The 57,671-nt window shown below is 66.5% G+C and carries 43 protein-coding genes (2 of these 43 running past the window's edge); 21 read left to right on the top strand and 22 right to left on the bottom strand.

The annotated features are described in order from the left end of the window. From D7325_RS09160 to D7325_RS09150, 3 genes are all read right to left on the bottom strand, one after another. Window positions 1–403, bottom strand: the beginning of a protein-coding gene (locus D7325_RS09160; RefSeq protein ID WP_120995252.1) for a TRAP transporter substrate-binding protein. The gene continues 620 nt to the left of window position 1, outside the view; the window shows 403 of its 1,023 coding nt (coding positions 1–403); its start codon is at window positions 401–403; the stop codon falls past the left edge of the window. A gap of 97 nt (window positions 404–500) precedes the next feature. Continuing rightward, on the bottom strand, window positions 501–1,778 hold the full coding sequence (locus D7325_RS09155; RefSeq protein ID WP_120995251.1) for a TRAP transporter large permease: 1,278 nt from the start codon (window positions 1,776–1,778) through the stop codon (window positions 501–503). A gap of 40 nt (window positions 1,779–1,818) precedes the next feature. Next, window positions 1,819–2,916, bottom strand: coding sequence for a gluconokinase, GntK/IdnK-type (locus D7325_RS09150; RefSeq protein WP_120995564.1), 1,098 nt, complete (start codon window positions 2,914–2,916; stop codon window positions 1,819–1,821). 318 nt (window positions 2,917–3,234) lie between these two features. On the opposite strand from D7325_RS09150, the gene D7325_RS09145 reads away from it, so the two are divergent. Continuing rightward, window positions 3,235–4,869: a methyl-accepting chemotaxis protein gene (locus tag D7325_RS09145; RefSeq protein ID WP_120995250.1), complete on the top strand. Its 1,635-nt coding sequence runs from the start codon at window positions 3,235–3,237 to the stop codon at window positions 4,867–4,869. Here the strand turns inward: D7325_RS09145 and msrQ are convergent. From msrQ to D7325_RS09125, 4 genes are all read right to left on the bottom strand, one after another. Then, window positions 4,859–5,503, bottom strand: a complete 645-nt coding sequence (msrQ, locus tag D7325_RS09140) for a protein-methionine-sulfoxide reductase heme-binding subunit MsrQ (protein ID WP_120995249.1) — start codon at window positions 5,501–5,503, stop codon at window positions 4,859–4,861. The genes D7325_RS09145 and msrQ overlap by 11 nt on opposite strands. Further along, window positions 5,503–6,516, bottom strand: coding sequence for a protein-methionine-sulfoxide reductase catalytic subunit MsrP (msrP, locus tag D7325_RS09135; RefSeq protein ID WP_120995248.1), 1,014 nt, complete (start codon window positions 6,514–6,516; stop codon window positions 5,503–5,505). Before msrP ends, msrQ begins: the two co-directional genes overlap by 1 nt. Before the next feature lie 503 nt (window positions 6,517–7,019). Next, entirely contained in the window at window positions 7,020–9,560 is a 2,541-nt protein-coding gene (gene ligD, locus D7325_RS09130; protein WP_120995247.1) for a DNA ligase D, read from the bottom strand. A 21-nt stretch (window positions 9,561–9,581) separates the two neighbouring features. Continuing rightward, entirely contained in the window at window positions 9,582–9,878 is a 297-nt protein-coding gene (locus D7325_RS09125) for a hypothetical protein (protein ID WP_120995246.1), read from the bottom strand. A gap of 267 nt (window positions 9,879–10,145) precedes the next feature. On the opposite strand from D7325_RS09125, the gene D7325_RS09120 reads away from it, so the two are divergent. Next, window positions 10,146–10,427 carry a DUF1652 domain-containing protein gene (locus D7325_RS09120; RefSeq protein ID WP_120995245.1) on the top strand — a complete coding sequence of 94 codons (282 nt, stop codon included), beginning with the start codon at window positions 10,146–10,148 and terminating at the stop codon, window positions 10,425–10,427. Window positions 10,428–10,562: 135 nt separating this feature from the next. Here the strand turns inward: D7325_RS09120 and cydB are convergent, their stop codons facing one another. From cydB to D7325_RS09100, 3 genes are all read right to left on the bottom strand, one after another. Next, window positions 10,563–11,567 (bottom strand): cytochrome d ubiquinol oxidase subunit II, encoded by a 1,005-nt coding sequence (gene cydB / locus D7325_RS09110; RefSeq protein ID WP_120995243.1) that lies wholly within the window; start codon window positions 11,565–11,567, stop codon window positions 10,563–10,565. Further along, window positions 11,557–13,005 (bottom strand): cytochrome ubiquinol oxidase subunit I, encoded by a 1,449-nt coding sequence (locus D7325_RS09105; protein WP_120995242.1) that lies wholly within the window; start codon window positions 13,003–13,005, stop codon window positions 11,557–11,559. Before D7325_RS09105 ends, cydB begins: the two co-directional genes overlap by 11 nt. A 158-nt stretch (window positions 13,006–13,163) precedes the next feature. Then, complete coding sequence (locus tag D7325_RS09100) at window positions 13,164–13,694, bottom strand: ferritin-like domain-containing protein (protein WP_120995241.1); 531 nt, start codon at window positions 13,692–13,694, stop codon at window positions 13,164–13,166. Window positions 13,695–14,019: 325 nt separating this feature from the next. Between D7325_RS09100 and D7325_RS09095 the strand changes: the two genes are divergently transcribed. Further along, complete coding sequence (locus D7325_RS09095) at window positions 14,020–15,060, top strand: mechanosensitive ion channel family protein (protein ID WP_425452293.1); 1,041 nt, start codon at window positions 14,020–14,022, stop codon at window positions 15,058–15,060. Here the strand turns inward: D7325_RS09095 and D7325_RS09090 are convergent. Next, on the bottom strand, window positions 15,045–15,554 hold the full coding sequence (locus D7325_RS09090; protein ID WP_120995240.1) for a CinA family protein: 510 nt from the start codon (window positions 15,552–15,554) through the stop codon (window positions 15,045–15,047). The genes D7325_RS09095 and D7325_RS09090 overlap by 16 nt on opposite strands. A gap of 301 nt (window positions 15,555–15,855) precedes the next feature. Here D7325_RS09090 and glgA point away from each other — a divergent pair, with 301 nt between their 5' ends. From glgA to D7325_RS09055, 7 genes are all read left to right on the top strand, one after another. Beyond that, a complete protein-coding gene (glgA, locus tag D7325_RS09085) occupies window positions 15,856–17,403 on the top strand; it encodes a glycogen synthase GlgA (protein ID WP_120995239.1) in 1,548 nt (515 codons plus the stop codon). Between the two features lie 12 nt (window positions 17,404–17,415). After that, entirely contained in the window at window positions 17,416–19,188 is a 1,773-nt protein-coding gene (gene treZ / locus D7325_RS09080; RefSeq protein ID WP_120995238.1) for a malto-oligosyltrehalose trehalohydrolase, read from the top strand. After that, a complete protein-coding gene (malQ, locus tag D7325_RS09075; protein ID WP_120995237.1) occupies window positions 19,185–21,266 on the top strand; it encodes a 4-alpha-glucanotransferase in 2,082 nt (693 codons plus the stop codon). The genes treZ and malQ overlap by 4 nt, the downstream gene beginning before the upstream one ends. After that, window positions 21,263–24,073, top strand: coding sequence for a malto-oligosyltrehalose synthase (locus D7325_RS09070; RefSeq protein WP_120995236.1), 2,811 nt, complete (start codon window positions 21,263–21,265; stop codon window positions 24,071–24,073). Before malQ ends, D7325_RS09070 begins: the two co-directional genes overlap by 4 nt. After that, window positions 24,070–24,435, top strand: a complete 366-nt coding sequence (locus D7325_RS09065; RefSeq protein WP_120995235.1) for a DUF2934 domain-containing protein — start codon at window positions 24,070–24,072, stop codon at window positions 24,433–24,435. Before D7325_RS09070 ends, D7325_RS09065 begins: the two co-directional genes overlap by 4 nt. Before the next feature lie 63 nt (window positions 24,436–24,498). Beyond that, complete coding sequence (gene glgX, locus D7325_RS09060; RefSeq protein ID WP_120995234.1) at window positions 24,499–26,649, top strand: glycogen debranching protein GlgX; 2,151 nt, start codon at window positions 24,499–24,501, stop codon at window positions 26,647–26,649. A 236-nt stretch (window positions 26,650–26,885) separates the two neighbouring features. Continuing rightward, complete coding sequence (locus tag D7325_RS09055) at window positions 26,886–27,605, top strand: M23 family metallopeptidase (RefSeq protein WP_245962062.1); 720 nt, start codon at window positions 26,886–26,888, stop codon at window positions 27,603–27,605. Window positions 27,606–27,687: 82 nt separating this feature from the next. Here D7325_RS09055 and D7325_RS09050 read toward each other — a convergent pair whose 3' ends face one another. Then, the gene (locus D7325_RS09050; RefSeq protein WP_120995232.1) at window positions 27,688–27,981 is read right to left on the bottom strand and encodes a DUF2218 domain-containing protein; all 294 of its coding nucleotides are present in this window, start codon (window positions 27,979–27,981) and stop codon (window positions 27,688–27,690) included. 22 nt (window positions 27,982–28,003) lie between these two features. After that, window positions 28,004–28,819 carry a DODA-type extradiol aromatic ring-opening family dioxygenase gene (locus D7325_RS09045; protein WP_245962057.1) on the bottom strand — a complete coding sequence of 272 codons (816 nt, stop codon included), beginning with the start codon at window positions 28,817–28,819 and terminating at the stop codon, window positions 28,004–28,006. 267 nt (window positions 28,820–29,086) lie between these two features. On the opposite strand from D7325_RS09045, the gene D7325_RS09040 reads away from it, so the two are divergent. From D7325_RS09040 to D7325_RS09015, 6 genes are all read left to right on the top strand, one after another. Further along, window positions 29,087–30,001, top strand: coding sequence for a LysR family transcriptional regulator (locus D7325_RS09040; RefSeq protein ID WP_120995230.1), 915 nt, complete (start codon window positions 29,087–29,089; stop codon window positions 29,999–30,001). 269 nt (window positions 30,002–30,270) lie between these two features. Continuing rightward, window positions 30,271–31,545, top strand: a complete 1,275-nt coding sequence (locus tag D7325_RS09035; RefSeq protein ID WP_120995229.1) for a zinc-dependent alcohol dehydrogenase — start codon at window positions 30,271–30,273, stop codon at window positions 31,543–31,545. 9 nt (window positions 31,546–31,554) lie between these two features. Next, entirely contained in the window at window positions 31,555–32,481 is a 927-nt protein-coding gene (locus tag D7325_RS09030; protein WP_245962056.1) for a DUF72 domain-containing protein, read from the top strand. Window positions 32,482–32,528: 47 nt separating this feature from the next. Next, window positions 32,529–33,281 (top strand): endonuclease/exonuclease/phosphatase family protein, encoded by a 753-nt coding sequence (locus D7325_RS09025; protein ID WP_425452292.1) that lies wholly within the window; start codon window positions 32,529–32,531, stop codon window positions 33,279–33,281. After that, window positions 33,278–34,522, top strand: a complete 1,245-nt coding sequence (gene clsB, locus D7325_RS09020; RefSeq protein ID WP_120995227.1) for a cardiolipin synthase ClsB — start codon at window positions 33,278–33,280, stop codon at window positions 34,520–34,522. The genes D7325_RS09025 and clsB overlap by 4 nt, the downstream gene beginning before the upstream one ends. Beyond that, window positions 34,519–35,514: a lysylphosphatidylglycerol synthase domain-containing protein gene (locus D7325_RS09015; RefSeq protein WP_120995226.1), complete on the top strand. Its 996-nt coding sequence runs from the start codon at window positions 34,519–34,521 to the stop codon at window positions 35,512–35,514. The genes clsB and D7325_RS09015 overlap by 4 nt, the downstream gene beginning before the upstream one ends. Before the next feature lie 384 nt (window positions 35,515–35,898). Here D7325_RS09015 and D7325_RS19080 read toward each other — a convergent pair whose 3' ends face one another. The 8 genes from D7325_RS19080 to D7325_RS08970 form a co-directional block, all read right to left on the bottom strand. Continuing rightward, window positions 35,899–36,567, bottom strand: coding sequence for a DUF421 domain-containing protein (locus tag D7325_RS19080; RefSeq protein WP_162988027.1), 669 nt, complete (start codon window positions 36,565–36,567; stop codon window positions 35,899–35,901). Between the two features lie 132 nt (window positions 36,568–36,699). Further along, the gene (gene glgB / locus D7325_RS09000) at window positions 36,700–38,916 is read right to left on the bottom strand and encodes a 1,4-alpha-glucan branching protein GlgB (protein WP_120995224.1); all 2,217 of its coding nucleotides are present in this window, start codon (window positions 38,914–38,916) and stop codon (window positions 36,700–36,702) included. Beyond that, complete coding sequence (treS, locus tag D7325_RS08995) at window positions 38,909–42,232, bottom strand: maltose alpha-D-glucosyltransferase (protein WP_120995223.1); 3,324 nt, start codon at window positions 42,230–42,232, stop codon at window positions 38,909–38,911. The genes glgB and treS overlap by 8 nt, the downstream gene beginning before the upstream one ends. A 144-nt stretch (window positions 42,233–42,376) precedes the next feature. After that, the gene (locus D7325_RS08990) at window positions 42,377–44,377 is read right to left on the bottom strand and encodes an alpha-1,4-glucan--maltose-1-phosphate maltosyltransferase (protein WP_120995222.1); all 2,001 of its coding nucleotides are present in this window, start codon (window positions 44,375–44,377) and stop codon (window positions 42,377–42,379) included. A 1,043-nt stretch (window positions 44,378–45,420) separates the two neighbouring features. Then, window positions 45,421–46,428 carry a non-homologous end-joining DNA ligase gene (ligD, locus tag D7325_RS08985; RefSeq protein ID WP_120995221.1) on the bottom strand — a complete coding sequence of 336 codons (1,008 nt, stop codon included), beginning with the start codon at window positions 46,426–46,428 and terminating at the stop codon, window positions 45,421–45,423. A gap of 3 nt (window positions 46,429–46,431) precedes the next feature. Continuing rightward, entirely contained in the window at window positions 46,432–47,412 is a 981-nt protein-coding gene (gene ku, locus D7325_RS08980; RefSeq protein ID WP_120995220.1) for a non-homologous end joining protein Ku, read from the bottom strand. 49 nt (window positions 47,413–47,461) lie between these two features. After that, window positions 47,462–48,316, bottom strand: coding sequence for an SDR family oxidoreductase (locus D7325_RS08975; protein ID WP_120995219.1), 855 nt, complete (start codon window positions 48,314–48,316; stop codon window positions 47,462–47,464). 96 nt (window positions 48,317–48,412) lie between these two features. Beyond that, complete coding sequence (locus D7325_RS08970) at window positions 48,413–49,429, bottom strand: zinc-dependent alcohol dehydrogenase family protein (protein ID WP_120995218.1); 1,017 nt, start codon at window positions 49,427–49,429, stop codon at window positions 48,413–48,415. A gap of 239 nt (window positions 49,430–49,668) precedes the next feature. Here D7325_RS08970 and D7325_RS08965 point away from each other — a divergent pair, with 239 nt between their 5' ends. Further along, the gene (locus D7325_RS08965; protein ID WP_120995217.1) at window positions 49,669–50,586 is read left to right on the top strand and encodes a LysR family transcriptional regulator; all 918 of its coding nucleotides are present in this window, start codon (window positions 49,669–49,671) and stop codon (window positions 50,584–50,586) included. A gap of 75 nt (window positions 50,587–50,661) precedes the next feature. Here D7325_RS08965 and D7325_RS19365 read toward each other — a convergent pair whose 3' ends face one another. Beyond that, on the bottom strand, window positions 50,662–50,796 hold the full coding sequence (locus tag D7325_RS19365; RefSeq protein ID WP_281273510.1) for a hypothetical protein: 135 nt from the start codon (window positions 50,794–50,796) through the stop codon (window positions 50,662–50,664). 281 nt (window positions 50,797–51,077) lie between these two features. On the opposite strand from D7325_RS19365, the gene D7325_RS08960 reads away from it, so the two are divergent. From D7325_RS08960 to D7325_RS08945, 4 genes are all read left to right on the top strand, one after another. Then, complete coding sequence (locus D7325_RS08960) at window positions 51,078–52,304, top strand: efflux RND transporter periplasmic adaptor subunit (RefSeq protein WP_120995216.1); 1,227 nt, start codon at window positions 51,078–51,080, stop codon at window positions 52,302–52,304. A 92-nt stretch (window positions 52,305–52,396) separates the two neighbouring features. Continuing rightward, the gene (locus D7325_RS08955; RefSeq protein ID WP_120995215.1) at window positions 52,397–55,570 is read left to right on the top strand and encodes an efflux RND transporter permease subunit; all 3,174 of its coding nucleotides are present in this window, start codon (window positions 52,397–52,399) and stop codon (window positions 55,568–55,570) included. Further along, window positions 55,567–57,000 carry an efflux transporter outer membrane subunit gene (locus D7325_RS08950; protein ID WP_120995214.1) on the top strand — a complete coding sequence of 478 codons (1,434 nt, stop codon included), beginning with the start codon at window positions 55,567–55,569 and terminating at the stop codon, window positions 56,998–57,000. Before D7325_RS08955 ends, D7325_RS08950 begins: the two co-directional genes overlap by 4 nt. A 289-nt stretch (window positions 57,001–57,289) precedes the next feature. Beyond that, on the top strand, window positions 57,290–57,671 hold the 5' portion of the coding sequence (locus D7325_RS08945) for a TRAP transporter substrate-binding protein (RefSeq protein ID WP_425452291.1). The gene runs 599 nt beyond the window's last position; only the first 382 of its 981 coding nucleotides appear in the window; the start codon lies at window positions 57,290–57,292; its stop codon lies beyond the right edge, outside the window.

The following is a 57,671-nucleotide window of genomic DNA, read 5'->3' as shown; positions in this document are numbered from 1 at the left end:
TGATCTTGCGGCCGACTTCGCTGTCGAGCACGGCGTCGGCCTGCTGCTCGTTTTCGAAGAGGAACGGCGTATCCCAGACGGCCATTTCCTCGGTGATGCCCACCAGCGTCGCAGTGGAGCCGACCATCATTTCCTGGGCGCCGCCGATCAGCGCATTCTGCATCTGGTCGTCCGATCCGAGGCTGGCGGAGCCGAAGGTGCGGACCTTCAACTTGCCATCGGATGCCTTGGCGACTTCCTCGGCGAACAGCTTGGCTGCCCTGCCCTGGTTGCTGTCTTCGTTCAGGCCGTAGCCGAAGCGGATCATGCGCGAACGCACATCATCCTCTGCGGCCTGGACATTGAGGCTGACCATGGCTGATAGCGTGACAAGCGCGAACGAGGCGATTAGCGAGCGTTTCATGTGGCGGTACCTTTGTTGTTGTTGGACAGGGACGAAATCGCTTCCGAGGAAGCCTCTTGGCGACCGGGCAGCCTTGCCGGCCGGTCGCAAGCCGGGTTCAGTGCAGCCACTCGAGCGGCACCGTGACGATCGCGGGGAATGCCACCAGCAGCGCCACGACCATCAGGTAAATAAGGAAGAAAGGCATCACGCCGCGCACCAATACCTCCATGCGCAGCTTGCCGATGCCACCGACGACGTTCAGCACGGTGCCGACCGGCGGAGTGATCAGCCCGATCGAGCCGATCAGCACGAACATCACGCCGAAGTAGACCGGATTGACCCCCGCGCCCGCCGCGATCGGCGCCAGTACCGGCCCCAGGATCAGGATGGTCGGCGTGAGATCGAGCACCATGCCGATCGCCACCATCAGCAGCATGATGCCGGCGACCAGCAGGCGCGGATGGTCAGCCAGCGGGCCGAGCAACGCGGCGATTTCCGCCGGCAGCTGGGCCAGCGTGATCATGTAGCCGGACACCGTCGCCGCCGCGCAGAGGAACATGACCGACGCCGTCGTACGGCTCGCGCGGGTCAGCACCTCCACCAGCGCCTGCCAGCTCAGTTCCCGGTACAGCAGCACTGACACGAGCAGCGCGTAGACGGCCGCGACAACGGCCGCTTCGGTCGGCGTGAAGAGGCCGCCGCGCAGACCGCCGACGATGATGACCGGCAGCATCAGCGCGGCCGCCCCGTCGATCAGCGAGCGGCGGCGCTCCGCCTTGGTCGCCTTGGGCGGCAAGGGCTCGGTCATCCCGCGGGAAATCAGCGTCCAGGCGATCACCAGTCCGGCGCCCATGATCAGGCCCGGCACCAGACCGGCCAGGAACAGCTGGCTGATCGACGTATTGGTCACTACGCCATAGATGACGAAGGGCATCGACGGCGGAATGATCGGCGCGATGATCCCGCCCGCCGCAACCAGACCGGCGGACGAGCCCAGCGGATATCCGCGTTCGCGCATCATGGGCAGCAGCAAGGTGGCCAGCGCGGCGGTGTCGGCAAGCGCCGAGCCGGACATGCTGGCCAGCAGAACCGACGCCGCGATGGCGACGTAACCCAATCCGCCACGCAGGTGGCCGAAATACGCCTGCGCCATGTTAATGATGCGGCGGGAAATTCCGCCCGCGTTCATCAGCTCGCCGGCCAGGATGAAGAACGGCACGGCTAGCAGCGGGAAGCTGTCGGCGCCGGCCTTGAGATTCTGCGCCAGCAGTTGCACGTCCCAGAAATCCAGGTACCACATCAGCACGCCGCCGGTCAGCAGCAGTGCGAAGGCGATCGGCATGCCGAACGACATGAAGCCGAGGAGCGACGAAAGAAAGACGACGACAGTCATGCAGGAAACCTCGCGGGCAGTGCCCGTCTTGTTGTTATGCCTAGTCGGCGGTGACGTTTGCACTCGCGGCGCGCGGCGGCGCCTGGCGACGCCAGGTCTGGACGACCTGCAGCAGTGCCAGCACGCCGAGCGCGCCCATGCTCACCAGGATCGGCACCATCGCCAGCACCACCGGATACGCCAGCACCGGGCTTTCATTGCCCCAGCCGTACTTGACCTGGTACCAGCCGCCCCACGCGCTGAGGAAACTGACGACCGCCACCAGCAGCCAGCTCAGGGTATCGACCACCCGCTGCGCGACGCCGCGCAACCTGTCCCGCAGCAGCGTGAAGCTCATCAGCTCGCCACGCCGCATCCCGGATGCGACGCCGACGAACACCAGCCAGACGAAGGCCAGGCGCGACAGCTCCTCCGCCCCGGTCCAGCCCGCATCGAATACGTAGCGGCCGACCACATTGGCGAAGACGGCGATGACCATCACGGCCAGCAATATCGCCATGAAGCCATCGGTGAGCTTGTCGAGCGTCTGCGCGAGGCGGCCCGTATAGAGGGGCGGCACCGTGAGCTCCGGCGCCTGCTCAGCGGCGTTAGCGCTAACATCCTGCGGCGTCGCGGCGGCGGAAAGGGCCACCTGCGCCTGAATGGCATCCCCCGGCGTCTGGCGCTGCATCCAGGTGCAGATGGTCTGGACGACCTCGTCGACCGGGCGCGTCGCATCGACCGACAGCACTCCCGCCTCGCCTTCCGGTGACTCAAGCGTGGCGAACTGGCTGTCGACCAGCGAAATGGGCATGAAATGGCCCGGCCGCGCGCCGACACGGTCGAGCGCTGTCTCGTAATCGACCACCAAATGGGCGAAACACAATTCCGGTACCGCCGCACGCAGACGGTCCCGGTAGCTGCGCTTGAGCGCCGAGCAGGCCAGGACGAAGCCCTCGCCGTCCGCCTGCGCCTGGCGCATTTCGACGATCAGCCGATCGAGCCATACCACGCGATCGGCGTCGCTCAGCGGCGTGCCGGCCTTCATGCGGGCGACGTTTTCAGGGCAGTGGAAATGGTCGGCTTCGATGTGGCGATAACCCAGGCATCGGGCGACGCCAAGGCTGGTTTCTGTCTTGCCGCATCCGCTCACGCCCATGACGACGAGGGCGCGGGATGGGCTCGGAGCGGTGAGGTTGGGCGCTTCGGGCGTCTGCATGATCGATCCCGGCAGCTGGAATGCTGCGCTGTCTTGTGATTGTTGGCCGAATGGTAGCGCTAACATCCTGCGTGTCAACCCTGCCTTGGGGATTCTTCAGGCGCGCCGAGCCTGTCAATCCGAAGCGATCGGCTCAACGGCCCCAGCCAACGCGCGACTCCCCTACAGCCTTGCAAATCCCTGCCGATAGAAGGGGCATACCGGTCGACATGGAAGTGACTGCCCAACGCGAACCACTCGCACAGCCACGGTGTCCCCATGCAGTCCTTCTACAACTTGAGTTTCCGCTGGAAACTGACGCTCCCCCTCCTCTTTCTTGCCCTGCTGTTTCTGGTCGAAGGTGCGCTGGCCTACCGAACGGTTGCCGACCTGCAACAGCGCCTGAGGCATGTCGCCGAAGAGCTGCTCCCACAGAGCACGACGCTACTTGAGGCCGACCGCGATCTCTATCAGGCCCAGGCCGCCGAACGGGCGATCGTCGCCGGCGTGCTCGAACCGGGGCTTCTTGACGAGCATCGCGCCAATAGCCAGCAGGCGCATGAACGCATCCAGGCCTATGCCCGCAGCACCGACTCCGAACGCGGCCGCGCGCTCGCCGCGGAGTTCGAGCGCGCATTCGCCACCTGGCAGCAGGCCTCGCTGCGTGCGATCAGCCTGGCACAGCGCGGTTCGTCCGATGACATGGACCAGGCCGGCGACCTGAGCTTTGGTGACGGCCTCCAGCAATTCAGCGCTGCGCGCAACCTCATCGACCGCCTGACCGACCTGACCAACGAAGAGGTCGGCATCGAACGCACCCTGGCCGCCGAGGCCGCAGAGGCCGGCCAGATGCTCGTGCTCGGCACCCTGCTCGCCGGGTTGTGCCTGTTCGCGCTGCTGATCGTGCTGTTCCCGGGTGTGGTGACCAAGCCGCTGCGTTCCATGCTCGCGCGCATCGAAGACATCGCCGATGGCGAGGGCGATCTCACCCGCCGCGTCGACATCGCGTCGCGCGACGAACTCGGCCAGCTCGGCGGCGCGCTCAACCGTTTCCTCGGGCAGTTGCAGGGTCTGGTGCGCCAGGTCGCCGAGTCGACCCATCAGGTGACCGATGCCTCGCTCGAAATGGATCGCATCGCCAGTCGGCAGCAATCGCTGGTCAATGACCAGTACCAGGCGATCGATCAGGTCAGCACGGCCGCCACCGAAATGAGTGCCGCCATCCATGAGGTGGCCAGCAACGCGCACAATGCGGCGCAATCGGCTGAAGACGCGGACCGCCAGGGCCGGGTGTCCAGCCAGGTGGTGGCTGCGACGATGGACGCCCTGCGCCGCCTCGCCGCCGACGTGGGCGAAGCCGCCCACGTGATCGACCGCCTCGAGCAGGACACCGGCAGGATCGACGGGGTGCTGTCGGTCATCGAGGGCATCGCCGAACAGACGAACCTGCTGGCGCTCAACGCGGCCATCGAAGCGGCGCGTGCCGGCGAGCAGGGCCGTGGCTTCGCCGTGGTGGCCGACGAGGTGCGCGCCCTCGCCGCACGGACCCAGGCGTCCACCCGCGACATCCAGCAGATGATGCAGAGCCTGCAAGCGGCGACCGCGCAGGCGGTCGGCGTCATGCAGCGTGGCGTGGCGATCGCCGAACAGGGCGTGAGTCAGGCGCCGGACGTCGAGCGGTCACTGACCGAGGCCGCCCATTCGGTGGTGCGCATCAACGACATGGCTGCGCAGATCGCCACCGCCTGCGAGGAACAGAGCCAGACGACCGAGGACATCGCACGCAACATCAGCGACATCCAGGCGCTTTCCAATCAGTCGGCCGAGGCCTCCGAACACAGCCGGACGACGAGCGAGCGGATGGTCCGGCTTGCCGAAACGCTCAGCCAGCAGGTGGGTCGCTTCAAAACCTAGCGGCCGGCGGCTGACGGTCGGCCGTTCGCGCGCCCTGTCGAGCGCGCCGCCGTTGCTTCAGGCGACGGCTGGCCCAGGGCGTACGCATCAGCATCAAGGCCGCACCGCAGGCGAAATAGATCAGCCACAGGCCGATGTCCGAGCGCACCACCCACAGCATGTGCAGCAGGCCGAGCCCCAGCACCGCGTAGGCCAGGCGATGGAGCTTCTTCCAGCGCGGGCCCAGCTTGCGCATGCTCCAGCGGTTGGAGGTCGCGGCCATCACGAGCAGGCAGAGCCAGGCCAGCGCACCCACGATGATGTAGGGTCGCTCGACCAATTCCTCGCCCAGTTGCGCCCAATCCAGCCCGAGGATGAACAGCAGGTAGGCCGTCAGGTGCAGGCAGACATAGGCGAAGCACCACAGCCCCAGCTGCCGCCTGACGTGCGCCCACCCGGTCCAGCGCATCGTCCATTGCAGCGGCGACAGCGACAACGTCAGCAGCAGGATCACCAGCGCGCCCTGCCCCAGCCGTTCCACCAGTACCTGCCCAGGGTCCGGTCCGAGGGCGGACGTCCAGCCGAGGTACAGCCAATAGAGCGGTGGCAGCAAGCCGAGCACGAAGACGCTGGCGCGCCAGATCGGATGCTTCATCAGTAGAACTTCGCCAGGTCCATGCCCTGGTACAGCGAGGCAACTTCGTCGGCATAGCCGTTGAACATCAGGGTGTCGCGCACATTGGTGCTGAACAGGTTGGCCGGCAGCCGGCGCTCGCGTGCCTGCGTCCAGCGCGGGTGGTCCACGTTCGGGTTGACGTTGGCGTAGAAGCCATATTCCTCGGGCGCCAGATTCTGCCAGGTGGTGTACGGCTGCTCCTCGACGAGGCTGAGGCGCACGATCGACTTGATGCTCTTGAAACCGTACTTCCAGGGCACCACCAGGCGCATCGGCGCGCCGTTCTGTTCTTCCAGAATGCGGCCATACATGCCGACCGCCAGGATCGTCAGCGGGTGCATGGCCTCGTCGATCCGCAGCCCCTCGCGGTACGGCCAGTCGATCAGGCTGAAGCGTGAATCCACCGCCGGCATCACCTCGGGGAGCACGGCCGTTTCGAAGGCCACGTATTTGGCGCCGCCGGTCGGCCCGGCACGACGAATCAGCTCGCCGAGCGGAAAGCCGAGCCAGGGGATGACCATCGACCAGGCCTCGACGCAACGCAGCCGATAGATGCGCTCCTCCAGCCGATGCGGCTGCACCAGGTCGGCGACGCTGTAGGTGCCGGGCTTCTCCACCGCTCCGTCGATCTGCACCGTCCAGGGCTCGATGTCCATCGCATCGGCATGCTCGGCCGGGTCGCCCTTGTCGGGGCCGAACTCATAGAAATTGTTGTAGTGCGTGGCGTCTTCGAACGGCGTGATCGTCTCGTCGAGCGGCACCACGGCGCGCCATTGCACGCCAGGCAATTTCTCGGTGAACCAGGTGGGCTGCTCGGCCGGGACCGGCACCTCGTAGGGCGAGACGTCCTGCGCGAACGCCACGCCGGGCAACGCCCCCAGGGCCAGGCCGGCACCGCTCGCCGCCATGAAGCGCCGGCGCGACAGGTAGACCGACTCGGGCGTGATGTCGGCGGATGAACAGCGTGAAGCAGACGGTACTCGGATAAGCATGGGGCCTCCGCGGTCAATGGTTGGCGCCGGCACGGCTCGAACAACCCGCACGATGCTACTCGCCTGGCAGTGCTTCGCCATGCCGAGCGTGATTCGTGTTGTTTCAGTTCCGAATGCGGGCACGGAGCAGGATTCGGCCGGTATCCACCAACGGTCGAGCTGGCCGACGGGCTGTAGCAGGATCGCCACCCCTGATGCGCGCCATCACGACGTTGCTGATGTTGCTGCCGCGCTGAATCGCCGGAACGGACCCGGTGCACGGCTTCGCGATGCACCCTGCGTTCGTCACCGTGCATGCCGCTTCGCGAGCAAGCTCGCTCCTACGAAAAGCAGACGCCGCGCTGTTCTGTAGGAGCCAGCTTGCTGGCGATCCGGGCAACGAACACACGGCTTACATCAAGCCCCGGCACCTGGCACGGCTGAGCGGCGTAGGGCGGATTCAGGAGCGCAGCGAACAATCCGCCGGGGCCAGCGTCCTTGACGATCGGCCGCGCCGTTCAGAATCACCCCATCCCCAATCGCTCGCGCATATCGTCGGTGATCGTCTGGTCGATGTCGTACATGTCCGCCCAGGGGTCGTCGTCGCCCTGCTCTTCCAGGCGCTCGATGAGGTTGCGGATCGTCCACAGGTTCGCGCCCTTGAGGTCGAGCAGTTCGTCACGGTGGATCGGCACCGAGACGCCGAGCCCTTCGCGGGCGCGTACCGAATAGGCCGCGACGGTGCTGGCGCCTTTGCTGTTGCGCAGGTAGTCGATGAAGATGCGGCCGACGCGATTCTTGGGGCCGCTGACCGCCGAAAAATGCTCGGGCAGCAACTTGGCCAGGTAGCGTGCAATCGCCTGGCTGAAATGCTTGACCGGCGCCCAGCCCTCGCCCGGCGTCAGCGGCACCACGATGTGCATGCCCTTGCCGCCGCTGGTCTTGAGATACCCGCGCAGGCCGATTTCCTCGAGCAGCGTCAGCGTCAGTTGCGTCGCCTCGACCATGCGTTTCCACGGCAGCGCCGGGTCCGGGTCGAGGTCGAGGACGAAGCGATCCGGTTTGTCCAGCTCGGGCGCCACGGCATTCCAGGTGTGCAATTCGAGCGTGCCCATCTGCGCCGCGCCGACCAGCGCTTCGGGCGTGTCGATCACCAGCAGCGGCGCGTGCTCGGGATACAGCGCGGGGTCCAGCTGCGTGATGTTGGGGATCGTCAGCTTGTCGGCGTGCTTCTGGAAGAACAGCTCGCCTTCGATGCCCTCCGGGGCGCGAACCAGCGCGAGCGGCCGCTGGCGTAGGTGCGGCAAGGCCCAGGGCGCCACCCCGGCGTAGTAGCGCGCGAGCTCCATCTTGGTGGCGCCGATGCTCTTGTCGATCACCCGTTCGGGGTTGGAAATGCGGATCTTCGCCGCGCTGCCAGACGGCTTCGCGGCCGGCGCGCGCGGCGTCGGCTTGGCCTTCTCGTAGGTGATGGCCTGGGGCGGCTTGTCTTCGCGCAAGCCGTGGAAGACCGAATGCCGCACCACGCCTTGCCGGGTCATCTCGGCGAAGGCGACTTCGCACATCAGTTCCGGTTCGACCCAGTGCGCTCCCTTGGCGTCAGCGCCGGTTGGCGGCTTGGCCAGCGCCGGCTTGGCACGCTCGAGTGGCTTCAGCCGGGCGAAAAGGCTTTGAAGGGTGATCTGGTTGAAACCGGTGCCGACCTTGCCGGCATAACGCAGCTCGCCGTCGTCGCCGTGCAGCCCCAGCAGCAGTGCGCCGAAGCCGCTGCGCGTGCCCTTGGGCTCGGTGTAGCCGACGATGATGAATTCCTGCCGATGCTTGCACTTGATCTTCACCCAGTTGCTGCTGCGGCGCGATACGTAGCTGCTGCCGGCCCGCTTGCCGATCAGCCCTTCGAGCTTCATCTGACAGGCGCTGTCGAGCACGCTGTCCGGCTGTTCGGTGAAATCGTCCGAGAAGCGCAGCAACTCGCTCTCGTTCCGTTCGAGCACGGCGCGCAGCGCGGCCCGGCGCTGCTCCAGGACCACGCCAGACAGATCCATGCCATTGAGATAGGGCATGTCGAACAGGTAGTAGACGATGTTGCCGCTGCGGCCGATCTCGAAGGCGTTCTGCAACGCCTGGAAGTCCGGCGTGCCGTCCTCGTTCAGCACCACCACCTCGCCATCGAGCCATGCCGAGTCGAGCGCCAGCCCGGCCAGCGCCTCGGCCTGCTCCGGCATCTTCGCAGTCCAGTCGTGGCCGTTGCGCGTGAAGAGCTGGACCTTGCCGGACTCGATCCGCGCCATGATCCGGTAGCCGTCGAACTTGATCTCGTAGAACCACTCGCCATCAGGCACGGATTCCACCAGCGTGGCGAGCTGCGGCTTGTAGCTGTCCGGCAGCGCCGCCGGCTTGGCGCCTTCCAGGCTGACAGCCGGCTCTTCCTTTCGCGATCGGCGGCGCACCGGTTGCCTGGCCGCTGCCGGTGCCGCCTTGGCAGCCCCCCGCTTGCGCGGAATGAGGGTGCGATCGCTGAGCACACTGTCGGGCTCGGCAACGACGATGTCGTATTCATCACCGGGCCGGGCCGCCTCGTCGTTGGACTTGATCAGGAACCACTGCTCCTTGCCGCTGCTGTCGCTTTTGGTGCGCACGAGATTCCAGCTGCCGGCGAGCTTCTCGCCCTCGAGCCTGAACTTGAGCTTGCCCTTGCGATAACCCTCGCGCGGATCGCCCTCGGGCACCCAGAGGCCGCGGTCCCAGACGATCACATCGCCGGCGCCGTAATGCCCCTTGGGAATGCTGCCTTCGAAGGTCGCGTATTCGAGCGGATGGTCCTCCACATGGACGGCCAGCCGCCGCGCCTTCGGGTCGAGGCTCGGCCCCTTCGGCACGGCCCAGCTCTTGAGCGTGCCATCGAGCTCGAGGCGAAAGTCATAGTGCAGGCGCGTGGCGTCGTGCTTCTGGATGCAGTATTGCAGCGCGTGCTCGGTCTGCTGAGCCTTACGGCTGCGGCTGGCACCGGCCGGTTCGGGCGTGGCGCCGAAATCACGCTTGCGGTTGTATTCCTCTAGCGCCATGACGCTTCACCTCGCGCGGGTTCATTCCACGGTGCCGGGGTCGGTGCTCTCGTCGCGCGGCCCGCCGGTGCCCGAGTCCTTCGCCGGCGAGGCGTCATCGACTTCATCGGGTTCCGGCAGCCCTTCCACCACAAGCCCTTCCTCGGTCACCAACTGGCCCTTCTCGTTGTAGTGAGTCTCCACCTTGGTGGATGGGGTCGGCGTGCCCATCGGGCTCGGACGCGAACCCTGGTCTTCTAGCGGGACGCCAGCCGGCCATTGCGCCAGGGCGGGTGTGCTCAGGGCGAGCGCTGCACACAGGGCGATCGTTCTGTTCATGGCGAAACCTCCGCGAATGCCAATGCGTTCATCGATTTGGGCACGCCGGCGGCGGACGAGTTGCAGAAAACCCGACCGCCGGGGCGCCGAAGTCGCCGGCTGCATGGCGTGATGGCACCTGGCCGGAGTGGCCCGTCGTCGCAGCGCCCCGCCTGTTTTCGGGGCTAGACAATCGATTTCACGCTGCTAGGGTTGTGCATTACCTCACGGCGCGATTCCCGCTTTCATGATCGCGGCCGTTTCACCTCCGACCGAACAGGAGGAACCATGACCACCCGTCTCCCACTCGTCACCATCGAAGCGATCCTGCACGACCACCTGCGGCCGTATCGCTGCGAATGCCGCAGCGAGTCCAACAGCACACTGAGCGTGCGCGTCTACGAAGAGCAGCCCGAAGGCGAGGAATTGACGGTCATGGGCATCACCCAGGAGCAGTGCAGCGACGCGGAGCACCTCGAGAAGCTGGCGCACGAGTTGCGCGTGGAACTCTATGCCACGCGCAGCACGCTCGATGCGGCAGCCGACTCGCAGGGCCTCGGCAACCGCTGAGCCGGCCGCCGAACCCCGCGCTATCGATTCACGAGATACCCATCGCCCAGCGGATGCCGTAAGCCAGCAGGCTGACCGCGATCACCCCGGCGCACCATAGCCCGACGAACCAGCCCAACTGGCTCCAGCGGCGTTTCAATGGTAGCCCTCCCCGACGTTCACCTTGCCGCGGAAGATCCAGTAGCTGTACAGCGTGTATGCCAGGATCACCGGCACCAGGATCAGCGTGCCCACCAACGTGAATGCCTGACTGCTCGGCGCGGCGGAGGCCTCCCAGAAGTCCAGGTCCGGCGGCACGATGTTCGGCCACAGGCTGATGGCCAGCCCCGTGTAGGACAGCACGATCAGCACCAGCGTCAGCACGAACGGCTGGATTTCACGGTGCTGCTTGATCGCCCGCAACAGCGCCAGCAGCGTCACGCCGACCAGGATCGGTACCGGCATGAAATAGAACAGGTTGGGCAGCGTGAACCAGCGCTCGGCGATCGCCGGGTGCGCCAGCGGCGTCCACAGGCTGACCAGCGCGATGGTCACCAGCAGCGCGATGGACAGCGGCGTCATCAGCTTGAACATCCGCTGCTGCAGCTCCGCCGAGGTCTTCATGATCAACCAGCCGCAACCGAGCATCGCGTAGCCGACCAGCAGCGCCGCGCCAGTGAACAGCGGGAAGGGTGCGAACCAGTCGAACGCGCCACCGGCGAACTCCCGCCCTTCGACCTCGATGCCGTTGAGAAAGGCGCCCAGCACCACCCCCTGGCTAAAGGTCGCCAGCACCGAACCGCCGATGAAGGCCAGGTCCCACAGGTGCCGGGTACGCTTGGCCTTGAAGCGGAACTCGAACGCCACGCCACGGAAGATCAGCGCCACCAGCATGATGATCAGCGGCATATACAGCGCCGTCAGCACCACCGAGTAGGCCACCGGGAAGGCGGCGAACAGCCCTGCCCCGCCCAGCACCAGCCAGGTCTCGTTGCCGTCCCAGATGGGCGCGACGGTGTTCATCATCACGTCGCGGTTTTCTTCCTCCGGGATGAACGGGAAGAGGATGCCGATGCCCAGGTCGAAGCCATCCATCACCACGTACATGAAGATGCCAAAGGCGATTACCGCCGCCCAGATCAGTGGCAGATCAATGTCCATCCGGCTTGCCCTCCGGCCCTTGGGGTTCTTCTTCGTCGATGGCCAGCTCCGCACCGGACAGCGGGCGCATCGGCTGCCGGCTGCGTCCCGGCCCGGAGTCCTCGTGGTGCGGGTGAAGATCGGCGAGCTTCTGCGGACCGCGGCGCATCAACCGCAGCAGATAGGTCACGCCGACGCCGAAGACCAGGAAGTACACCACGATGAAGATCACCAGCGAGGTGCCGACCTGCCCTGCCGTGTGATTCGATGCCGCGTCGCTCGTGCGCAGCACGCCGTAGACGACCCACGGCTGCCGGCCGACCTCGGTGGTCACCCAGCCGGCGAGCAGCGCAATCACGCCGGCCGGCCCCATCGCCACGGCGAATTTCTGGAAGCCGCGCGACTCATACAGCCTGCCGCGCCGGCGCAGGACGGCGCTGATGATGCCCGACAGGATCATCAGCAAGCCGAGGCCGACCATGATGCGGAAGCTCCAGAACACGATCAGCGAGTTGGGGCGGTCTTCCTTCGGCCATTCCTTGAGACCGCGGATTTCCCCGACCCAATCGTGCGCCAGGATCAGGCTCGCCAGGTTAGGGATGCCTACCGCGTAACGGGTGACTTCGTCTTCCATGTCCGGGATGCCGAACAGCAAAAGCGGCACGCCCGTGTCGGTTTCCCAATGCCCTTCGATCGCGGCGATCTTCGCCGGCTGGTGCTCGAGCGTGTTGATGCCGTGGAAGTCCCCGACCACCGCCTGGATCGGCGCGACGAGCAGCATCATCCACATCGCCATCGAGAACATCGTGCGGTTCGCCTCGTCCCGGTGCCCCTTGAGCAGGTGCCAGGCACCGGCCGCGCCGACGATCAGCGCCGTGGTGAGGTAGGCGGCCAGGGTCATGTGCACCAGTCGGAACGGGAAGGAGGGGTTGAAGATGATCGCCAGCCAGTCCTTGGGCATGAAGATGCCGTCGACCAGCTCGTAGCCCTGCGGTGTCTGCATCCAGCTGTTGGACGAGAGAATCCAGAACGTCGAGATCAGCGTGCCGAGCGCCACCATGCAGGTGGCGAAGAAGTGCAGCTTCTTGCCGACCCGGTTCAGCCCGAACAGCATGATCCCGAGGAAGCCGGCCTCAAGGAAGAACGCCGTCAGCACCTCGTAGGTCAACAGCGGCCCCATGATGTTGCCCGCCGCCTGGGAAAGCCCGGCCCAGTTGGTGCCGAACTGGTAACTCATCACCACGCCCGAGACCACGCCCATCGCGAAGGTGACGGCGAAAATCTGGAGCCAGAAGGTGTAGAGCTGCAGGTAGACCGGTTTGCCGGTCTTCAGCCACAGCCCTTCGAGCACGGCCAGGTAGCTGGCCAGCCCGATGCTGATGCCGGGAAAGATGATGTGAAAGGAGATGGTGAACGCGAACTGCAGCCTTGCGAGTTCCACCGCATCCAAGCCGAACATTGGCAACCCCGCAACCGGAAATGCGCTCGTGGCGCGTCGTCCTGCCGCCGCAACGGCGCGGACACCCTGTATGAATCGTTCGTGCCCGACGCCATCCGCGAGGAGGAATGCCGACAGGCTCGGAAAACGGCCCGGTCACACGTACCGGGCCGTCTGGATCAGCGCTTGGCTTCGGCGCCCGGCGTTGCCGTGCGGGTGAGATAGTCCTGCGTGATCTTCGACAGATGCTCGCGCAGCCAGGCGGCCATCGCTTCCTCTTCGACGATGATGCGCTCGCAGATCTGCTTGGTTTCGCTATCGCCGATGGCATCGGCCGCCGCGATGAGGATCTGATACGAGGCGATCTCCATGTTCTCGAACACGTAGCCCATCTGGGCGCCCTTGACGACCTCGTCGTTCATCAGCATGCCGCCCATCGCCTGCCCCATCGCCATCATCTTGCCGCCCGCGTCCTTGAAGCCCGAGTAAGAGGCGTCGTAGCGCTTGAGGCAGCTTTCCACCAGCTTGGCCTGGTTCTGGGTTTCGATGATGTGCTGCTCGATCCGGGCCTTGAGCTCGGGATAGTGCTCGATGCGTTCGGCCTGGCGCTTGAGCATGGACTCGGCCTGCGCCTCCATCGCATGGGCATCACGCAACCATTCGATAAGCCGTTCGACACGTACATCGTGACCGGTTTGTGCACTTTGCATGGCGAAACTCCTGCATCGGTTGGACGACCGGACCCTCAGGTCCACTGCAAGGTACGAACCGGGGGCGGCGTCAGGAGTTCCCGTCGGCCGATGACCGAACCTGCGGCCGGATGTCTCGCCTGCGGTCCCGCCGCAACCCCCTGCCAGCCGCTCGCAGGCCAACCGCGCCTGAACTTTGCCGGCGGTGTTCCGGTCACCTTCGGCAAGCGCAAACGAGCGGAACAGGAGAAAGGCCATCGACGCGTTAGCCACGCTTTCCTGGGAGAGCTTCATCGACAACCCCGGCGTGCGCACCCTCGCGGCCGCCGTTCTGGTGCTGCTGGTGATGAGCCTGGCGAGCCGCCTGCTGACCAGCCTGACGCTGCGTCTGGCGCGGCGCTTCATCGTTACCCGCGAGCTGTCGACGCACCTGGAAAAGCCGGTCCGCCTGCTGTTGCCGCTGTTGGGCCTGCAATCGGTCTGGCTGTCGGCGCCCGATGACCTGGCGCTGATCCCGATCGCGCGGCGCCTGACCGGCATCCTCATCCTGGTGTGCGTCACCTGGCTGATCATGCGGATACTGCGCGCGCTGGAGCAGACCATCCTGCTCAGCAACCCCGTGGACGTCGCCGACAACCTGCGCGCTCGCCGTATCCAGACACAGACCAAGGTGCTGTTTCGCACCATCAATTTCTTCGTCCTGCTGATCGGCCTGGCGGCGATGCTGATGACCTTCCCGGCGGCGCGCCAGTTCGGCGCCAGCCTGCTGGCTTCGGCGGGTCTGGCGGGCCTGGCGGCGGGTTTCGCGGCGCGGCCGGTGCTGGCCAACCTGATCGCCGGCATTCAGATCGCGGTGACGCAGCCGATTCGCCTGGACGATGTGGTCATCGTGGAGAACGAATGGGGCCGCATCGAGGAAATCACCGGCAGCTACGTCATCGTGCGGATCTGGGACGACCGGCGGCTGGTCGTGCCGTTGCAATACTTCATTGAGAACCCCTTCCAGAACTGGACGCGGCGCAACTCCAGCCTCATCGGCACGGTGTTCGTCTGGGTGGATTACGCGCTTCCGCTCGAGCCGCTGCGCGAGGAATTGCGCCGGCTGTGCAAGGACGTACCGGAACTGTGGGATGGGCGCGTCTGTGTGTTGCAGGTCACCGACACCAGCGAGAAGAGCATGCAGCTGCGGGCGCTGGTCAGCTCGGCCGACTCCTCGCGCAATTGGGACCTGCGCTGCCACGTGCGGGAGAACCTGATCGGCTTCATCCAGCGGCAATACCCGCACGCCCTCCCGCAACTGCGCGCCGACCTCAGCGTCGGGCAGAAACCACAGGTCGACATGCGCACGCCCGAGCACACGGAACCGGAGCGTCAGCCCCCTGTGTGATTGCCCTCGAGCTGCGTCTGCAACTGCGCGTAGCGCACCGGTAGCTGGGCCAGGCCGTGGCGGGCCGCCTGCTTGCGGATCGCCACGCGGTCGCCGTCGAACTGCACTGTTTCGCTGACCACCGCGGTGCGTCCGTTCTGGCGCAGCGCCCAGGCGTAGCACTGGGTGCCGCCTTCGTCCTCTTCCGAATCATCCGCAACCCCGGTGTTGGCGACGGAAATGTTCGCCACGCTCGCGCCCAGCGCACCGCAGGCCATTTCTCGCGCGACCTCCTCGCTGGTCAGGCCGAAGCGCTCGATGGTCTGGTAGCTCACCTTCAACAGGCCGTGCTTGGCCTTGGGCGAATACACCACGAAGCCGCTGTCGAGCACCTGGCCGCAGCCGGGAATGTCGCCGAGCAGCGAAGCCATCAATCCGCAGGTACAGGATTCGGCGGTGGAAAGGGTTAATTCCCGGTCTTTCAGGAAGGTAATCAGGTCGGCGAGATCGTGCATGTTCCGGCTCCGCGAATAGGCCCTCGCAGGTCTGGAAAACCTGCCTGACGGGCGTTCAGTTCCGAGCCGAACGAAGGTCGCGAAGTTCCGACCGGGGAATCCGCCAGGCGGCGAGAACTTAAATTCGACCACTCGGTCTGGTCCTTTAAGGCCATTGCAGCGCCTACCGCGCAAGCGGATACCAAAAGAAGACAAAAGCCTCGCTGTGCTCGGGTTGCGCGGTCCCTTGCGGATCAGCGCGTCGTGGAATCTTGCGCGTTGTTGGTGCCGGCCCAAGGGGTCGGTCGCTAGGGAGAATCGAATGAGTGAAGCTGCTGTGACCGCCCGGAACCTGCGTTCCACCCCTGTGAACATCGCGCCACCGGCAACCGCCCGCCCGGTGGTGCAGATCAGCTCGACCCAGGCCCGAAAGAAAATCCTTTTTGTCACCTCCGAACTGACCGGACTGGTCAAGACCGGCGGCCTCGCGGACGTCTCGGCGGCGCTGCCCAGCGCCCTGCTCGACCGCCATGACGTCCGCGTGCTGATGCCGGCCTACGCTTCGATCATCGACAGCGGCCTGCCGATACGCATCGTCGGCAACCTCGGCGGCCTGGCCGGCATACCGCCCTGCGCGATCGGTCGGCTGGACATGGACGACGGGCTGATCGTGTACCTGCTGCTCTGCCCGGAGCTGTACCAGCGCCCCGGCAACCCCTACAGCGACGAACATGGCCGCGACTGGCCGGACAACCCGGTGCGCTTCGCCCGGCTCGGACTGGCCGCGGCGGAGATCGCCGCCGGTACCGCCTGCATCCGCTGGGCGCCGGACCTGGTCCATGCGCACGACTGGCAGGCCGGGCTCGCACCGGCCTACATGCACTGGCGCGGGCTGTCGACGCCGAGCGTCTTCACCATCCATAACCTGGCCTACCAGGGCACGATGGACATGGGCTATCGCCGCGCGCTCGGCATTCCCGTCGAAGCCTGCCACCACGACCGCATGGAGTTCTACGGCAAGCTGTCCATGCTCAAGGCCGGCATCGCCTACGCCAACCACGTGACGACGGTCAGCCCGACCTACGCGCAGGAGATCACCACCGCCGAGTTCGGCTGCGGCCTCGAGGGCTTCCTCGGCTGGAAGGCCGGACAGGGCCTGCTCAGCGGCATTCTCAACGGCATCGACGAAAGCTGGGACCCGCAGACCGACACCCATCTGCAGCACAATTTCAGCGCCAATGACTGGTCCGGCAAAGCCGCCAACAAGGCCCTTGCCCGGCAACGCTTCGGTTTGCCGGAGCATGACGGCCCGCTGTTCGCGGTGGTGTCCCGGCTGGCGCAACAGAAAGGCCTGGACCTGACGATGGCCATCGCCGACACGCTCGTCCGATCGGGCGCGCAGCTCGCGATCCTCGGCTGCGGCGAACCGCACATTGAAGATGACGTTCGCGCACTGGCGCTGCTGCATCCCGAGCAGATCAGCGTGCACATCGGCTTCAACGAACCCGATGCCCGGCTGCTGTTCGCCGGCAGCGACTTCCTGCTCATGCCGTCGCGTTACGAGCCGTGCGGCCTGAGCCAGATGTATGCCCAGCGGTTCGGTTCGCTGCCGGTGGCGCGGCGCACCGGCGGCCTGGCGGACTCGATCGAAGACGGCCTGACCGGTTTCCTGTTCGACCAGGCCGACCCGGCCCACTACCGCCTGGCGATCGAACGCGCACTGGCGACCTATCGCCACCCCGACCTGCTCGAAGCCATGCGCCGGCGTGCCATGAGCGCCGGCTTCTTCTGGCGCCAGGCCACCGACCCCTACGACTCGCTCTACCAGCGCCTGCTCGGCGAACGGCAAGAGGCCGTCGCCCAGCCCTGACGAGGAAAACGAATGCAGCATCAGCGTGCCAGGACCCAGGGACACGGAGCGTCACCCCTCGATTCAACCCACACCCGGTTCCGCCTCTGGGCCCCGGACGCCAAGCGCGTCGACCTCGACCTGCTCGACGGCACGCCGCGCGAAATGCCGCGCGACGCCAGTGGCTGGTACAGCCTGGACGTCGAATGCGGCGCCGGCACCCGGTATCGCTTCCGCATCGACGACGAGCTGAACGTGCCCGACCCGGCCTCCCGCGCGCAGGCCGAAGACGTGCACTCGCCGAGCGTGGTGGTCGACCCCGACGCCTACGAGTGGCAGCACCCGGACTGGCGCGGCCGGCCCTGGCATGAGGCGGTCGTGTACGAGCTGCACGTCGGCCTGCTCGGCGGTTTCGCCGGCGTGGAGCGCCAGCTGGCGCGGCTCGCCGAACTCGGCGTCACGGCGATCGAACTGATGCCGCTGGCGGAGTTTCCCGGCGATCGCAACTGGGGCTACGACGGGGTGCTGCTCTACGCGCCGGAGTGTTCGTACGGCACGCCCGAACAGCTCAAGCACCTGATCGACACCGCGCACGGCCTCGGCCTGATGGTGCTGCTGGATGTGGTCTACAACCACTTCGGGCCGGACGGCAACTACCTCGGCCGCTACGCCCGCCACTTCTTCCGCCATGACCAGCAGACGCCCTGGGGCGATGCGATCGATTTCCGCCAGGGCGAAGTGCGCGACTTCTTCATCGACAACGCGCTCATGTGGCTCACCGAGTACCGCTTCGACGGCCTGCGGCTGGATGCGGTGCATGCGATCCCGGACCGCAGCTTTCTCACCGAACTGGCCGAGCGCGTGCACGAGGCCGTCGAGCCGGGGCGCCATGTGCATCTGGTGCTGGAAAACGAAGACAACCGCGCGAGCCTCCTGGCCGGGCCCTTCACCGCGCAATGGAACGATGACGGCCACAACGTGCTGCACACCCTGCTGACCGGCGAGCAGCAAGGCTATTACGGCGACTACCACCAGGACGCCACCGCCAAGCTGGCGCGCTTCCTCGGCGAAGGCTTCATCTACCAGGGCCAGCAGAATCGCCGCGGCCACACACGTGGCGAGCCGAGCGGCCACCTGCCGACCACCGCCTTCGTGCTGTTCCTTCAGAACCACGACCAGACCGGCAACCGCGCCTTCGGCGAGCGACTCGTCAGCCTCACCGACCCGGATGCCCTGCGCGCGGCAACCACCGTCCTGCTGCTGTCGCCCATGATTCCGCTGCTGTTCATGGGCGAGGAATGGGGCGCGCGGCAACCGTTCCTGTTCTTCACCAGCCACCACGGCGAATTGGCCGAAGCGGTACGTGAAGGCCGGCGCGGCGAGTTCGCCGAGTTTGCCGAATTCGCCGACGACAAGGTCCGCGAGCAGATCCCGGACCCGAACGCCCTGACCACCTTCGAGAACTCCCGTCCCGACTTCGGCGCGATGACCGAAGCCGAACATGCCGACTGGCAGCAGCGTTATCGCGAACTGCTCGCACTGCGGCATACGCACATCGTGCCGCGCTTGCAGGGCGCGACCTTCGCCGGGGCGACGGTTTTGGGCGAAGCCGCCGTGCAGGCGCGCTACCGCCTGGGCGACGGCAGCATGCTGACCCTCGCGGTCAACCTGTCCGAGAAGGCGGTGCCCGCGCGCGACCTGCCATCGAACGAACCGCTTCACAGCAGCCGTGACGAGTCGGCCGGCGCACGCCCCGACGAGCTTCCGGCGCGCACCGCGCGGGTCTATCTGGAGGACGCCGAATGAGCGATCGACGCCTGTTCGAACTGGCCGAAGCGGCCGGACTCTCCATTGACTGGATCGATGCGGACAACAAGGAGCAGCGCGTCAGCCCCGAGGTGCTGCGAGGCGTGCTGGCCGAGCTGGGCTTGCCGGCCGACAGCGATGACGCCATCGCCGATAGCCTGCATCGGCTCGACGCGACCATCGGCGGCGGCACGCTACCGCCGCTGCTGACGGTCGATCGCAATGACCGACTGGACCTTTCGCGCTTCTTCGCGCCGGGCGCACCGTTCTCGCTTCAGCTCGAACAGGGCGAACGTCTCGACGGCCACCTCGATGATGCGGCGCACCTGCGCGCGCCGGATGCGATCGGCTACCACCAGCTCAGCATCGGCGACAGCAGCCTGTGCCTGGCCGTCGCCCCCCATGCCTGCCCGACCGTGACCGAGCGCGCCGGGCCGGGTGCCTGGGGCCTGACGGTGCAGCTCTACGGTTTGCGCCGGCCCGGCGACGGCGGCCTGGGCGACACCGAGGCGCTGGAGCAACTGGCGCGCAACGCCGCCGCGCATGGCGCGCATGCCCTGGGCATCAGCCCGGTGCACGCGATGTTCAATGCCTACCCCGACCAGTACAGCCCCTACTCGCCCTCCAGCCGGCTGTTCTACAACGCCCTGTATTGCTCGCCCGGCAGCATCCTCGGCGAGCGGCCGTTGCGGCAGGCCATCGAGCGCTGCGGGATCGGCGCCGAGCTGGAACGGCTCGAGCAGCTCGATCTGGTCGACTGGCCCGCCGTGTCGGCCTCGCACCAGTGTCTGTTGCGCACGCTTTACGAAGATTTCCGCACCGGCGGCAATGCCCAGCAGGCCGATTTCGACAGTTTCCGCGCGGCCGGCGGCGAAATGCTGGAGAACCACTGCCGCTTCGAAGTGCTGCACGACCACTTCCGCAGCCCCGGTGGCCTGCCGCAGCACTGGCGCGGCTGGCCGGAGGATTATCGCGACCCGACCAGCGAGGCGGTGCGCCGCTTCGCCGAGGAGCACGCCGACGACGTCAGCTTCTACGCCTTCAGCCAGTGGCTCATGGCCCGCGGACTGGAGCGCGCCCAGCAGGCCGCGCGCAGCGCCGGCATGCCGATCGGGCTGATCGCCGACCTCGCCGTCGGCGCCGACGGCGGTGGCAGCCAGGCCTGGAGCCGTCAGTCCGAGCTGCTGGCCTCGCTCAGCGTCGGTGCGCCGCCGGACATCATGAACCGCGACGGTCAGAACTGGGGCATCTCGGCGTTCTCCCCGTGGGGGCTGAAACAGCACGGCTTCCGCGCGTTCATCGAGATGCTGCGCGCCAACCTGGCCCACGCCGGCGGCATGCGCATCGATCACGTACTGGGCCTCAAGCGCCTGTGGGTGATGCCCGCTGGCGCTGATCCCAAGCAGGGCGTGTACCTGGACTTCCCGTTCGACGACATGCTGCGCCTGCTCTGCCTCGAAGCCGCGCGGCACGATGCGGTCATTCTTGGCGAGGACCTGGGCACCATCCCGCCGGGCCTGCGCGAAACCCTCGCACGGCGCGGCATTCTTGGCATGCGCGTGCTGCTGTTCGAGCACCATCACGGGCATTTCCATGCGCCGGGTCACTGGTCCTCGCAGGCGCTGGCGACGACCACGACCCATGACATCCCGACCATCGCCGGCTGGTGGCAGGGGCGCGACATCGACTGGCGCATCCGCGTCGGGCAGAACCGCGAAGACGACCGCGAACGCCACTGGAACGAGCGCCAGCACGAACGCTGGGGACTCAACCGGGCGCTGCATGCCGACGCCGGCGGCCACGGCGAGGCGCCTTCGCTGCTCGACCCGGCCGACGCGGTCGATGCCAGCGCACGGTTCCTCGGCCATTCGCCCGCCCCGCTGGTGCTGCTGCCAGTCGAGGACGCGCTCGGCCTGGATGAGCAGCCGAACATGCCCGGCATCATCCACACCCATCCCAACTGGCAGCGGCGCTACCCCGGCGAAGCCGCCACCCTGCTCGACGGCCCGGTGTCATCCAGACGCCTGGCCGGTCTCGCCGAAGCGAGGCAGCGAGCCCGACGGAGTTCGCACCCATGAAAGCCCTGAGCGCGACGCTGCGCCTGCAATTCCACAAAGGGTTCACCCTCGACGACGCCACGGCACTGGTCGACTACTTCGCCGACCTCGGCATCAGCCACCTGTACGCCTCGCCCTTGCTGACCGCCCGCCCCGGCTCGATGCACGGCTACGACGTCATCGACCCCACCCGCATCAACCCCGAACTCGGCGGCGAGCCGGCGCTGCGGCGACTGGTCGAAGCACTGCATGCGCGCGGCATGGGGCTGATTCTGGACATCGTCTCCAACCATATGGCCGTCGGTGGCGCCGGCAACCCCTGGTGGCTGGACGTGCTCGAATGGGGCCGCCGCAGCCCCTACGCGCAGTTCTTCGACATCGAGTGGAATTCCCCCGACCCGCTGCTCGAAGGCCAGCTGCTGATCCCCTTCCTCGGCGCCGACTATGGCGAGGCCCTGAAGGACGGCAAGATCCCGCTGCGGTTCGATGCGGCGACGGGCCAGTTGTATGCCGAGCATTACGAGCACCGCTTCCCGCTCAACCCGCTGACCTATGGCGACGTCCTGCGCGCGGCCGACGCACCGGCGCTGGCGGACATGGCCGGCCGCTTCGAGCGCCTGCGCGAAACCCATAACCCCTATCAGTACGCGCGCGAACTGCGCGCCGAACTCGCGCGCCAACTCGCCGAACCGGAAGCCCGCCAGGCGCTCGAACGCGCCATCGCCCTGTACGACGGCACGACACCCGAGGGCTTCCAGCGCCTGCACCGCCTGCTCGAACGCCAGCACTACCGGCTGGCGAGCTGGCGAACCGCGGCGGACGACATCAACTGGCGGCGTTTCTTCGACATCAACGAGCTGGGCGGCCTGCGGGTCGAGCGGCCGGTGGTGTTCGAGGAAACCCACGCCAAGATCTTCGAGCTGCTCGGCGAGGGGCTGGTCGACGGGTTGCGCATCGACCATATCGACGGCCTGGCGAATCCGCGCGGCTACTGCCGCCGGCTGCGGCGCCGGGTCGATCGGCTCAATGCGGGCCGGCCGGAGTCGGCGCGCCAGTCGCACGTGCCCATCTACGTCGAGAAAATCCTCGGTGCCGGCGAGCTGCTGCATGGCGATTGGGGCGTCGACGGCACCACCGGCTATGAGTTCATGAACCAGGTATCGCTGCTACAGCACGATCCGGCCGGCGAAGCGCGCCTGTGTTCGCTGTGGAGCGAAACCAGCGGGCGTACCACCGACTTCATGGACGAAGCACGCCAGGCTCGGCATCTCGTGCTGACCGGCACCCTCGCCGGGGATTTCGAGACCGTCGCCCATGCCCTGCTGACCGTGGCCCGCAGCGATGTGATGACGCGCGACATCACCCTCGGCGCGATCCGCCGGGCGCTGCTCGAACTGATCATTCACTTCCCCGTCTACCGCACCTACATCGCCGCCACCGGCCGGCGCGAGGCGGACGAGCCGTTCTTCCAGCAGGCGCTCGACGGCGCGCGCAGCCGACTTGGCGAAGCCGACTGGCCGCTGCTCGATCACCTTGCCCGCTGGCTGGGCGGCGAGCCGCTGCGCAACACGCCGCCCGGCCCGGCCCGCAAGGCGCGGCGCTATGCGATCACCCGCTTCCAGCAGCTGACCTCCCCGGCGGCAGCCAAGGCGGTGGAAGACACGGCCTGCTATCGCTCGGGCATCCTGCTGTCGCGCAACGACGTTGGTTTCGATCCGCAGACCTTCAGTGCCTCGGTCGAGGCCTTCCATGCGGCCTGCCAGGAACGCCACGAGCACTTCCCGCGCAATCTGCTCACCACCGCCACGCACGATCACAAGCGCGGCGAAGACAACCGCGCCCGCATCGCCGTGCTCAGCGAGCGTGCCGACTGGTTCGCCGAGAAGGTGCGCGTCTGGCGCGAGCTGACGGTCGATCTTCGCCGCGACCTGGACGATGGCCCCGCCCCCTCGGCAGGCGACGAGCTGATGCTGTTCCAGACGCTGCTCGGCAGCTGGCCCACCGACCTCGCCGCCGACGACACCGAAGGCCTGCAAGCCTTCTGCGAACGCATCCTGCGCTGGCAGGAAAAGGCCGTGCGCGAAGCCAAGCTGCGCAGCACCTGGGCCGACCCGAACGCGGCGTACGAGACCGCGTGCCGCCACTACACGGAAACACTGCTGACGCGCCCGCAGTACGCCTCGCTGCGTGCCGACATCGTCGGCGCCGTCGAGGCCATCGCGCCGGCCGGTGCAGTGAACAGCCTGGCGCAGGCGCTGCTTCGCATGACCACGCCAGGCGTGCCGGACCTGTACCAGGGCGCCGATTACTGGGACCTGAGCCTGGTCGACCCGGACAACCGCCGGCCGGTGGACTTCGCCGCACGGCGCACCTCGCTGACCGCCGACGATGATCCGGACACCCTGCTCGCCCAGTGGCAGGACGGTCGCATCAAGCAGTTCGTGATCGCTCGCACGCTCGGCCTGCGCCGGCGCGAGCCGACGCTGTTCACCGAGGGCCGCTACCTGCCGCTGACGGTTACCGGCGAGCAGGCCGACCGGGCGCTGGCCTTCGCCCGTGAGCATGACGGCCGCTGGGCGATCGTGGTGGTGCCGCGCTTGTCGGCGCGGCTGCTCAGCCAGGACGGGGTGCCGCATGTTCATCCCGGCGCCTGGGGCGACACCCGCGTCGAGCTGCCCGAGCCGCTGAACGGCAGGGAACTGACGGGACTTTTCGATGATGCGGCAGTCTCACCGGAACGGGCGGGGCTGCGGCTGGCACAGCTGTTCGAGCGCCTGCCGGTGGCCGTCTTACACACAGCGATGCAGACAGGAGAGACCAACACATGAGTGAACAACAAGATCAGCGCATCCGCGAACTCGCCTATCAGATCTGGGAGTCCGAGGGACGACCCGAAGGTGAGGAAGCGCGCCACTGGGAAATGGCCCGCAAGCTCGCTGAATCCGAACAACCGGGCGAGACCGCCAAGCCTGCCACCCGCGCCCGCAAGGCCGCCACCAAGCCCACCGCCGCTACACCGGCCGCCCAGCCCAAGCCGGCCCGCTCCGCCCGTAGCACGCGCAGCGCCGCGAGCGAGTCCGCGCAGGCCACGCCGGCGGCGCCCAAGGGCGACACCGAGGCCGAAGCCGGCGCCCCGAAAGCCATGCGCAAGCCGCGTGCGACCAAGGCAGCGAAGAAATCCGATAGCTGAACCGACCGCACGCCCGACCGCCCTGTTCCTCGCAACGGCCCTTCGTGGCCGAGTGGAGTTGCCATGCGAAAAAATGACGTTCAAGCCCCGCAGATTCTCAATCCCTCGCGCATCCGGGAGGGCTTGCCGTTCCCGCTCGGCGCAACCTGGGACGGGCTGGGCGTCAACTTCGCGATCTTCTCGGCGAACGCCACCAAGGTCGAACTCTGCCTGTTCGATGACGACGGCGAGCGCGAAATCGAGCGCATCGAGCTGCCCGAATTCACCGACGAGATCTGGCATGGCTACCTGCCCGACGCGCATCCGGGCCAGATCTACGGCTACCGCGTCTACGGCCCATACGAGCCTGACGCAGGCCACCGCTTCAACCCCAACAAGCTGCTGATCGACCCCTACGCCAAGCAGCTGGTCGGCGGGCTGAAGTGGTCCGAGGCGCTGTTCGGCTACACCATCGGCCACAAGGACGGCGATCTGAGCTTCGACGAGCGCGACAGCGCGCCCTTCGTGCCCAAGAGCAAGGTCATCGACCCGGCCTTCACCTGGGGCCGCGACCAGCCGGTGCAGGTGCCCTGGGATCGCACCCTGATCTACGAGACGCATGTCCGCGGCTTCACCATGCGCCATCCCGCGGTGGCCGAGTCGGTGCGCGGCACCTTTGCCGGCATGAAGACCCCGGAAGTGATCGACTACATCCGCAAGCTCGGCGTGTCATCCGTCGAGTTTCTGCCGATCCATGCCTTCGTGCAGGACCAGCACCTGCTCGAGAAAGGCATGAAGAACTACTGGGGCTACAACACCATCGCCTTCTTCGCGCCCCACCCCGACTACCTGGCCAGCGGCAAGATCAGCGAGTTCAAGGAAGCCGTCGCGCACCTGCACAACGCCGGGCTCGAGGTCATTCTCGACGTCGTCTACAACCACACCGCCGAAGGCAACGAGCTGGGCCCGACCCTGTCGATGCGCGGCATCGACAACGCCTCGTACTACCGGCTGATGCCGGACAACAAGCGCTACTACATCAATGACACCGGCACCGGAAACACGCTCGACATGAGCCACCCGTGCGTGTTGCAGATGGTCACCGACTCGCTGCGCTACTGGGCGCAGGAGATGCACGTCGACGGCTTCCGCTTCGACCTGGCGACGGTGCTCGGACGCGAGCATTACGGATTCGACGAGCGCCACGGCTTCCTGGTCGCCTGCCGGCAGGACCCTGTGCTGGCCAAGACCAAGCTCATCGCCGAACCCTGGGACATCGGCCCCGGCGGCTATCAGGTCGGCGGCTTCCCGCCCGGCTGGGCGGAATGGAACGACCAGTTCCGCGATACGGTGCGGTCATTCTGGAAAGGCGACGAAGGCCAGCTCGCCGACTTCGCCGCACGCCTGACCGGCTCCGGCGATCTCTACAACCAGCGCGGCCGCCGGCCATTCAGCTCGGTCAATTTCGTCACCGCGCACGACGGTTTCACGCTGAACGACCTGGTGTCCTACAACCACAAGCACAACGAAGACAACGACGAAGGCAACCGCGACGGCAGCGACAACAACCTGTCGTGGAACCACGGCGTCGAAGGCCCGACCGACGATCCGGCGATCATCGCCCTGCGCTTCCAGCAGATGCGCAACTTCTTCGCCACGCTGCTGTTCTCCCAGGGCACGCCGATGATAGTAGCCGGCGACGAGTTCGCCCGCACCCAGCACGGCAACAACAACGCCTACTGCCAGGACAGCGAAATCGGTTGGGTCAACTGGGACTGGGGGCAGGAAGGCAAGCAACTGGCGCAGTTCGTCCGCAAGCTGATTCGTGTGCGCGAGCGCTATCCGGTGCTGCGCCGCAGCCGCTTCTTCGTCGGCGCCTACAACGAGGAGCTGGGCGTGAAGGATGTGACCTGGCTGATGCCGGACGCCGAGGAAATGACCGTCGAGCAGTGGGAAAACCCCCACAACCGCTGCCTAGGCATGCTGCTCGACGGCCGCGCGCAACCCACCGGCATCCGGCGCGCCGGCTCCGACGCGACCCTGCTGATCATCGTCAACGCGCACCATGACCAGGTCGGCTTCGTGCTGCCGGATTCCCCGCAGGGCATGCACTGGAACCGCCTGATCGACACCGCCCAGCCCGACGCCCGTCCCGAACAGTTCGAATTCGACAGCGAGTACGAGGTCAGCGGCCGCTCGCTGCTGCTGTTCGAGCTGATCAAGGACGAGGACTGAGTCCGCCGCCCGGCACCCTGCACCACGCGGCCCCGATCCGAGGGGCCGCTCATCCCCTGCCTTGAACCCTGCGCGCCGCCATCGGTCCGAACCGCTGGTGGCCATCGGCCGCCCTCGCCTCTTCGATGCTGTGAAGGAACACGCCCATGACCTCGCTACGCCTTGCGCTGTGCCTCCTGGTAACCGCCACGACGCTGCTCGCCCCGCTGGTGCACGCCGCCGGAGGGGTGCGGTTGATGGTCAAGCGGGTCGGTGGCGGCGAGGCGATGGTGGTGCGCAACGACCTGGACGTGCCGGTGAACGCGGTGCTGCGCATCCAGCGGCCAGTGAACGTGGCCGGCGTCGGCAAGGGTGCGATCCAGCGCACCGTGCCGCCCCACAGCCAGGTGCGCATCGCCCTGCTGCGCAAGCGCAAGGCGGGCTTTCCGATGATGTACCGCCATTCGTTCAGCTACCGCCTGCACTACTCGCCCGAGCCTGGCGCGCTGGCCGTCAGCGGCCCGGCCTACGAGCTGCCGTGGCGTGGCGGCCCGTTCCGCATCAGCCAGGGCGCCGGCGGCGACTTCAGCCATAACTCGCCCAAGGGCCGTTATGCGGTAGACATTGCCATGCCGCGCGGCACGCCCATCGTGGCAGCGCGAGACGGCACGGTGATCGAGGTGCACGACAGCCAGGCCGGGCGCTGGCCGCGGGCATCCGGCAATTTCGTGCGCATTCGTCACGAAGACGGCACCGAAAGCGCCTACCTGCACCTCAAACGCGGCTCGGTCGTGGTGAAGCCGGGGCAGCAGGTCGGCACCGGCACGCTGTTGGCCCGCTCCGGCAATACCGGCCGCAGCACCGGGCCGCACCTGCACTTCGTGGTGCAGAAGGCGCACGGCGAAGATCGGGTCTCGATCCCCTTCCGCTTCAGCAGGCCCGTGGAGAGCCTGCCGAACTTCGCGCTGAAGGAGTGAACAGGCGCGGCCTCAGCGCGTACGCCGCTAGAGGTCGTCGCGCCTGACCTGCCGACGGTAGAGCCCCTCACACAGCCGCCGATCAGGCGGCCGGACCGTCCTGCCAGTCGATGGCCAGCGTCTCGCCGGTGGCCATGCGCTCGAGGTGCTCGGCAACCACCTGGCGCATCCGCCCCTGCGCCTCGGCGTCATTCGACTGCAGTTCGACCGCCAGCGTCGTCCCGTCAGCGCTCATTCGACATTCGCCCAGGGGCAGTTCGATGCGGCCCTCGTTCTCGCCAAGGTGTACCGCAAACTTGTGGCCCCAGTGCTTGCACAGCCGGTTGATCAGGCGATTGGGGTTTTCGCTGGCTATCAGCGCATGACTCGTGTGCATCGGTTACTCCTCATTGAACAAATCAGCCGAACCGGAACGCCGACAGGGTCGTTTCCATCACGCGGTCGCTGAACACCTTGCGGCCGGGATCGCCCGCTGCGGCGCCAGCGGCCACCAGCAGCGGCAGGAAGTGTTCCTCCGCGCCGAGCGGATGGCACAACCGCGCCGACGGGGCGTTCGCCCAGTCGACCAAGGCAGCGTGCCGCGCCGCAGGCGCTGATTCGACCGCCTCGGTCAGCCAGTGGTCGAAACTGTCCGACACCGGCCCGAAGCGCCGATCGCCATAGCCGCGCATGTTGTGAAAGCTCATGCCGCTACCGACGATCAGCACGCCCTGCTCGCGCAGCGGCGCCAGCGCGCGACCGGCCGCCAGGTGCGCGGCCGGGTCCATGTCGGCGTGCAGCGAGAGCTGGATGACCGGGATGCGCGCCTCGGGAAACATGACCTTGAGCGGCACGAACACGCCGTGATCGAACCCCCGCTCGGCATCGCCGCAGGCCTTCAGGCCGTGGCCGTCGAGCAGTTCGATGACCTGCCCGGCCAGTGCCGGATCGCCTGGCGCCGGGTAGGTCAGCTCATAGGTATGCGGCGGAAATCCGAAGTAATCGAAGATCAGCGAGGGCGCCGGCGCGGTCGTTACCCGAAAGTCGTCTTCCAGCCAATGCCCGGACACGACCAGGATGGCGCGCGGCGCGCTCGGCAATTGCCCGGCGATGCCGCGCAGGAAGCGCTCGGTCGGGTCCCAGGCGGTTGGCGGGTTCCAGTCCATGAAAAAGCACGGCCCGGCGCCATGCGGGACGAAATAGGTCGGCATCGGGACAACTGGCGGGACGCTCATGGGCAAGGCTCCGGTTCGATGGCCGCAGTATCACCTACGCTCCTTTGGTAAAGAACATGGCAATTGGACGGTTCACCTCCCGCTCAGGGTTGGAGATGAAGACAGAGTTGCGCATGATGGCCGACCGCGCCGGAACCCGTTGCAGCAGTTCGGTCATATGCACACGCGGCCTGCCGGGCGGTTCGCTCGTCACGCCCACTGCGGCGCTGCGGGCGGCGCGAGGGTTCGCGCGACATTCGCGGCAGGTTCATCGACAGTGAGGTTGGAATGCTCGATCGCATCACCAGCATGCGGGTCTTCATGCGCACGGCGGCTGCCGGCAGCCTGTCCGGCGCCGCGCGGCAGCTCGGCATGTCCGCCGCGATGGCAACCAAGCATGTGGATGCCACCGAAGCCCGGCTGGGCGTCAAACTGTTCCACCGCACCACGCGGCGGCTGAGCCTCACCGAGGCCGGCAGCCGCTACCTCGAAGCCTGCCAGCGCATCCTCGGCGAGTTCGACGAAGCCGAGGCGGAAATCGCCTCGCAGCGCGCCGAGGCCGTCGGCCTCTTGCGCATGAACCTGCCGCTGGCGTTCGGCGTTCGCTTCGTCGCCCCGCTGTTGCCGCACTTCAGCCGTCGTCACCCGGCCGTGCGGGTCGAGCTCGGGCTGAGCGACCACCAGCTGGATCTGCTCGACGGCGGCTGGGACATGGGCATCCGCATCGGTCGGCTGGCCGACAGCCCGTTGCAGGCGCGGCGCCTGTGCGAATCGCCGATGCTGCTGTGCGCCTCGCCGACCTACCTGGCGCAACACGGCACGCCTCGGCGCGTGGCCGACCTGGCGCAGCACAACTGCCTGGGCTACACCCTGTCCGCTTCCGGCGGTGCCAGTGAATGGGGCTTTGGGCTCGATGGCCGCGTACGGGTACGGATCGAGGGCAACCTGGTAGCGAACAACGGCGCGGCGCTGGTGGCCGCCGCTGTCGGCGGACAAGGGCTGATCTACCAGCCGCAGTTCGTCGTCGCCCGCGCGCTCCGGGCCGGCGAGCTGGTGGCGCTGGAGCTGGACCATCCGCCGCTCGAACTCGGCGGCGTCCATGCCATCTACCCGCGCGATCGGCACCCGCCAGCCAAGGTGCGCGCGATGATCGACTTCCTGGCCGACGCCTTTTCCGGCACGCCGCCCTGGGCGCTCTCATAGCCCATACGGGCACGCCGCACGCGGGCCAACCGCCGTGCCGCCGCGCGGACGCCGCTCATCGTTGACTGCCGCTGGCATCGGCCGGCAAGCCGAGGCATCCGGCCGGAAAAAGTGAACCGCCGCCAGCGCCCAAAGTCGGAAAGAAAGGCATTGGCGACGCGGAACGGCGTTCGCCGCGACTCCCTGGCGGCCCCTCGTCGCCGCCCCGAACACGTCGCGGCCGCAACTGTCATGGAGGGTGCTTGCGGTCGTATCCGGCAGGAGTAGACATGAAAGCAGTGGTTTTTCACGACGTCGGCGACATCCGCCTCGAAGACGTCCCCGAGCCGCGTATCGAAGCGCCGACTGACGCGATCGTGCGCATCACCGCCTCGGCTATCTGCGGCACCGATCTGCACTTCGTCCGCGGCACCTTCAGCGGGATGAAGCCCGGCACCATCCTCGGGCACGAAGCCGTGGGCATCGTCGAGGCGCTGGGCGAAGACGTGCGCAACCTGCAGATCGGCGACCGCGTGGTGATCCCTTCCACCATCGCCTGCGGCAACTGTTCCTACTGCCGCGCCGGCTATTTCGCCCAGTGCGACGGCGCCAATCCCAACGGCAAGGAAGCGGGCACCGCCTTCTACGGCGGCCCCGCGGCGACCGGTCCGTTCCACGGTTTGCAGGCCGAGAAGGCGCGCATCCCGTTCGCCAACGTCGGGCTGGTCAAGCTGCCGCCCGAGATCAGCGACGACCAGGCCATCCTGCTGTCGGACATCTTCCCCACCGGTTACTTCGGTGCCGAGATGGCCGAGATCAAGCCCGGCGACACCGTGGCGGTGTTCGGCTGCGGGCCGGTGGGTCAGTTCGCGATCGCCAGCGCCAAGCTGCTCGGCGCCGGTCGCGTGTTCGCCATCGACCAGTACGACGATCGCCTGCGCATGGCCCGCAAACAGGGCGCCGAGACCATCGATTTCAATCGCGAGGACCCGATCGAGACCCTCAAGCGGCTCACCGGCGGCATCGGCGTCGACCGCGCCATCGATGCCGTGGGCGTCGACGCCGAGCACGCCTTCTGCGGCGGGCATGGCGAGGCCGAGCCGGAGCCCAAGGGTCGCAACGGCCAGTGGAAGCCCGGCGACGCACCGGCCCAGGCGCTCGAGTGGGCCGTCCAGGGCCTGGCCAAGGCCGGCACGCTGTCGATCATCGGCGTGTACCCGCCCGATGCCCGGACCTTTCCCATCGGCATGGCGATGAACAAGAACATCACCATGAACATGGGCAACTGCCATCACCGCAAGTACATCCCGCGGCTGATCGAAATGGTGCTGGCGCGGCGCATCGACCCGGCGAAGATCCTCACCCAGGTCAAGCCCATCGGCGACGTGATCGCCGCGTTCGAGGCCTTCGACCGGCGCGAGAATGGCTGGGTCAAGGTCGAACTGCTCCCGCAGCGCCAGGTTCATGGTGGGCAAAGCGGCGAGGAAACGCTGGTCGACCAGGCCGTCGCCGACACCTTTCCGGCGAGCGACCCGACCACCATGCAGAACCCGAGGTCCCGCTAGGAGGCCGCATTGAAGCAGGACAAGGCCGAGGTCCGGATAGGCATTTCCGGGTGGCGCTACGCGCCCTGGCGCGGTGACTTCTACCCCGAGGGACTGACGCAAAAGGACGAGCTGCGCTTCGCCTCGCGGGCGGTGAGCAGCATCGAGATCAATGGCTCCTTCTACTCCTTGCAGACACCGGAGCGTTATGCGAACTGGTATGCCGACACGCCGCAAGGCTTCGTATTCAGCGTCAAGGCGCCGCGTTTCATCACGCACGTCAGGCGACTCGTCGACGTCGAAAAACCGGTCGCCAACTTCTTCGCATCGGGCGTTCTCGGACTCGGTGAAAAGCTCGGCCCGATCCTCTGGCAGTTTCCGCCCTCCTTCCGGTTCGTACCCGAGACCTTCGCCCGGTTCCTCGATCTGCTGCCGCACGACACCGCGGCGGCGCTCCAGACGGCCCGTGGCCATGACGCGCGGATGGAAGGCCGCAGCCATCTGGAAATCGACTGCAACCGCCGGCTGCGCCACGCGGTCGAAATCCGTAACCAGAGCTTCGTCGACCCGGCCTTTGTGGCGCTGCTGCGCGAGCACCAGGTGGCGCTGGTGGTTGCGGACACGGCGGGTAAATGGCCTTACCGGGAGGACCTGACGAGCGACTTCGTCTACATCCGCCTGCATGGCGCCGATGAGCTCTACACCAGCGGCTACACGCCCGCCGCGCTGGATCGCTGGTGCGAGCGGATCGACCGCTGGCGCAGCGGTGGCCAGCCCGACGACGCCGAGCTCATCGAGCCACGCGAGGCCGATGGCAATCCGCGGCAGGTCTACTGCTATTTCGATAACGATGTGAAGGTCCGGGCACCCTACGATGCACGCGGGTTGCTGCATCGCCTGGGCCTGGACGAGGGCCTGGAGACGACGCCGGGCCGGCTGGAAGGAGCGTTTGCGTGAGCATAGAGAACGACGGCCACCTGGACACGAGCAAGCTCGATGCGCACATGGCCTCGGCGGTGGACTCGATCCGTGTGCTGACGGTCAATACCCACAAGGGATTCACCACCTTCAACCGTCGTTTCATCCTGCCCGAGCTGCGCGAAGCGGTGCGGGCGGTGTCGGCGGACGTGGTGTTCCTCCAGGAGGTGCACGGCACGCACGAACGGCATGCGCTGCGCTTCCACGACTGGCCGAAGACGCCGCAGTACGAATTCCTCGCCGACAGCATCTGGACCGACTTCGCCTACGGGCGCAACGCGGTCTACCCCGACGGCGATCACGGCAACGCGCTGCTGTCGAAATTCCCGATTCTGCGTTACGAGAACCTCGACGTCTCCATCGCCGGCCCCGAACGGCGCGGCCTGCTGCACAGCGTGCTGGAGGTGCCCGGCCACGGCGAGCTGCACGCGATCTGCGTCCACCTCGGGCTGCGCGAAGTGCATCGGCAACAGCAGATCCGCCTGCTGTGCGACCTGGTGCTGTCGCTGCCGTCCGATGCGCCGGTGGTGATCGCCGGCGACTTCAACGACTGGCGCCTGAAGGCCAATACCCCGCTGACCGAGTGCGCGGGGGTTTACGAAGTCTTCGAACGGGCGAACGGCCAGCTTGCCAAGAGCTTTCCGGCGCGCTGCCCGATGCTGCGCCTGGATCGCATCTACGTGCGCAACGCTACGGCACGCGAGCCACGAATTCTCGGTAACAAACCCTGGACGCATCTGTCCGATCATCTGCCCCTGGCGGTGGAGTTGCAGTTATGAAGTTCCATTGGAGAGATGGAAACAGGATCGAGCTGTTGGAGAACGGCGAGGAGTTCTACCCGCGTGTCTACGAGGTCATTCGGCAGGCGCGCGAGGAAGTTCTGCTGGAAACCTTCATCCTGTTCGAAGACAAGGTCGGGCACGCCCTGCGCGACGCCCTGATCGAGGCCGCGTCGCGCGGCGTACGCATCGACGTCACGGTGGATGGCTACGGCTCGGCCGACCTCACCCCCGAGTTCGTCACGCCCATGACCGATGTCGGCATCCGCATCCACATCTTCGACCCGCGCGAGCGTCTGCTCGGCCGGCGAATCAACCTCTTCCGCCGGTTGCACCGCAAGATCGTGGTGGTCGACGGCGAGATCGCCTTCATCGGTGGAATCAACTTCTCGGCCGATCACCTGGGCGACTTCGGCCCCGGCGCCAAGCAGGATTACGCCATCCAGATCGAAGGGCCGGTGGTGCATGACATCCACCGCTTCGCGCTGACCACCATCGCCCCGGCCGACCCGTCGCGCCGCTGGTGGCGTCGGCGCATGCGCCGCCAGCAGGCGGACAGCTACATCGGCGTGAACAAGGGTGAAGCGCGCGCGCTGTTCGTCGTCCGCGACAACGACCAGCACCAGAACGACATCGAGCAGCACTACCTGCAGGTCATACGCGACGCCCGCTCGCGGCTGCTGATCGCCAACGCCTATTTCTTCCCCGGTTACCGGGTGCTGCGGGAAATTCGCAACGCGGCCCGGCGTGGCGTGCGTGTGCGGATGATCCTGCAAGGCCAGCCGGACATGCCGATCGCCAAGTTCGGCGCGCGGATGCTCTACAACTACCTGATGCGCGACGGCGTGGAAGTGCACGAGTACTGCCGCCGGCCGCTGCACGGCAAGGTCGCGCTGGCGGACTACGAGTGGGCGACGGTCGGCTCCAGCAACCTCGACCCGCTGAGCCTGTCGCTCAACCTCGAATGCAACGTGATGATCCGCGACCACGCCTTCAACAAGCACCTGCACGAGCGGCTCGACTACCTGTTGCAGACCGACTGCCGCCGCATTCCGCTCGAGCGGATCGTTCGCGGCTACTGGTGGCGCGCGCCGCTGGCGTTCATCTGCTTCCACATCATCCGCCGCTTCCCCCGCTGGGCCGGCATGCTGCCGGCACATAGCCCGAAGATCACGGTGCTGGAGCCAACGTCCGATCGCATCGACAGCGGTACCCCGCCCTTTCCACGAGAGCATTCATGACCTCCACCACTCGGGCGGACCTGCCCAAGGGCCGCTGGCGACAGCGTTGGCCGACGATCAAGAAGTACCTGAGCTACGCCTTCTTCATTCTGGTGGCGGGCCTGCTCATCGGGCTGGCGCGCAACCTGGATTGGAAGGAAATCATCGGCACGCTGCAGAGCTACCAGTTGCGCACGCTCTGGCTGGCCGGTGCGGCGGCCTTCGGCAGCTACCTCGTCTATTGCTTCTTCGACGTGCTGGGCAAGTACTACGTCCGGCATGGCCTGCCGATCCGGCAGATCGTGCCGCTGACCTTCGTCTGCTACGCCTTCAACCTCAACCTGAGCGCCTGGGTCGGCGGCATCGCGCTGCGCTACCGGCTCTACTCGCGGCTGGGTGTGAAGCCGGCGCAGGTCACGCGCATCTTCACGCTGAGCCTGCTGACCAACTGGCTGGGCTACATGGCCCTGGCCGGGGTCATCTTCACCTTCGCCGACATCCGTCCGCCGCCGGAATGGGAAATCGGCAGCATGACGCTGCACATCATCGGTTTTTCGCTGATGGCGGTCAGCGTGACCTACCTGTTGCTGTGCGGTTTTTCCAAGCGCCGGTCGTGGACGATTCGCGGCCACGAAGTCGAGCTGCCCTCGCTGCGTCTGGCGGTGATCCAGATCCTGCTCGGCGCGGCCAACTGGTCGCTGATGGCGACGGTGATCTACTTCATGCTGCTGGAGAAGATCAGCTACCCCGAAGTGCTCGCGGTACTGATGGTCAGCAGCATCGCCGGGGTCATCAGCCATGTGCCCGCCGGGCTCGGCGTGATCGAAGCGGTGTTCGTCGGCCTGCTCGGCTCGCAGATGAGCCACCCGAGCATCATCGCCGGGCTGATCGGCTACCGAGTGATCTACTTCCTGGTGCCGCTGGTGTTCGCCACGATCATCTATGTCGTGCTCGAAGCACGCGCCAAGAAACTGAGGCGCACCGCCGCCGCGCAGAGTGGTGCGACGAGTTGAGCCGCCGGGTGATCTGATCGCCAAGCTGGCTCCTTCCGGTAAGCGCCACGGTTTGGGCCTCTTCGTAGGAGCGAGCTTGCGCGCGAAGCTATTGTCTTTTGGCTTCACGATCTGGCGTTTCGGATTTTGGCTTCACGATCTGGCCTTTCGGACGCCGCACTTCCTTCGGCCCGAACTACCGATTGCGCCTTGCACGGCGCCTCACTTTTTTCAGTCGCGAAAAAAGTAAGCAAAAACGCTTGCCCCTGCATCCGGCCCCGGCTTTGCCGGGGTTCCCTCGCTCCGGCGCCGTTCCAGGGGCACGCCACGAAGGGCCATCCATGGCCCTCGTGACTCTCGCGGCATCCTTGCCGCTCAACCCCCTCCACGACACCTGCGCTCGGCCTACTGACGGGGCGAATATGTGGCTTGATGGCTGGCTCCTACCGATAAGCACCACGGTTTGGGCTTTTTCGTAGGAGCGAGCTTGCTCGCGAACCGGGCACACGACCGCTGGTCCCGTAGGGTGCATTCGCGAAGCAATGCACCGGTGGCGTGCGTGCTGCCGGGCCTGGCGGATTGTTCGCTGCGCTCCGAAATCCGCCCTACAGGTTCTGCGTCGCCGGGCGATCTGATCGCCAGCAAGCTGGCTCCTACAGGAAAGCGCCACGGTTTCGGCTTTTTCGTAGGAGCGAGCTTGCTCGCGACCGGGCGCGCCGCCTCGAGGTCCGGTTCATTGGTTGGGGATGATGGATCTTGCCGTCCTTCTCTAGGATGGCGAACTTGGTCCAGTCGCTCCAGCTCCTGGGTGTAGCGCGCCGCTTCGAGGATGTCGTGTACATCGACGCGCGACTTGCGGGCGCGCTGCTCGAGAAACTTGCCGTACTCGACGATCAGCATCGGCTCGCCATCCATGTATTTGCCGAACCCTGGGAACTGCCGCTTGATCAGCGACAGGCCGATGTTGAGCGAGATCAGCGAGGCGATCAGAGCACCGTGTCGCTGCAGGGCCATGTCTTCCTGAATCGGGTAGCTGCGACTGACGAACTCATCGCGGTGTTCTGTCGTCTGCATGGACCTCGCAGCCAGCATGTGATCGGCGCGGTAGGGAGGCCGCGCCGATCAGCGCCCTGATTCGATGGGTGGCCGCCTGCACGACCGCCACCCGCCGTCACGCCTCGATGCCCCGAGGCCGAAAGCCGCGCCTCAGTCTTCCGGTCGCAGTACCACCACGCCCAGCGGCGGCAGGGTCAGCGACAGGGATTGCGCCTCGCCGTGGCCTTCGACCGGCTCGGTTCGGATGCCACCGCCATTGCCGACGTTGGAGCCGCCGTAGACCTCGGCATCGCTGTTGAGCACCTCCGTCCAACGCCCTTCGACCGGGACGCCGATGCGGTACTCGTACCGCACCACGGGGGTGAAGTTGCCGACCACCAGCAGGGGGCGGCCGTCTTCGCCCCAACGCAGCCAGGCGTAGACGCTGTTGGCGCTGTCATCGCCGATGACCCAGCGGAAGCCATCCGGCTGGCAGTCGCGCTGATAGAGCGCGGGTTCGCGGGCGTAGAGCGCGTTGAGGTCCTTGACGAGCGTCTGCACGCCGCGGTGGTCGGGTTCCTCGAGCAGAAACCAGTCCAGCTCCCGGTCATGGCTCCACTCGCGCCATTGGCCGAACTCGCAGCCCATGAACAGCAGCTTCTTGCCCGGATGGGTCCACATGAAGCTCAGGTAGGCCCGCAGGTTGGCGAACTTCTGCCAGCGGTCGCCGGGCATCTTGTCGATCAGCGAGCCCTTGCCGTGCACCACTTCATCGTGGGAGATCGGCAGCACGAAGTTCTCCGAGAAGGCATACACCAGCCCGAAGGTCATCTTGTCGTGGTGATACCGGCGGTGAATCGGGTCTTCCTCCATGTACTTGAGCGTGTCGTGCATCCAGCCCATGTTCCATTTGTAGGAGAAGCCCAGCCCGCCCTCGGTGGTCGGCCGGCTGACGCCAGGGAACGCGGTCGATTCCTCGGCGATCACCAGCGCGCCGGGGGTCTCGAGCGCCACCACGTCGCTCAGGTGGCGGATGAACTCGATCGCCTCGAGGTTTTCGCGCCCGCCGTGACGGTTGGGTATCCACTCGCCTTCCTTGCGCGAATAGTCGCGATAGAGCATCGAGGCCACCGCATCGACGCGCAGCGCATCGACATGGAAGTTCTTCAGCCAGTGCAGCGCCGAGGCGAGCATGAAGCCGTGCACCTCGGTGCGGCCGAGGTTGTAGATGTAGGTGTTCCAGTCGTTGTGGAAGCCCTCGAACGGGTGCGCGTATTCGTACAGTGCCGTCCCGTCGAACTCGCCCAGGCCGTGTGCATCGGTCGGAAAGTGCGCCGGCACCCAGTCGAGAATCACGCCGATCCCGGCGTTGTGGCAGGCGTCGACGAACGCCGCGAAGTCATGGGCGTTGCCATAACGCGCGCTGGGCGCGAACTGCGACAGCAGCTGGTAACCCCAGGAACCGCCGAACGGGTGCTCCATGATCGGCATCAGCTCGACATGCGTGAAGCCCATCTCCTTGACGTAGGGAATCAGCCGCTCGGCCAGCTCGTGCCAGTCGAACAGGCGGCCGTCATCACCGCCGTCGCGCCGCCAGGAGCCGGCGTGCACCTCGTAGATGGACATGGGCGCCGTGATCGACTGGTGGGCGCCGCGCGTGTTGATCCATTCCTCGTCCTGCCACTGGTAATCCAAAGGCTCCGCGACCACCGAGGCCGTGCCCGGCGGATGCTCGGTCGCCAGCGCGACCGGGTCGGCCTTGAGCGGCAGCACGCCATGCGGGCCGAGAATCTCGTACTTGTAGCGGTCGCCCGGTTGCAGGCGCGGGATGAACAACTCCCACACCCCCGCCGGGTAACGCAGCCGCATCGGATGGCGCCGGCCATCCCAGCCGTTGAAATCACCGACCACCGATACGCGACGGGCATTGGGCGCCCACACGGCGAAGCGCACGCCCTGCACGCCGTCGACTTCCATCACCTGCGAGCCGAAGGTGTCGCCCAGGTGGCGATGGTTGCCCTCGGCGAACAGGTACAGATCCATCTCGCCGAGCAGTGGCGGGAAGCTGTAGGGGTCTTCGGTGATCTGCTCGCCGCCGGCCCAACGAACGCGCATGAGATAAGGCTGCGCATTGCTCAGCCGCGCGAAGTAGAAGCCGGGCACCTGGCCCTGCTCCATGATCGCCAGCACTCGCCCGCCGCTGCGTTCGAGCAGCTCCACGCCCAGGGCGTTGGGCAGGTAGGCCCGCACGATGAGCCCGTCGCCGTCCGGGTGCGGACCGAGGATGGAAAAGGGATCCCCATGCTCGGCGCGCACCAGCGTATCGACCGCGGCGTCGTGGGGTAGCAGGGATTCGCCGGACATGGTCACGGCCGGTCGGTCACTCATTGGCGTCTCCTGAAAGCTGCTGGGCCAGCATGATCAGCCCCTGAAGCGGGACGGACAGCCATGCCGGACGATTTTCTGCCTCGTAGGCGATTTCGTAAGACGTCTTCTCGAAGCTGAACAGCGCCAGGGCTGCCTCCGCGCCGTTGGTTTCGCGCCACTGGTGCGCCAGCGAACCGGCGGTTTCGCGATAAGCCTCGAGGAACACCGACCGCGCGCTCTGCCGATAGTTGTCGGCGATATGACGACGCGCCGCGTCGGCCTCCTCGCTGGTGTCGCTGGTCTGTGCATTGCGCACCGTCATGGCGGCGGCGTACTCGAACGACCGCAGCACGCCCGAGACGTCCTTGAACGGGCTGAGCTTGGCGCGGCGCTCGTCGAGCGGACGCGCGGGCTCGCCTTCGAAGTCGATGAAATAGGCATCGCCCTGCGCCACCAGCACCTGACCCAGGTGCAGGTCGCCATGCACCCGCGTGCGCAGCCCGCCGACCGCGGACCGGGCCAGCCGGTCGACTTCGGCAAGCAAGGCGTCGCGCTGCTTGAGCAGGCGGTCGACCTGGGCGACGTCCTTGCGTTCGAGGTTGCCGCGGTTATGCGAGAGCACCTCCAGCGCATGCTCCACCTCCTGGCGGATGGTCAGCGCCCAGGTGCGCGCGTCTTCCTCGCTGGTCAACTGGGCGGCGAAGTCCGGGTTGTCGGTCTTCACGGCCAGGGCGACGTGCAGCTCGCCGAGCCGCTGGCCGAGCAGCCGGTTGAATGCCTCCAGTTCGTCCAGCGCGCTGTACTGGTTTTCCACCTCCGAGACGCCGCCGGCGATCTCGTCGCGCACGGCCCGGTCGAGCGTATTGAGCGTCCAGGTCCAGGCATCGCCCTGGTTGTCGAGGTAGCGCTGCATGACCATCAGCGCGTGTGGCGTGCCGTCTTTGCTGAAGCGGCTGACCTGGCCGAGCATGGCGGAAATGTTGGCGTAGCCCTGCTCGGTCAGGAAGGCGCCCATCTCCAGCTCCGGATGGACCCCCGCCGACACCCGGCGGATGAGCTTGAGCATCAGCTTGCCGCCGACGATCACCGAGCTGTTCGACTGCTCGGCCGAGAGGTAGCGCACCTCGGCATCGGCCGGCAGTTCGATGTCGGCCAGCTGCGGCATCGGCACGAAGCGGATTTCGTCCTCGCCGCATGGCAGGGTCAGCGAATCGCGCAGCCCCTGCACCACCCCGAGCACGAACTGATCGAGCGTGAAGCCGTCGGTCAGGAGCCCGACCTGCGGCCCGCGGCGCACGCGAGCCATCGCCAGCTGTTGCGGCAAGGCGCTGCCGAAGTCCGCCTCGGCGAGGAAGCCGAACGGCAACTGGTAGAAATCGGTGCGCCCGCCCGCGGTGGCGGCGATCTCCGACAGTAGCACCGGCCGCTGCGGATCGCCGAAGGGCACGGTGTAGCAGATCTTCAGCGACTCGATCGGCGCGTCCTTGCTGGCGAACCAGCGCCGCTTGGGCAGGTAGGTCGGCAGCGATTCGCTCTCCAGGGTGCGCTTGCTTTCGCGCGGTAGCGTGTCCAGGCGCTTGAGCACCAGGGTGCGGAAATCCGGCATCACCTCGACCGGCTCCTGGTGCCAGCTGGGCATCTGGTGCGTCGCGGCGAGCTGGAACCAGTAGAAGCCGTACGGCGGCAGCGTCAGCAGGTACGGCAGCTGGCCGATCGGCGGGAAGGCGCTGCCGCCGACCATCTCGACCGGCACCATGCCGGCGTGCTGGGACAGCTCCAGCTCGGCGGCCTGCGCCGAGCGCGATACGTTGGCCACGCACAGGATGATCTCGTGCTCGCCGTTCGGCCCGTCGAACTCGCGGGTATAGGCGAGGATGCGACGGTTGCTCGGCGCCAGCATCTTCAGGGTGCCGCGCCCGAAGGCCTTGAACTGCTTGCGGATGGCGAGCAGGCGGCGGGTCCAGTTCAGCAGCGAGTGCGGGTCGCGCTGCTGCGCCTCGACGTTGATGGTCTGGTAGCCGTACAGCGGGTCCATGATCGGCGGCAGCACGAGATTCGGCGGATCGGCGCGGGAAAAGCCGCCGTTGCGGTCCATCGACCACTGCATAGGCGTGCGCACGCCGTCGCGGTCGCCGAGGAAGATGTTGTCGCCCATGCCGATTTCGTCGCCGTAGTAGATGACCGGCGTACCGGGCATCGAGAGCAGCAGGCTGTTGAGGAGTTCGATGCGCCGGCGGTCGCGCTCGAGCAGCGGGGCCAGGCGACGACGGATGCCGAGGTTGATGCGCGCACGGGTATCGGATGCGTAGTAATTCCAGAGGTAGTCGCGCTCCTTGTCGGTCACCATCTCGAGGGTCAGCTCGTCGTGGTTGCGCAGGAAGATCGCCCACTGGCAGTTATCGGGGATGTCCGGCGTCTGGCGCATGATGTCCGTCACCGGGAAGCGATCCTCCTGTGCCAGCGCCATGTACATGCGCGGCATCAGCGGGAAGTGGAACGCCATGTGGCATTCGTCGCCGGGGCCGCCCTCCTCGCCGCCGAAGTACAGCTGGGTGTCCTCGGGCCACTGGTTGGCCTCGGCCAGCAGCATGCGGTCGGGGTAGTTGGCGTCGATCTCGGCGCGAATCTTCTTCAGAACCTCGTGCGTTTCCGGCAGGTTTTCGTTGTTGGTGCCGTCGCGTTCGACCAGATACGGAATCGCGTCCAAGCGCAGCCCGTCGATGCCGAGGTCGAGCCAGTAGCGCATGACGCTCAGCACTTCCTTCATCACCTGCGGGTTGTCGAAGTTCAGGTCCGGCTGGTGCGAATAGAAGCGGTGCCAGTAGTACTGCTTGGCGACCGGATCCCAGGTCCAGTTCGACTTCTCGGTGTCGAGGAAGATGATCCGCGTGCCCTGGTATTTGTCGTCCGTGTCGGACCAGACGTAGAAGTTGCGTGCCGCCGAGCCCTTCTTCGCGGTGCGGGCGCGCTGGAACCAGGGGTGCTGGTCGGAGGTGTGGTTGATGACCAGCTCGGTGATCACCCGCAACCCGCGCTTGTGCGCCTCGGCAATGAAGCGCTTGGCGTCGGCCATCGTGCCGTAGTCGGGATGCACGCCGCGGTATTCGGCGATGTCGTAGCCGTCGTCCCTGCGCGGCGAGGGGTAGAACGGCAACAGCCAGAGCGTGTTCACCCCCAGGTCGGCGATGTAGTCGAGCTTCTCCATCAGGCCGGGGAAGTCGCCGATGCCATCGTTGTTGGAATCGAAGAATGACTTCAGGTGCACCTGATAGATCACCGCATCCTTGTACCAGAGCGGGTCCTTGATGAAGGCAGCTGCTTTACGAGGTTTCGCCATTGTCGGGTTCCTGTGGGCATGTGCCCTTGTATGCCGTCAACGCAACATCAATGGTCAGGGCGCCTGGCGATCGCCTCGTAATTCCTTTTACGACAGTGGGTTAGTTCTCCTTGTTGAAGCGAATCGTCATGCGCCGACCGGCCGTCAGGCCCTGCGCGGCGGGCTCAGTCGCCAGATACCGAACGGCAGGTGCCAGGGCTCCAGCCGCGTCCATTGGGTCTTGCCGTACCAGGTCCAGCGGTGCCCGTTCATAAGGTCTTCGCCCTGGGTCGCGGTGTCGTCGGGCAGGCCGAACTCCCACAGCGGCAGCTCGAAATGCCCCTCCTGCGCGTTGTGCGGGTCGAGGTTGATGGCCACCAGGATGAAGTTGGAGAGATCCGGCGTGCGCTTGCCGAAGTACAGGATGTTGTCGTTCCAGCAGGTGTAGGCCTGGAAGCCCAGGTGCGTCTGCAACGCCGGGTTCTGCCGACGGATGCGGTTGAGCTGGGCGATCTCGGCGACGATGTTGCCCGGCGCGCGGTAGTCACGCGGGCGGATCTCGTACTTCTCCGAGTCGAGGTACTCCTCCTTGCCCGGAATGGCCGCTGACTCGCACAGCTCGAAGCCCGAGTACATGCCCCACAGGCCCGACCCCATCGTCGCCAGCGCCGCGCGAATGAGGAACCCGGCACGCCCGGAGGTCTGCAGGAAGAACGGGTTGATGTCCGGCGTGTTGACGAAGAAGTTCGGCCGGTAGCAGTCGCGCAGGGGCGGCTGGTTGAGCTGAGTGAGGTATTCGGTCAGCTCGGCCTTGGTGTTGCGCCAGGTGAAGTAGGTGTAGCTCTGGTTGAAACCCACCTTGCCCAGGCGCGCCATCATCGCCGGGCGGGTGAAGGCTTCGGAGAGGAACATCACGTCCGGGTCGCGCTCGCGGATGTCGGCGATCAGCCACTCCCAGAACGGCAACGGCTTGGTGTGCGGGTTGTCGACGCGGAAGATCTTCACGCCCTGCTCGACCCAGTGCCAGATCACGTCGCGCAATGCGATCCACAGGCCCGGCATGGCGTCTTCGGCGTAGAAGTCGACGTTGACGATGTCCTGGTACTTCTTGGGCGGGTTCTCGGCGTACTTGATGGTGCCGTCCGGCCGCCAGGAGAACCAGCCGGGATGCTCCTTGAGCCAGGGGTGATCGGGCGAGCACTGGATGGCGAAGTCCAGCGCGATCTCGAGGCCATGCTCAGCGGCGGCGCGCACCAGTTCGCGGAAGTCTTCATGGGTGCCGAGCTGCGGGTGGATGGCATCGTGGCCGCCCTCCTCGCTGCCGATGGCATAGGGGCTGCCGACATCCTGCGGGCCGGGCGTCAGGGTGTTGTTGCGGCCCTTTCGGTTCTTGCGGCCGATGGGGTGGATCGGCGGGAAATACAGCACGTCGAAGCCCATATCGCGGATCTGCGGCAGGCGCTTGATGACGTCGCGGAAGGTGCCGTGGCGCTCGGGGTTGTCCGTCTCGGAACGCGGAAAGAGCTCGTACCAGCTCGCGAACTGCGCCAGCGGGCGCTCGACCTCGACGGGGAACACCTCGCTCTGGCTGCAATGCTCGCGCGGATCGGCGGCCTCCATCGCCGCGGCCACCTCTTCGGCCAGCAACACCGACACCCGTTCGTCATCCAGGTGCGCACTGCCAAAGCGCCGCAGCGCATCCTCGATCACCGCACGGGTCTGACCATCGGCGCGCTGCACAGCGGCATCGAGATGACGGCGCCCCTCTTCCAGCTCGACCGAAACGGGCACACCGGCGGCGTGCTTCTTCGACAGCTCGTTGCGGTAGGTCTCGTACAAGTCCCACCAGGCTTGGATGCAGAACTCGTGGCTGGCCACCTGGGTCGGGGTGAAGTGCCCGACCCAGCTGTCGTTGCTCAACGGCTCCAGCCGGCACCGCCGCCACTCGGTTTCGCCCTTCTGCCGCCAGCAGATCGCCGCGGCCAGCTTGTCGTGGCCATCGGTGAAGATCTTGCTGGTGACGTTGATCGGATGACCGATGATGGCCTTGGCGGCGAAGCGTCCGCCGTCGACCACCGGTTCGGTGGATTCGATGGCGATACGCGGCAGGCGCATGGCCTCTTCTAACCGGGGGTGGATCGAATCGGGCTGGACAGCATCGTTCATCGAGCGAGCTCCTGGGCGCGAATAGGGACGGAGAAAGACGGCGCAAGGGCCGCCTCGCCGGTGTTTCCGGCTCTGTTCTTTCCGAGCCGAGGGGCGACCAAAAGTTCAGAGTTTTAGGGGCCTGCCGCCGGTCGCCAGAGCGGCTGGGCCGGGAACTCGGAACGCCGGAACGACTCGCTCGATCGGCATGTACCAAGGCCCAAACCGTGGCGCTTCCCTGTAGGAGCCGGCTTGCTGGCGATCAGATCACCCGGCGACGCCAAACCCGTAGGGCGGATTCAGGCGCGCAGCGAACAATCCGCCAGGCCCGACGCCGCGCTCGCCACCGGTGCATTGCTTCGCGAATGCACCCTACGGGGCCAGCGGTTGCGCGCCGGGTTCGCGAGCAAGCTCGCTCCTACGAAAAGCCCAAAACCGTGGCGCTTACCTGTAGGAGCCAGCCATCAAGCCACACCACTCGCCCCATCAGAAGGCCGAGCGCAGGTGTCGTGGAAGGGGTCGAGCGGCAGGGATGCCGCGAGAGCCGCGAGGGCCATGGATGGCCCTTCGTGGCGTGCCCCTGCAACGGCGCCGGAGCGAGGGAACCCCGGCAACGCCGGGGCCGGATGCAGGGGCAAGCGTTTTTGCTTACTTTTTTCGCGACTGAAAAAGTGAGGCGCCGTGCAAGGCGCAATCTGTAGACCGAGCCGAGGAAAGCGCGGCGTCCGAAACGCCAGATCGTGAAGCCAAAAGACAAAAGCTTCGCCAGCAAGAACTAGGCGTCCCCCGGCTCCTACAGTTCTTTTGAAGCTTTCGCGCCGTGCAAGGCGCAATCCGTGGTCCGTGGTCCGTAGGGCGGATTCAGGCGCGCAGCGAACAATCCGCCAGGCCCGGCACCGCGCTCGCCACCGGTGCATTGCTTCGCGAATGCACCCTACGGGACCAGCGGTCGCGCGCCCGGTTCGCGAGCGAGCTCGCTCCTACGAGAGCCAAACAGCGAGATTGCCTGTAGGAGCGAGCTTGCTCGCGATCACGACCCGCCGCTGGTCCGAGCGGTCTTTGGCTCAGCCGCCCTTGCGCAGGCGATCGCGCATCGCCCAGGTGATGCACTGGCCGGGTTCGCTGGCAGGCCAGGGATCGCCCTGTTCGCGCAGCCGCTGCATCAAGTTCTCGACCGTCCAGCGGTTGGCAGCGCCCAGGTCGGGCAACTCTTCGCGCGCGATGGGCACCGACACGGGCAACCCCGGCCGCGCACGCACCGAATAGGCCGCCACGGTGCTGGCGCCGCGCTGGTTACGCAGGTAGTCGACGAAGATCTTCCCGACCCGGTTCTGCGCGCCCATCTTCGCCGCGATGCGCTCGGGCGCCTCGGTCGCGAGCCGTTCGGTGATGCGCCGGGCGAAGCCGCTGGCGCATTCCCAGTCCTGCCGTCGCGTCAACGGGACGATCGCATGCATGCCGCGCCCGCCGCTGGTCTTGAGGCGGGCCTGGAGGCCGAAGTCGGCCAGCAGATCGAGCGTCATGCAGGTCGCCTCGACCATGCGCGACCAGGGCAGCGACGGGTCCGGGTCGAGATCGAAGACAATCCGATCGGGCCGGTCGATGCGGTCGCTGCGTGCGTTCCAGGTATGGAATTCGACCGTGCCCATCTGCGCGGCTTCGAGGATTCCGGTGACTTCGTCGATCTGCAGCAGGCGGGCGTGCTTCGGGTCCAGCGAAGGATCGAGCTGGCGCACGTGCGGCATCTTCAGCCGGCCCATGTGCCGCTGAAAGAAGGCCTCGCCACCGACCCCCTCGGGCGCCCGGACGATCGACAGCGGCCGCCCGCGCAGGTGCGGCAGCAGCCAGTCGGCGACTTCCAGGTAGAACTCGGCCAGCCGTCGCTTGGTGACGCCACTATCGACATCGATGATCCGGTCGGGGCTGCTGATACCCACCCCGCCGACCAAGGGTCGCGCCGCGTTCGCCTTGCGAGCCCGCGCACCGCCGGCCGAGCCGGACTTGCCGGTTCCCGTCGTCTTGCGACGTGGCGAGCGAGACGTGGCCGGGCTTTCGTCCTGCGCCTTGGCCATGCGCTAGCCCGCCTTCTTCGATTTGCTGGCCGCGGTGCTCTTTCGGGCGCGGGTCGTGCCGCTATCGGATTCGGCCGACGTGGTCGACTTGGCCGCGGTCTTCTTGGCCGTGGTCTTGCGGGCGGGCTTTGGCGCCGGTTCGTCGGCCGGCTCGTTGTCCTCCGCCTCGTCTTTGGCCGGCTTCGCCTTGCCGGTCTTGGCCGCCAGGCTGCGCTTGAGCAGTTCGGTCAGGTCGATGACGTCCGCCGAGCGCCGGTCCACGGCCTCTTCCGGCCCGCCGACCGCCTCGATCCGACCTTCACGCGCCTTCTGCTCGACCAGCGCCATGATCTGGTCCTGGAAGGTGTCCTTGTACTGGTCGGGTTTCCAGTCCTCGCTCATGTCTTCCACCAGCCGCTTGGCCATGTCCAGCTCGCGCGGGTTGAGGTCGGCGTTGAGCGCTTCGTCCTTGAGTTCGAGGTATTCCACGCTGCGAACTTCCTCGGCCCAACGCAGCGTGTTCATCACCAGCGCCTTGCCGAGCGGCATCACCACGGCGAGGTGCTGCTTGTTGCGCAGCACCACGTTGGCGATGCCCACCTTGCCGGTCTGGATGAGCGTCTCGCGCAGCAGCGCATAGACCTTCTCGCCGCGGCGATCGGGCGTGAGGTAGTACGGGGTGTCGATATAGAGGAAGGAAATGTCCTTCGCATCGACGAAGGCGACGATGTCGACTGTCTGCGTCGCCTTGGGATGCGCCGCCTTGATCTCGTCGTCACTAAGGACGACGTACTGGCCCTTCTCGTACTCGACGCCCTTGACGATGTTTTCGCTGTCGATGTCTTCGCCGGTGGTCTTGTTGATGCGCTTGTAGCCCACCCGATCCATGCTGCGTTTGTCGAGCCAGTCGAAGTCGATGCCGGTGCGGGTCGTGGCCGGCACCAGCGCCACGGGTATGTGCACCAGGCCGAAACTGACGGCGCCTTTCCAGATCGTGCGAGGCATGGCGTTCCTCCTGCCGGATGGCGGGCCGCCGGAGGACGGCCCGTCGCGATCAACCGTTGACGACCGTGCCGCCGTTGACGTGCAGCACCTGGCCACTGACATAGGACGAGTCGCTGCTGGCCAGGTAGACGTAGGTCGGCGCGACTTCTTCAGGCTGGCCGGGTCGCTTCATCGGCACGTTCGAGCCGAAGCTGGCGACATGGTCCTCGTCGAAGGTGGAGGGAATCAGCGGCGTCCAGATCGGCCCCGGCGCCACGCCGTTGACCCGGATGCCGCGCTCGGCGAGGTTCATCGCCAGCGACCGTGTGAAGGCGACGATCGCGCCCTTGGTCGATGAGTAATCGATCAGCATCGGGTTGCCCTTGTAGGCGGTCACCGAGGTGGTGTTGATGATCGATGCGCCTTCCTTCAGGTGCGGCAGCGCCGCCTTGGTCAGCTGGAACATGCCGAAGATGTTGGTGCGGAAGGTGCGTTCCCACTGCTCTTCGCTGATGTCCTCCAGGCGCTTCTGCGGATGCTGCTCGCCGGCATTGTTGACCAGCACCTGCAGCCCGCCGAAGGCGCTGACCGTCTCGCTGACGACCTTTTCGCAGAAGGCGCGGTCGTCGACGTCACCGGCGAAGGTCAGGCACTTGACGCCCTGTTCCTCGACCACCTTGCGGGTCTTGTCGGCGTCGTCGTGCTGGTCCTTGTAGAGGATGGCGACGTTGGCGCCCTCGCGGGCGAAGAGCACGGCGACCGAGCGGCCGATGCCGCTGTCGCCGCCGGTGACGATCGCCGACTTGCCCTTGAGCTTGCCGGCGGCCTTGTAGTCCTCGCCGCGGAATTCCGGGCGTGGGTTCATCAGGCTTTCCTTGCCCGGTTCCGGTTGTTCCTGCGGCGGAAGGGTCTGGTTCTCGCTCATGTGTCCTCCGAAAACGTGGCTGAAAGCTGTCTTCGGAGGACTGGCACGGCGTCGCGAAAGTTTCTCTGCGCTGATGAGAGGCGCCGCGCCAGCGCCTCAGCTCGTGCTCAGTACGATACGGCCGCGCGGGTGGCCGCTTTCGACCTGTCGATGGGCTTCGGCCGCTTGTTCGAGCGGAAAGACGCGTTCGACGCGCGGCACCAGCAGCCGGTCTGCGGTGAGCTGGTTGATGCGCATCAGCGCGGCTTCGACGGCGCGCCGATCCTGCTCGATGCCCATGTCCGGCTGCCCGGTGAAGTCGCACAGGCAATGGATGAAGAACTTGAAGTTCTTCTCGAAGGCCGCACAGGCCGGCAGGGCCGTTTCATTGCCGCCACTGAGACCATAGAGAATCAGCTTGCCGCGCGGCGCGATCACCTCGCCGAGCAGCTTCATCTGCGAGCCGCCACAGCCGTCGAGCACGACGTCGACACCCCGCCCCTCGGTGAGCTTCTGGACCCGCGTGACCAGGTCTTCTTCTTCGGTGACGATCACGCGCTCGGCACCCAGCTCGCGCAGGAAGTCGCGCTCCGATTCGCTGGCGCAGGTGGCGATCACCTGCCCGCCCAGCGCTCGCGCCATCTGTACGATCGACGGCCCCGCGCACAGGTTGGCCCCGGTCACCAGCACGCGCTGGCCGGGTTCCAGGCGCGCCAGCTCGGCGAAGGCGAAGTAGGCCAGCAGCATCGGCGTGTAGTGCACGCAGGCCCCGGCGGCATCGAGCACGTCGGGGTAGCGTACGAGCGAGGTCTGCGGCAGCACGACACAATCCGCATAAAGCGGATAGGCATTCGGATCGTGGGCCGGAAAACTGGCCACGCGATCGCCCGGCGCGAAGCCGCTGACGCCGTCGCCCACCGCCAGCACCTCGCCGGCCACTTCGCTGCCCAGCCCAGCCGGCAGGCGCGGATGGCGCGGCGCCAGGTCCTGGCGCCAGAGCACGTCGTTCCAGCTCACGCCGATGGCCTGAACCGCGATCTGAACCTCGCCCGGGCCGGCTACCGGCGCCTCGCGCTGTTCGAGGCGCAGCACGTCGGCCGGCCCGAATTGGTGAAAACGGATGATGCGGGACATCGCAACCCCTCACTTACTTCAATGGCGGGGACTCTATCCCCATGACCGGTACAACTCCAGCCATAGGACCCCACTCCGCCTCGATAGTGGCCATTCGTGCCGATGATGAAAGGCTGTATGTATCGGTGCAGGGCTGTGCAAGCGCGTCGCAGGAATGTTCATGTGTCCGACCGCTGCGCAGGGCTAGAATGCCGCCAGCCACCCGAAACCGATAACCGAACCGCAACGGACGAGCCAGGATGAACCGCAACGATCTTCGCCGCGTGGACCTGAACCTGCTGATCGTGTTCGAGACGCTGATGCACGAGCGCAGCGTGACCCGGGCGGCGGAAAAGCTCTTTCTCGGCCAGCCGGCCATCAGCGCGGCGCTCGCGCGGTTGCGCTCGCTATTCGACGATCCGCTATTCGTGCGCACCGGGCGCAGCATGGAGCCGACGGCGCGCGCCCAGGAAATCTTCACCCTCCTCTCGCCGGCGCTGGATTCGATCTCGACGGCCATCAGCCGGGCCTCCACCTTCGACCCGGCCACGAGCGAGCTGGTGTTCCGCATCGGCCTGACCGATGAGGTCGAATTCGCCCTGCTGCCGCCCCTGCTGCGCCGTCTGCGTGCCGAAGCGCCCGGAGTCGTCCTGGTGGTGCGGCGCGCCAACTACCTGCTGATGCCGAGCCTGTTGGCCTCGGGCGAGATTTCGGTGGGCGTCAGCTACACCGACGACCTGCCGGCCAACGCCAAGCGCAAGGTCTTGCGCCGTCCGACGCCGATGCTGCTGCGCGCCGATTCGATTCCCGGTCCGCTGAGCATGGAGGACTACTGCTCGCGGCCGCATGCGATGGTGTCCTTCGCCGGCGATCTGAACGGCTATATCGACGACGAGCTGGCCCTGCATGGCTGTCGGCGCAAGGTCGTGCTGGCAGTGCCGCAATTCAATGGCCTGGGCAGCCTGCTGGCCGGGACCGACATTATCGCGACCGTGCCGGACTATGCCGCCACCGCGCTCGCGGCGATGGGCGGCGTGCGGGCCGAGCCCCTGCCGTTCAAGACCAGCCAGGATTTCGAGCTGTCGATGGCCTGGCGTGGCGCGCAGGACAACGACCCCGCCGAACGCTGGCTGCGCTCACGCATTCAGATGTTCGTCGGCGACCCGGACAGCCTCTAGGCATACAGGCCGCGCGATACCAATGGACAGAACGACGCCCCGGCCAGGCCGGACGGGGCGTCGTCAATCGATCGTTCAGCGGGTTGCGGCGTGTATTCCCGCCGCGGAGCCTGTGCCCGCCTTCTTCGCGCGCTTGGCCGCGCGCTTCTCCTGAGCGCTTTTCAGCGGCTTCTTCATCACCTTCTTCTTGCTGTCCATTCCTTTGCTCATGGCCGGGTCCTCCCATGGCAGGTTGCAGGGGCTTGTTGCGGCGCATCGCGTGTGGCCTGGACCGCCTGAAATCGAGGATCGCGGGCAGCGCCAGCGTTGGCTCGCAACGAGCATGGACCTGACGGCCGCCGGCCGACGGCCCGTTTCCGCGCCGCCCGTCCTGCCATGCGGGGATTATCAGCGCCACTGATAGTTACCTTCGTCTCGTTCGATTCGAACCCGAGCGATCGCGCTCGCACACTCCCGCCATCGTCGAGTCCCCTTTGACCTGCGGAGCCCACATGGATCAGTCACTCAAGCCCCTGCAACTTCCCTTCATCGCCCTGGTCGCCCTGGTGCTGGCGGCGTGCGACCCCAAGACCGAGCAGGCGCAAAGCGCACCGCCGGCACCGGCCGTCAGCGTCGCCCAGGTCATCCAGCAGCCGGTCGTCGAGTGGGACGAAGTCACCGGCCGGCTGGAGGCGCCCGAAACGGTCGAGCTGCGACCGCGCGTATCCGGCTACATCGACCGGGTTTCCTTCGAGGAAGGCTCGCGCGTGCGCAAGGGCGACCTGCTCTTCCAGATCGATGCGCGGCCGTTCCAGGCCGAGGTCAAGCGACTCGAAGCGCTGCTGAGCCAGGCGCGCGCGCAACAGCGGCGCACCGCCAGCGAGGCCGAGCGCGGCCAGCGGCTGCGTGAGCGCAATGCGATCTCCGCCGAACTGGCCGAGGCGCGCGTGAGCGCCGCTCAGGAAGCGCGGGCGCAGGTCGCGGCCATCGAGGCCCAGCTCGAATCGGCCCGGCTCGACCTGTCCTTCACCCGCATCACCGCACCGATCGATGGTCAGGTCGGGCGTGCCGAGGTGACCGCCGGCAATCTGGTCAATGCCGGTGAAACGCTGCTCACCAGCCTCGTCTCCACCGACAAGGTGTACGCCTACTTCGAGGCGGACGAGCGCATCTACCTCAAGTACCGGGACCTCGCACGCCAGGGCGATCGCGGCCAGGAGACCCCGGTCTACCTCGGGCTGACCGACGAACAGGGCCACCCGCACCTGGGCCACATGGATTTCATGGACAACCATGTCGACCCCCGCACCGGCACCATCCGCGGCCGGGCCGTCTTCGATAACCGCGAAGGCCTGTTCACGCCCGGCCTGTATGCCCGGCTGAAGCTGGTCGGCAGCGCGACCTACGACGCCATGCTGATCCAGGACGAGGCCGTCGGCACCGACCTGGGCAAGAAGTTCGTCCTGGTGCTCAAGGACGACGGCACGCTCGACTACCGCGCCGTCACGCTCGGCCCGAAGCTCGAGGGGCTGCGCATCGTGCGTGACGGCCTGGCGCCGAGCGATCGCATCGTCGTCAACGGCCTGCAGCGGGTGCGTCCGGGCATGCCGGTGCAAGCCGAGCCGGTGCCGATGGCGAGCGATGAAACCCTTGCCGCGCTGGCCCGCCAGCGAAAGGCCGTCGAGCTCGCCAACACCAGCCTCGCGCAGCGCCAGGCAGGCGACAGTCCGCGTAGCTGATCAGCAACCTCCAAGCCAACCGAGCCCTGTCCATCCCGCCCCGCCAGGCGGGACAGGACACCCCTTGCCGAGCGTCACGAAGGAATGTCCCGATGAACTTTTCCCAGTTCTTCATCCTGCGGCCGATCTTTGCCGCCGTGCTCTCGCTGATCATCCTGATCGGCGGCGCCATCTCGCTGTTCCAGTTGCCGATCAGCGAATACCCCGAAGTCGTGCCGCCGACCGTGGTGGTGCAGGCGAACTTCCCCGGCGCCAATCCCAAGGTGATCGGCGAGACGGTCGCCTCGCCGCTCGAACAGGCCATCGTCGGCGTCGAGGGCATGCTCTACATGTCGTCGCAGGCAACGGCCGACGGCAAGCTCAAGCTGACCATCACCTTCGCGCTCGGCACCGACCTGGATACCGCGCAGGTGCAGGTGCAGAACCGCGTCACCCGGACCATGCCGACCCTGCCCACCGAGGTCCAGCGCCTGGGTGTGACGGTCGACAAGGCCTCGCCCGACCTGACGATGGTGGTGCACCTGACCTCGCCGGACGAGCGCTACGACATGCTCTACCTGTCAAACTACGCGGCGATCAACGTCAAGGACGAGCTGGCACGACTCGAAGGCGTGGGCGACGTCCAGCTGTTCGGCCTCGGCGACTACTCGCTGCGCGTCTGGCTCGACCCGAACCAGGTCGCCTCGCGCAACCTCACCGCGATGGATGTGGTGAACGCCATCCGTGAGCAGAACCGCCAGGTCGCGGCCGGCTCGCTCGGCGCGCCGCCGGTCGATGGCGGCAACAGCTTCCAGCTGTCGATCAATGCCCAGGGCCGACTTGTCACCGAAGAGGAATTCGAGAACATCATCGTGCGGGCCGACCCGGACGGTGCCATCACCCGCCTGAAGGACATCGCTCGCATCGAGCTCGGCTCCAGCCAGTACGCCCTGCGCTCGCTGCTGAACAACCAGCCGGCGGTCGCCATCCCGATCTTCCAGAGCCCGGGCTCGAACGCCATCGCCATCTCGGACCTGGTGCGCGAGCGGATGGCCGAGCTCAAGCAGAGCTTCCCGCAAGGCGTCGACTACGAAATCGTCTACGACCCGACCATCTTCGTGCGCGGCTCCATCGAGGCGGTGGTGCATACCCTGATCGAGGCCATCGTGCTGGTGGTGCTGGTGGTGATCCTGTTCCTGCAGACCTGGCGCGCGTCGATCATCCCGCTGGCGGCCGTGCCGGTGTCGCTGATCGGTACCTTCGCCGTGATGCATCTGTTCGGCTTCTCGCTCAACGCGCTGTCGCTGTTCGGCCTGGTGCTGGCGATCGGCATCGTGGTGGACGACGCCATCGTCGTGGTGGAAAACGTCGAGCGAAACATCGGGCTCGGCAAGTCGCCGGTCGAAGCCACCAAGCAGGCGATGAAGGAAGTGACCGGACCGATCATCGCGACCGCGCTGGTGCTGTGCGCCGTGTTCGTGCCAACCGCCTTCATCTCCGGCCTGACAGGCCAGTTCTACCAGCAGTTCGCGCTGACCATCGCCATCTCGACGGTGATCTCGGCATTCAACTCGCTCACGCTCTCGCCCGCGCTGGCGGCGGCGCTGCTGCGCTCGCACGATGCGCCGAAGGACGGTTTCTCGCGGCTGCTGGATCGCCTGTTCGGCCGCTGGTTGTTCGGGCCGTTCAACCGCGTGTTCGATCGCGCCAGCCATGGCTATGTCAGCGTGGTCCGTCGCGTGTTGCGCGGCAGCGGCATCGCCCTGGTGCTCTACGTCGGGCTGGTCGGGCTGGGCTACCTGGGCTTCGCCACCACGCCGACCGGCTTCGTCCCGCAGCAGGACAAGCAGTACCTGGTCGCCTTCGCCCAGCTGCCGGACGCCGCCACGCTGGATCGCACCGAGGACGTGATCAAGCGCATGTCGGAGATCGCCGGCAAGCATCCCGGCGTGGAGAACACCGTGGCCTTCCCCGGGCTGTCGATCAACGGCTTCACCAACAGCCCGAACAGCGGCATCGTCTTCACCCCGCTCAAGCCCTTCGATCAGCGCACGGACCCGTCGCTCTCGGCCAACGCCATCGCAGCGGACCTGAACGGCCAGTTCGCGCAGATCCAGGACGCCTTCATCGCCATCTTCCCGCCGCCGCCCGTGCAGGGGCTTGGCACCATCGGGGGCTTCCGCGTGCAGGTGCAGGATCGCGGCAATCTCGGCTACGAGGAGCTGTACAAGCAGGTGCAGAACGTCATCGCCAAGAGCGCCGATTACCCGGAGCTGGCCGGCCTGTTCACCAGCTATCAGGTCAACGTGCCGCAGATCGATGCCGACATCGACCGCGAAAAGGCCAAGACCCACGGCGTGGCGATCGACGACATCTTCGACACCATGCAGGTCTACCTCGGCTCGCTGTACGCCAACGACTTCAACCGCTTCGGCCGTACCTACCAGGTCAACGTCCAGGCCGATCAGCAGTTCCGGCTGTCACCGGAGCAGATCGGCCAGCTCAAGGTGCGTAACGATCGCGGCGAGATGGTTCCGCTGTCGACCTTCGTGAAGATCAGCGACACGGCCGGCCCTGACCGCGTGATGCACTACAACGGCTTCATCACCGCCGAAATCAACGGCGCGCCGGCACCGGGCTACAGCTCCGGCCAGGCCGAGGCGGCGATGGAGCGTCTGCTGGAGGCCGAGCTGCCCAACGGCATGACCTACGAGTGGACCGAGCTCACCTACCAGCAGATTCTCGCCGGCAACACCGCGGCGTTCGTCTTCCCCTTGTGCGTGCTGCTGGCCTTCCTGGTGCTGGCCGCGCAGTACGAGAGCTGGAGCCTGCCGCTCGCGGTGATCCTGATCGTGCCGATGACGCTGCTTTCGGCGATCACCGGCGTCATCCTCGCCGGCAGCGACAACAACGTGTTCACCCAGATCGGCCTGATCGTGCTCGTCGGCCTGGCGTGCAAGAACGCGATCCTCATCGTCGAGTTCGCCAAGGACAAACAGGAAGAAGGCATGGATCGGCTCGCCGCTGTGCTCGAGGCCTGCCGGCTGCGTCTGCGCCCGATCCTGATGACCAGCTTCGCCTTCATCATGGGCGTGGTGCCGCTGGTGCTCTCCACCGGAGCCGGTGCCGAAATGCGCCATGCGATGGGTGTCGCCGTGTTCAGCGGAATGATCGGCGTGACCTTCTTCGGTTTGCTGCTCACGCCCGTCTTCTATCTGGTCATCCGCGCCTTCGTCGAACGGCGCCAGGCGCGCAAGGCCGCACGCTTCGAGGAGAGTCACGCATGAAGGTATTTGCACCTGCGCTGCTGCCATTGCTTCTGGCCGGCTGCGTCGTCGGCCCGGACTACCGGGCGCCGCAGCCGGAACCGGCCGAGCTGCCTCGCGCCGAGGCCGCCGGCTTCGACCACGGCCGCTTCGAAGCCGCCTGGTGGCGACAGTTCGAGGACCCGACGCTCGACCGCCTGGTCGCCCAGGCCTTGCAAGGCAACCGTGAATTGCGGATCGCCTTTGCGCGCCTGCAAGCGGCTCGCGCGTTGCGCGACGACACCGCCAATGACCGGCTCCCGGTGGTCGGAAGCCGCGCCGAGGCGGAGATCGGCAAGGGCCAGCAACCCGGTTTCAGCGATACGCGCACCAATGCCGAGCGGTATGACCTGGGCCTCGACATGGCCTGGGAAATCGACCTCTTCGGGCGGATTCAGCGTCAGCTCGAATCGAGCGAAGCACAGATCGGCCAGGCCCGCGCCGAGCTCGAGCAGGTGCAGGTCAGCCTGATCGCCGAGCTGGTCGATGCCTACGGTCGCCTGCGCGGTGCGCAGCTTCGCGAACGCATCGCTCGCGCCAACCTGGAGAACCAGCGGTCTTCCCGGCAACTGACGGCTGAACTGCGCGACGCAGGTATCGGCAGTGAGCTGGACGTCATGCGCGCCGAGGCGCGTCTGGCGGCGACCGAAGCCTCGCTGCCACCGCTTCAGGCCGAGCAGGTGCGCGCGCGCAATCGCCTGGCGACACTGCTCGGTCAACGGCCGGACTCGCTCGCCCTGGAGCTTGCGCCTCGGGACCTGCCAGCGATCGCCAAGCAGCTGGCCATCGGCGATCCGGCGGAACTGCTGCGCCGTCGGCCTGACGTTCGTGCCGCAGAGCGCGAGCTGGCGGCCGCGACGGCAGACGTCGGCGTGGCGACCGCCGACCTGTTCCCCCGCGTGAGCCTGTCTGGCTTTCTCGGCTTCACCGCCGGGCGCGGTTCGCAGATCGGTTCGAGCGCCGCGCGCGCCTGGAGTGTCGCGCCCTTGCTGACCTGGCCGGCATTCGACCTCGGCAGCGTGCGCGCTCGGCTGCGCCAGGCAGAGGCCGGCGCCGACGCCTCGCTGGCCCGCTACGAACAACAGGTGCTGATCGCCCTGGAAGAGGCGGACAACGCCTTCAGCGACTATGCGCGCGTTCAGGAGCGCCTGCTCGCGCTGATCCGCCAATCCGAAGCTAGCCGTGCCGCTGCCGAACAGGCGGCTATTCGCTACCGCGAAGGTACCGTCGATTACCTGGTGCTGCTGGATGCCGAGCGCGAGCGGCTGGCCGCGGAGGATGCGCAAGCCCAGGCGGAGGTCGCGCTGTATCAGGGTGTCGTCGCCATCTACAAGGCGCTGGGCGGTGGCCTGCTGGATCAGCCGGAGGTCGTTGCCGGACGGAAGAAGAACGCATCGGTGCAATCGCTTTAACGAAACGACTGGTAGAAGCAGCACCCATCTCCTGATTCAGGCCTCCATCGCTGCCGTCAGCCGGTGCCGTTCGATCTTTCGAAGCGGTGCCGGCCGGGGTGTTGCCATCAAGCGGCAACATGCCCTGCGGAAAATGTGATCGCTTTCCGCAACCGAAGTCATCGTACGACTTCGCTCCAAAAAACGCTTCTTATGGCGCCGATTCTTTGGCATAAGCCTGCTGCTGAAAGCCGACCCGCTCACGCCGGGACCCACTGCCAACCCCAAAAAAGAAAAAGGGACTTTCATGATCAAGCCCATCCTCCTGATGGCCAGCTGTGTGCTTGCTCTGGTTAGCGCTAACGTCAGCGCCGAACCGATCGTCATCAAGTTTTCCCACGTCGTTGCCGAAACGACGCCCAAAGGCAAAGGCGCACTGATGTTCAAGCGTCTGGTGGAAGAGCGCCTGGCGGGTGAAGTCCGCGTCGAGGTCTACCCGAACTCCACGCTGTATGGCGACGCCAACGAGTTGCAGGCCCTAAAGAACAACGACGTGCAGATGCTCGCGCCTTCCATGGCCAAGTTCGATGCGTACACCAAGCAGCTGCAGGTCTTCGATCTGCCGTTCCTGTTCGATGACCTCGAGGCCGTGAATCGCTTCCAGAAGCGCTCACAGGGACGCCACCTGCTGC

Origin of the sequence: Stutzerimonas urumqiensis (assembly GCF_003640395.1) — a bacterium.
Taxonomy (GTDB): domain Bacteria; phylum Pseudomonadota; class Gammaproteobacteria; order Pseudomonadales; family Pseudomonadaceae; genus Stutzerimonas; species Stutzerimonas urumqiensis.
Note: the sequence above shows the minus strand (reverse complement) of the source record. Positions and strands in the feature narration are given on the sequence as shown.

Excerpts from the sequence above, each read along its gene's own strand:
- D7325_RS09155 (WP_120995251.1), bottom strand. The coding sequence starts at position 1,778 with ATGACTGTCGTCGTCTTTCTTTCGTCGCTCCTCGGCTTCATGTCGTTC.
- D7325_RS09150 (WP_120995564.1), bottom strand. The coding sequence starts at position 2,916 with ATGGGCGTGAGCGGATGCGGCAAGACAGAAACCAGCCTTGGCGTCGCC.
- D7325_RS09145 (WP_120995250.1), top strand. The coding sequence starts at position 3,235 with ATGCAGTCCTTCTACAACTTGAGTTTCCGCTGGAAACTGACGCTCCCC.
- msrQ (WP_120995249.1), bottom strand. The coding sequence starts at position 5,503 with ATGAAGCATCCGATCTGGCGCGCCAGCGTCTTCGTGCTCGGCTTGCTG.
- msrP (WP_120995248.1), bottom strand. The coding sequence starts at position 6,516 with ATGCTTATCCGAGTACCGTCTGCTTCACGCTGTTCATCCGCCGACATC.
- ligD (WP_120995247.1), bottom strand. The coding sequence starts at position 9,560 with ATGGCGCTAGAGGAATACAACCGCAAGCGTGATTTCGGCGCCACGCCC.
- D7325_RS09125 (WP_120995246.1), bottom strand. The coding sequence starts at position 9,878 with ATGAACAGAACGATCGCCCTGTGTGCAGCGCTCGCCCTGAGCACACCC.
- D7325_RS09120 (WP_120995245.1), top strand. The coding sequence starts at position 10,146 with ATGACCACCCGTCTCCCACTCGTCACCATCGAAGCGATCCTGCACGAC.
- cydB (WP_120995243.1), bottom strand. The coding sequence starts at position 11,567 with ATGGACATTGATCTGCCACTGATCTGGGCGGCGGTAATCGCCTTTGGC.
- D7325_RS09105 (WP_120995242.1), bottom strand. The coding sequence starts at position 13,005 with ATGTTCGGCTTGGATGCGGTGGAACTCGCAAGGCTGCAGTTCGCGTTC.
- D7325_RS09100 (WP_120995241.1), bottom strand. The coding sequence starts at position 13,694 with ATGCAAAGTGCACAAACCGGTCACGATGTACGTGTCGAACGGCTTATC.
- D7325_RS09095 (WP_425452293.1), top strand. The coding sequence starts at position 14,020 with ATGAGCCTGGCGAGCCGCCTGCTGACCAGCCTGACGCTGCGTCTGGCG.
- D7325_RS09090 (WP_120995240.1), bottom strand. The coding sequence starts at position 15,554 with ATGCACGATCTCGCCGACCTGATTACCTTCCTGAAAGACCGGGAATTA.
- glgA (WP_120995239.1), top strand. The coding sequence starts at position 15,856 with ATGAGTGAAGCTGCTGTGACCGCCCGGAACCTGCGTTCCACCCCTGTG.
- treZ (WP_120995238.1), top strand. The coding sequence starts at position 17,416 with ATGCAGCATCAGCGTGCCAGGACCCAGGGACACGGAGCGTCACCCCTC.
- malQ (WP_120995237.1), top strand. The coding sequence starts at position 19,185 with ATGAGCGATCGACGCCTGTTCGAACTGGCCGAAGCGGCCGGACTCTCC.
- D7325_RS09070 (WP_120995236.1), top strand. The coding sequence starts at position 21,263 with ATGAAAGCCCTGAGCGCGACGCTGCGCCTGCAATTCCACAAAGGGTTC.
- D7325_RS09065 (WP_120995235.1), top strand. The coding sequence starts at position 24,070 with ATGAGTGAACAACAAGATCAGCGCATCCGCGAACTCGCCTATCAGATC.
- glgX (WP_120995234.1), top strand. The coding sequence starts at position 24,499 with ATGCGAAAAAATGACGTTCAAGCCCCGCAGATTCTCAATCCCTCGCGC.
- D7325_RS09055 (WP_245962062.1), top strand. The coding sequence starts at position 26,886 with ATGGTCAAGCGGGTCGGTGGCGGCGAGGCGATGGTGGTGCGCAACGAC.
- D7325_RS09050 (WP_120995232.1), bottom strand. The coding sequence starts at position 27,981 with ATGCACACGAGTCATGCGCTGATAGCCAGCGAAAACCCCAATCGCCTG.
- D7325_RS09045 (WP_245962057.1), bottom strand. The coding sequence starts at position 28,819 with ATGAGCGTCCCGCCAGTTGTCCCGATGCCGACCTATTTCGTCCCGCAT.
- D7325_RS09040 (WP_120995230.1), top strand. The coding sequence starts at position 29,087 with ATGCTCGATCGCATCACCAGCATGCGGGTCTTCATGCGCACGGCGGCT.
- D7325_RS09035 (WP_120995229.1), top strand. The coding sequence starts at position 30,271 with ATGAAAGCAGTGGTTTTTCACGACGTCGGCGACATCCGCCTCGAAGAC.
- D7325_RS09025 (WP_425452292.1), top strand. The coding sequence starts at position 32,529 with ATGGCCTCGGCGGTGGACTCGATCCGTGTGCTGACGGTCAATACCCAC.
- clsB (WP_120995227.1), top strand. The coding sequence starts at position 33,278 with ATGAAGTTCCATTGGAGAGATGGAAACAGGATCGAGCTGTTGGAGAAC.
- D7325_RS09015 (WP_120995226.1), top strand. The coding sequence starts at position 34,519 with ATGACCTCCACCACTCGGGCGGACCTGCCCAAGGGCCGCTGGCGACAG.
- D7325_RS19080 (WP_162988027.1), bottom strand. The coding sequence starts at position 36,567 with ATGCAGACGACAGAACACCGCGATGAGTTCGTCAGTCGCAGCTACCCG.
- glgB (WP_120995224.1), bottom strand. The coding sequence starts at position 38,916 with ATGAGTGACCGACCGGCCGTGACCATGTCCGGCGAATCCCTGCTACCC.
- treS (WP_120995223.1), bottom strand. The coding sequence starts at position 42,232 with ATGGCGAAACCTCGTAAAGCAGCTGCCTTCATCAAGGACCCGCTCTGG.
- D7325_RS08990 (WP_120995222.1), bottom strand. The coding sequence starts at position 44,377 with ATGAACGATGCTGTCCAGCCCGATTCGATCCACCCCCGGTTAGAAGAG.
- ligD (WP_120995221.1), bottom strand. The coding sequence starts at position 46,428 with ATGGCCAAGGCGCAGGACGAAAGCCCGGCCACGTCTCGCTCGCCACGT.
- ku (WP_120995220.1), bottom strand. The coding sequence starts at position 47,412 with ATGCCTCGCACGATCTGGAAAGGCGCCGTCAGTTTCGGCCTGGTGCAC.
- D7325_RS08975 (WP_120995219.1), bottom strand. The coding sequence starts at position 48,316 with ATGAGCGAGAACCAGACCCTTCCGCCGCAGGAACAACCGGAACCGGGC.
- D7325_RS08970 (WP_120995218.1), bottom strand. The coding sequence starts at position 49,429 with ATGTCCCGCATCATCCGTTTTCACCAATTCGGGCCGGCCGACGTGCTG.
- D7325_RS08965 (WP_120995217.1), top strand. The coding sequence starts at position 49,669 with ATGAACCGCAACGATCTTCGCCGCGTGGACCTGAACCTGCTGATCGTG.
- D7325_RS19365 (WP_281273510.1), bottom strand. The coding sequence starts at position 50,796 with ATGAGCAAAGGAATGGACAGCAAGAAGAAGGTGATGAAGAAGCCGCTG.
- D7325_RS08960 (WP_120995216.1), top strand. The coding sequence starts at position 51,078 with ATGGATCAGTCACTCAAGCCCCTGCAACTTCCCTTCATCGCCCTGGTC.
- D7325_RS08955 (WP_120995215.1), top strand. The coding sequence starts at position 52,397 with ATGAACTTTTCCCAGTTCTTCATCCTGCGGCCGATCTTTGCCGCCGTG.
- D7325_RS08950 (WP_120995214.1), top strand. The coding sequence starts at position 55,567 with ATGAAGGTATTTGCACCTGCGCTGCTGCCATTGCTTCTGGCCGGCTGC.